This is a genomic window from Micromonospora sp. TSRI0369 (assembly GCF_001905625.1).
In the GTDB taxonomy this organism is placed as follows: Bacteria; Actinomycetota; Actinomycetes; order Mycobacteriales; family Micromonosporaceae; genus Micromonospora; species Micromonospora echinospora_A.
On sequence record NZ_LIVU01000003.1, the window covers coordinates 750,801 to 808,471 of the forward strand.

Annotated in this window: 49 protein-coding genes (1 of these 49 only partly in view); 34 read left to right on the forward strand and 15 right to left on the reverse strand. The window is 74.9% G+C overall.

Annotated features, from left to right (window positions below):
• The first annotated feature begins 1 nt into the window (after position 1).
• The 7 genes from AMK25_RS12235 to AMK25_RS12265 all read left to right on the forward strand — a co-directional run bounded on the left by AMK25_RS12235 (position 2) and on the right by AMK25_RS12265 (position 11,668).
• Positions 2–286 (forward strand): hypothetical protein, encoded by a 285-nt coding sequence (locus tag AMK25_RS12235; RefSeq protein WP_241826338.1) that lies wholly within the window; start codon positions 2–4, stop codon positions 284–286.
• 67 nt (positions 287–353) lie between these two features.
• Entirely contained in the window at positions 354–3,995 is a 3,642-nt protein-coding gene (locus AMK25_RS12240; protein ID WP_073828468.1) for a DUF4132 domain-containing protein, read from the forward strand.
• On the forward strand, positions 3,992–5,095 hold the full coding sequence (locus AMK25_RS12245) for an ATP-binding protein (RefSeq protein ID WP_073828469.1): 1,104 nt from the start codon (positions 3,992–3,994) through the stop codon (positions 5,093–5,095). The genes AMK25_RS12240 and AMK25_RS12245 overlap by 4 nt, the downstream gene beginning before the upstream one ends.
• The gene (locus AMK25_RS12250; RefSeq protein WP_073828470.1) at positions 5,092–7,401 is read left to right on the forward strand and encodes a DUF5682 family protein; all 2,310 of its coding nucleotides are present in this window, start codon (positions 5,092–5,094) and stop codon (positions 7,399–7,401) included. The genes AMK25_RS12245 and AMK25_RS12250 overlap by 4 nt, the downstream gene beginning before the upstream one ends.
• Positions 7,398–8,510, forward strand: coding sequence for a VWA domain-containing protein (locus AMK25_RS12255; protein WP_073828471.1), 1,113 nt, complete (start codon positions 7,398–7,400; stop codon positions 8,508–8,510). The genes AMK25_RS12250 and AMK25_RS12255 overlap by 4 nt, the downstream gene beginning before the upstream one ends.
• Before the next feature lie 10 nt (positions 8,511–8,520).
• Positions 8,521–10,653: an SWIM zinc finger family protein gene (locus AMK25_RS12260; RefSeq protein ID WP_073828472.1), complete on the forward strand. Its 2,133-nt coding sequence runs from the start codon at positions 8,521–8,523 to the stop codon at positions 10,651–10,653.
• 34 nt (positions 10,654–10,687) lie between these two features.
• A complete protein-coding gene (locus AMK25_RS12265; RefSeq protein WP_073828473.1) occupies positions 10,688–11,668 on the forward strand; it encodes a DNA polymerase domain-containing protein in 981 nt (326 codons plus the stop codon).
• Positions 11,669–11,672: 4 nt separating this feature from the next.
• Here AMK25_RS12265 and AMK25_RS12270 read toward each other — a convergent pair whose 3' ends face one another.
• Positions 11,673–12,179, reverse strand: a complete 507-nt coding sequence (locus tag AMK25_RS12270) for an Lrp/AsnC family transcriptional regulator (protein WP_073828474.1) — start codon at positions 12,177–12,179, stop codon at positions 11,673–11,675.
• Positions 12,180–12,251: 72 nt separating this feature from the next.
• Between AMK25_RS12270 and pdhA the strand changes: the two genes are divergently transcribed.
• From pdhA to AMK25_RS12290, 4 genes are all read left to right on the forward strand, one after another.
• Entirely contained in the window at positions 12,252–13,451 is a 1,200-nt protein-coding gene (pdhA, locus tag AMK25_RS12275; protein ID WP_073828645.1) for a pyruvate dehydrogenase (acetyl-transferring) E1 component subunit alpha, read from the forward strand.
• Positions 13,451–14,455, forward strand: coding sequence for an alpha-ketoacid dehydrogenase subunit beta (locus AMK25_RS12280; RefSeq protein ID WP_073828475.1), 1,005 nt, complete (start codon positions 13,451–13,453; stop codon positions 14,453–14,455). The genes pdhA and AMK25_RS12280 overlap by 1 nt, the downstream gene beginning before the upstream one ends.
• Positions 14,452–15,801, forward strand: coding sequence for a dihydrolipoamide acetyltransferase family protein (locus AMK25_RS12285; RefSeq protein ID WP_443189906.1), 1,350 nt, complete (start codon positions 14,452–14,454; stop codon positions 15,799–15,801). Before AMK25_RS12280 ends, AMK25_RS12285 begins: the two co-directional genes overlap by 4 nt.
• Positions 15,802–16,355: 554 nt before the next feature.
• A complete protein-coding gene (locus AMK25_RS12290; protein WP_073828477.1) occupies positions 16,356–17,627 on the forward strand; it encodes a L,D-transpeptidase in 1,272 nt (423 codons plus the stop codon).
• A 59-nt stretch (positions 17,628–17,686) separates the two neighbouring features.
• Here AMK25_RS12290 and AMK25_RS12295 read toward each other — a convergent pair whose 3' ends face one another.
• Positions 17,687–18,706: an SMP-30/gluconolactonase/LRE family protein gene (locus AMK25_RS12295; RefSeq protein WP_073828478.1), complete on the reverse strand. Its 1,020-nt coding sequence runs from the start codon at positions 18,704–18,706 to the stop codon at positions 17,687–17,689.
• A gap of 185 nt (positions 18,707–18,891) precedes the next feature.
• On the opposite strand from AMK25_RS12295, the gene AMK25_RS12300 reads away from it, so the two are divergent.
• Positions 18,892–19,251: an anti-sigma factor antagonist gene (locus AMK25_RS12300; RefSeq protein WP_073828479.1), complete on the forward strand. Its 360-nt coding sequence runs from the start codon at positions 18,892–18,894 to the stop codon at positions 19,249–19,251.
• 85 nt (positions 19,252–19,336) lie between these two features.
• Here the strand turns inward: AMK25_RS12300 and AMK25_RS12305 are convergent, their stop codons facing one another.
• Both AMK25_RS12305 and AMK25_RS12310 read right to left on the reverse strand, forming a co-directional pair.
• The gene (locus tag AMK25_RS12305; protein WP_030499930.1) at positions 19,337–19,705 is read right to left on the reverse strand and encodes an FKBP-type peptidyl-prolyl cis-trans isomerase; all 369 of its coding nucleotides are present in this window, start codon (positions 19,703–19,705) and stop codon (positions 19,337–19,339) included.
• Positions 19,706–19,860: 155 nt separating this feature from the next.
• Complete coding sequence (locus AMK25_RS12310) at positions 19,861–20,442, reverse strand: hypothetical protein (protein ID WP_369799256.1); 582 nt, start codon at positions 20,440–20,442, stop codon at positions 19,861–19,863.
• 217 nt (positions 20,443–20,659) lie between these two features.
• Between AMK25_RS12310 and AMK25_RS12315 the strand changes: the two genes are divergently transcribed.
• A complete protein-coding gene (locus tag AMK25_RS12315) occupies positions 20,660–21,358 on the forward strand; it encodes a CBS domain-containing protein (RefSeq protein ID WP_073828646.1) in 699 nt (232 codons plus the stop codon).
• Between the two features lie 18 nt (positions 21,359–21,376).
• Here AMK25_RS12315 and AMK25_RS12320 read toward each other — a convergent pair whose 3' ends face one another.
• The gene (locus AMK25_RS12320) at positions 21,377–22,087 is read right to left on the reverse strand and encodes a helical backbone metal receptor (protein WP_073828480.1); all 711 of its coding nucleotides are present in this window, start codon (positions 22,085–22,087) and stop codon (positions 21,377–21,379) included.
• 23 nt (positions 22,088–22,110) lie between these two features.
• Positions 22,111–23,196, reverse strand: a complete 1,086-nt coding sequence (locus AMK25_RS12325) for a DICT sensory domain-containing protein (RefSeq protein WP_073828481.1) — start codon at positions 23,194–23,196, stop codon at positions 22,111–22,113.
• Between the two features lie 133 nt (positions 23,197–23,329).
• Here AMK25_RS12325 and AMK25_RS12330 point away from each other — a divergent pair, with 133 nt between their 5' ends.
• Together AMK25_RS12330 and AMK25_RS12335 are read left to right on the forward strand one after the other, a co-directional pair.
• A complete protein-coding gene (locus AMK25_RS12330; RefSeq protein ID WP_073828482.1) occupies positions 23,330–24,196 on the forward strand; it encodes a hypothetical protein in 867 nt (288 codons plus the stop codon).
• 271 nt (positions 24,197–24,467) lie between these two features.
• Entirely contained in the window at positions 24,468–25,769 is a 1,302-nt protein-coding gene (locus AMK25_RS12335) for a hypothetical protein (RefSeq protein WP_073828483.1), read from the forward strand.
• 223 nt (positions 25,770–25,992) lie between these two features.
• Here AMK25_RS12335 and AMK25_RS12340 read toward each other — a convergent pair whose 3' ends face one another.
• On the reverse strand, positions 25,993–26,340 hold the full coding sequence (locus AMK25_RS12340; RefSeq protein ID WP_073828647.1) for a histone-like nucleoid-structuring protein Lsr2: 348 nt from the start codon (positions 26,338–26,340) through the stop codon (positions 25,993–25,995).
• A gap of 245 nt (positions 26,341–26,585) precedes the next feature.
• On the opposite strand from AMK25_RS12340, the gene lon reads away from it, so the two are divergent.
• A complete protein-coding gene (gene lon, locus AMK25_RS12345) occupies positions 26,586–28,922 on the forward strand; it encodes an endopeptidase La (RefSeq protein ID WP_073828484.1) in 2,337 nt (778 codons plus the stop codon).
• A 73-nt stretch (positions 28,923–28,995) separates the two neighbouring features.
• Here lon and AMK25_RS12350 read toward each other — a convergent pair whose 3' ends face one another.
• Positions 28,996–30,753, reverse strand: a complete 1,758-nt coding sequence (locus AMK25_RS12350; RefSeq protein WP_073828485.1) for a DEAD/DEAH box helicase — start codon at positions 30,751–30,753, stop codon at positions 28,996–28,998.
• A 117-nt stretch (positions 30,754–30,870) separates the two neighbouring features.
• A complete protein-coding gene (locus tag AMK25_RS12355; protein WP_073828486.1) occupies positions 30,871–31,698 on the reverse strand; it encodes a hypothetical protein in 828 nt (275 codons plus the stop codon).
• Positions 31,699–31,830: 132 nt separating this feature from the next.
• On the opposite strand from AMK25_RS12355, the gene AMK25_RS12360 reads away from it, so the two are divergent.
• From AMK25_RS12360 to AMK25_RS12370, 3 genes are read left to right on the forward strand one after another with little or no spacing between them, the layout of a single operon-like run.
• Positions 31,831–32,976 carry a sensor histidine kinase gene (locus tag AMK25_RS12360; RefSeq protein WP_073828487.1) on the forward strand — a complete coding sequence of 382 codons (1,146 nt, stop codon included), beginning with the start codon at positions 31,831–31,833 and terminating at the stop codon, positions 32,974–32,976.
• Positions 32,973–33,578, forward strand: coding sequence for a response regulator transcription factor (locus tag AMK25_RS12365; protein WP_030499942.1), 606 nt, complete (start codon positions 32,973–32,975; stop codon positions 33,576–33,578). Before AMK25_RS12360 ends, AMK25_RS12365 begins: the two co-directional genes overlap by 4 nt.
• 44 nt (positions 33,579–33,622) lie before the next feature.
• Positions 33,623–34,156, forward strand: a complete 534-nt coding sequence (locus AMK25_RS12370; RefSeq protein ID WP_073828488.1) for a 2'-5' RNA ligase family protein — start codon at positions 33,623–33,625, stop codon at positions 34,154–34,156.
• Between the two features lie 37 nt (positions 34,157–34,193).
• On the opposite strand, the gene AMK25_RS12375 is transcribed toward AMK25_RS12370, so the two are convergent.
• A complete protein-coding gene (locus AMK25_RS12375) occupies positions 34,194–36,389 on the reverse strand; it encodes a family 43 glycosylhydrolase (RefSeq protein WP_073828489.1) in 2,196 nt (731 codons plus the stop codon).
• Positions 36,390–36,514: 125 nt separating this feature from the next.
• On the opposite strand from AMK25_RS12375, the gene AMK25_RS12380 reads away from it, so the two are divergent.
• The 5 genes from AMK25_RS12380 to AMK25_RS12400 all read left to right on the forward strand — a co-directional run bounded on the left by AMK25_RS12380 (position 36,515) and on the right by AMK25_RS12400 (position 41,765).
• Complete coding sequence (locus tag AMK25_RS12380) at positions 36,515–37,258, forward strand: ArsR/SmtB family transcription factor (RefSeq protein ID WP_073828490.1); 744 nt, start codon at positions 36,515–36,517, stop codon at positions 37,256–37,258.
• 55 nt (positions 37,259–37,313) lie between these two features.
• The gene (locus AMK25_RS12385) at positions 37,314–38,297 is read left to right on the forward strand and encodes a cytochrome P450 (RefSeq protein WP_241826339.1); all 984 of its coding nucleotides are present in this window, start codon (positions 37,314–37,316) and stop codon (positions 38,295–38,297) included.
• Positions 38,294–39,088, forward strand: coding sequence for an isocitrate lyase/PEP mutase family protein (locus AMK25_RS12390; protein WP_073828492.1), 795 nt, complete (start codon positions 38,294–38,296; stop codon positions 39,086–39,088). The genes AMK25_RS12385 and AMK25_RS12390 overlap by 4 nt, the downstream gene beginning before the upstream one ends.
• A gap of 102 nt (positions 39,089–39,190) precedes the next feature.
• Positions 39,191–40,150: a hypothetical protein gene (locus AMK25_RS12395; protein WP_073828493.1), complete on the forward strand. Its 960-nt coding sequence runs from the start codon at positions 39,191–39,193 to the stop codon at positions 40,148–40,150.
• A gap of 4 nt (positions 40,151–40,154) precedes the next feature.
• Positions 40,155–41,765, forward strand: a complete 1,611-nt coding sequence (locus AMK25_RS12400; RefSeq protein WP_073828494.1) for an asparagine synthetase B family protein — start codon at positions 40,155–40,157, stop codon at positions 41,763–41,765.
• Between the two features lie 7 nt (positions 41,766–41,772).
• Here AMK25_RS12400 and AMK25_RS12405 read toward each other — a convergent pair whose 3' ends face one another.
• The gene (locus AMK25_RS12405) at positions 41,773–42,648 is read right to left on the reverse strand and encodes a transglutaminase domain-containing protein (protein WP_073828495.1); all 876 of its coding nucleotides are present in this window, start codon (positions 42,646–42,648) and stop codon (positions 41,773–41,775) included.
• 122 nt (positions 42,649–42,770) lie between these two features.
• On the opposite strand from AMK25_RS12405, the gene AMK25_RS12410 reads away from it, so the two are divergent.
• Both AMK25_RS12410 and AMK25_RS12415 read left to right on the forward strand, forming a co-directional pair.
• Positions 42,771–43,244 carry a DUF1203 domain-containing protein gene (locus AMK25_RS12410; RefSeq protein WP_073828496.1) on the forward strand — a complete coding sequence of 158 codons (474 nt, stop codon included), beginning with the start codon at positions 42,771–42,773 and terminating at the stop codon, positions 43,242–43,244.
• Positions 43,245–43,291: 47 nt separating this feature from the next.
• Positions 43,292–44,284: a carcinine hydrolase/isopenicillin-N N-acyltransferase family protein gene (locus AMK25_RS12415; RefSeq protein WP_073828497.1), complete on the forward strand. Its 993-nt coding sequence runs from the start codon at positions 43,292–43,294 to the stop codon at positions 44,282–44,284.
• Positions 44,285–44,386: 102 nt separating this feature from the next.
• Here AMK25_RS12415 and AMK25_RS12420 read toward each other — a convergent pair whose 3' ends face one another.
• Complete coding sequence (locus AMK25_RS12420; RefSeq protein ID WP_073828648.1) at positions 44,387–45,838, reverse strand: LVIVD repeat-containing protein; 1,452 nt, start codon at positions 45,836–45,838, stop codon at positions 44,387–44,389.
• A 138-nt stretch (positions 45,839–45,976) separates the two neighbouring features.
• Here AMK25_RS12420 and AMK25_RS12425 point away from each other — a divergent pair, with 138 nt between their 5' ends.
• Positions 45,977–46,672: a DUF305 domain-containing protein gene (locus AMK25_RS12425; protein ID WP_073828498.1), complete on the forward strand. Its 696-nt coding sequence runs from the start codon at positions 45,977–45,979 to the stop codon at positions 46,670–46,672.
• A gap of 375 nt (positions 46,673–47,047) precedes the next feature.
• Here the strand turns inward: AMK25_RS12425 and AMK25_RS12430 are convergent, their stop codons facing one another.
• Positions 47,048–48,433, reverse strand: coding sequence for a serine/threonine-protein kinase (locus AMK25_RS12430; protein ID WP_073828499.1), 1,386 nt, complete (start codon positions 48,431–48,433; stop codon positions 47,048–47,050).
• Positions 48,434–48,930: 497 nt separating this feature from the next.
• Between AMK25_RS12430 and AMK25_RS12435 the strand changes: the two genes are divergently transcribed.
• The 7 genes from AMK25_RS12435 to AMK25_RS12465 all read left to right on the forward strand — a co-directional run bounded on the left by AMK25_RS12435 (position 48,931) and on the right by AMK25_RS12465 (position 55,587).
• Positions 48,931–49,566, forward strand: a complete 636-nt coding sequence (locus AMK25_RS12435; RefSeq protein ID WP_073828500.1) for an RNA polymerase sigma factor — start codon at positions 48,931–48,933, stop codon at positions 49,564–49,566.
• A 16-nt stretch (positions 49,567–49,582) separates the two neighbouring features.
• Positions 49,583–50,296, forward strand: coding sequence for a hypothetical protein (locus tag AMK25_RS12440; protein ID WP_241826340.1), 714 nt, complete (start codon positions 49,583–49,585; stop codon positions 50,294–50,296).
• Between the two features lie 156 nt (positions 50,297–50,452).
• Positions 50,453–51,688, forward strand: coding sequence for an ergothioneine biosynthesis glutamate--cysteine ligase EgtA (egtA, locus tag AMK25_RS12445; protein WP_073828502.1), 1,236 nt, complete (start codon positions 50,453–50,455; stop codon positions 51,686–51,688).
• Positions 51,685–53,013, forward strand: coding sequence for an ergothioneine biosynthesis protein EgtB (egtB, locus tag AMK25_RS12450; protein ID WP_073828503.1), 1,329 nt, complete (start codon positions 51,685–51,687; stop codon positions 53,011–53,013). The genes egtA and egtB overlap by 4 nt, the downstream gene beginning before the upstream one ends.
• Before the next feature lie 9 nt (positions 53,014–53,022).
• The gene (egtC, locus tag AMK25_RS12455; protein WP_073828504.1) at positions 53,023–53,769 is read left to right on the forward strand and encodes an ergothioneine biosynthesis protein EgtC; all 747 of its coding nucleotides are present in this window, start codon (positions 53,023–53,025) and stop codon (positions 53,767–53,769) included.
• Positions 53,770–53,807: 38 nt separating this feature from the next.
• A complete protein-coding gene (egtD, locus tag AMK25_RS12460) occupies positions 53,808–54,773 on the forward strand; it encodes an L-histidine N(alpha)-methyltransferase (RefSeq protein WP_073828505.1) in 966 nt (321 codons plus the stop codon).
• 226 nt (positions 54,774–54,999) lie between these two features.
• Entirely contained in the window at positions 55,000–55,587 is a 588-nt protein-coding gene (locus tag AMK25_RS12465; RefSeq protein ID WP_073828506.1) for a TMEM165/GDT1 family protein, read from the forward strand.
• A gap of 55 nt (positions 55,588–55,642) precedes the next feature.
• Here the strand turns inward: AMK25_RS12465 and nhaA are convergent, their stop codons facing one another.
• Together nhaA and AMK25_RS12475 are read right to left on the reverse strand one after the other, a co-directional pair.
• On the reverse strand, positions 55,643–56,941 hold the full coding sequence (gene nhaA / locus AMK25_RS12470) for a Na+/H+ antiporter NhaA (protein ID WP_073828507.1): 1,299 nt from the start codon (positions 56,939–56,941) through the stop codon (positions 55,643–55,645).
• Between the two features lie 157 nt (positions 56,942–57,098).
• On the reverse strand, positions 57,099–57,671 hold the 3' end of the coding sequence (locus AMK25_RS12475; protein ID WP_073828508.1) for a nucleoside-diphosphate sugar epimerase/dehydratase. The gene runs 1,275 nt beyond the window's last position; only the last 573 of its 1,848 coding nucleotides appear in the window; its start codon lies beyond the right edge, outside the window; the stop codon is at positions 57,099–57,101.

Consider the following 57,671-nt stretch of genomic DNA (forward strand, 5'->3'; position numbering starts at 1 on the left):
CCTGATCGCCGCCGTGGTGATCGCGGCGGCGGTCGGCGTCTGGGTCGCGGTCAGCGGCGGTGGCTTCACGCACCGGCTCGGCGTCGCGTTCATGCTCGTCGGCGCCGTGATCGGGATGACCGGCGACCTGACGCTGAGCCGCATCGGCATGCTGCCGGCCCGCTCCGCCTTCGGCCTGGCGCCGGAGCGGGAGGACGGCGGCGGCGGGCGGGTGCTCACCGGCGTCGGCATCTTTCTGTTCGTCTCGGTGCCGCTGATCGTCGTCGGTGCGCTGCTGATCACCTGAGCGGTTCTCACGCTGTCGGTGCCGCCGGTTATGGTCCCCGCACACTGCGGGCGATCAAGGAGACGGTGTGCGCAGATTCGAGTTCGTGGGGAGCGGTTCGGCCAAGTTCTGGGAGGTCGGGCAGAGCGACGCGACGGTGACGGTCCGCTATGGATCGATCGGCGCGCAGGGCCGCACCCAGGTCAAGGAACTGGGTTCGCCGGCCGAGGCCGCCGCGCACGCCGACCGGCTGATCGCGGAGAAACTGCGCAAGGGGTACGCCGAGACGACAGTCGCGCCGTCCGCCGCCCCGACTGCGCCGGGCCGCGCCCCGGAAGTGGCCGATCCGGCCGGCACTGGTTCGGCCGGTAGCGACCCGGCCGGGGCGCCGCCGCCCGCCGGTGAGCTGCCGGACGAGGACGCGTTCGAGGTCCCGGGCGGCTGGCGACGGATGCTGATCCCGCGCCGGGACGGCACACCCGGCCCGGCCCTGCCGTCCGCCGCGAAAAGCCGCGCCGCCGGGCGGAAACTGCTGGACTCGCTGGCCGACCAGCTCGCCTCCACCGCACGGCTCTCCGTCGATCCGGAGCTGGGCCCGGCGCTGCGTGGCTACCTCGACGGTCGGCCCGGTCCGCTGGGCGGGGCGGCGCTGGTGGCGGCGGTGGGCACGGCGCTGGACTACCGGATGCGCGACCAGCAGGGGCACGCCCTCGCCGACCTGCTGGTCGCCGACCTCGGCCCGGCCGGTGCGGCGGTCGCCGCGACCGAGCAGATAACCGTGGCCGCCGGATCGGTGCCCTCGTTTCCGCTGAGCCGCACCGAGGCGACGAACGCCCACAACTACATCCACTGGCGCCTGCGCCGGTCGGTGCTGCGCCGGGTCCGCGCGCACCTCGCAGCGGCCGGCGACGTCGACTACGGCGCGGCCCGCGCCGCGCTGGCCCCGTACCGGTCCGGGCCGCTGTCGGCGCGGGCGGTCACCTCGTTCCTGCTGCCGACCGAGCGGGAGTGGGTGGCCCGGGACGTCGCCGACGTGGCGCGCGAGGGGGGTCCGCTGCTCGCGGAGCTGCTGCTCTGCGCGGTCGACGACGTGGACGCCGTCCACGCCCTTGAGGGGCAGCAGACGGTCTACCGGCTGATGTACGACCTGGCGCCGATCGTCACCGCCACCGCGGCGGTCGGGTCGCCGATCGCGCCGGTGCTGGCCGGCTGGTTCGACCACGAGCACACCGGCGCGGACGCGCGGCAGCGGCTGGTGTCACTGCTGGCGGCCCTGCCCGGTGACGAGCCGATGGCGGCGCTGCTCGACCGGCTGGACCGCAGGTACGTCCCGCCCGCGGTGACGGAGATGCTGCGCCGCTTCCCGGTGCGCGGCGTGCGTCTGCTGTCCGCCGCCGCCGAGGGGCGCACCCCGGCCGCGCGGGAGGCCGCCACGTTGCTGCGCGCCCACGTGCTGGCCAACCCGGCCGCTGTCGAGGCGGCGCTGCCGGTGCTGACCCCGGCGCAGCGGGAACGGATCGAGCAGGCCCGCGACAGCGCCTCGGCGCTGCCGGTCGCCGGACCGGACCGCCTGCCGCCGGTGCTGGTGACGCCGCCCTGGTCGGTTCGCCGGACGCGATCCGCCCCGCCGGTGCTGAGCGGGCTGGACCGGCCCGCCGGTTCCGCGACGGCCTGGCTGCCGGGGGAGCGGGAGCGGTGGGCCGCGATCGTGCCCGGCTGGTCCGGCTACTGGCGGGGCGACGACCTGACGGTGCTCGCCGCCGAGGTCGCCGCCGGCCGGGCCGGGTCCTACGCCGCGATCCACTTCTTCGTCCGGGCCGGGGAGGAACTGGCCCGGCCGCTGCTGCCCGGCTGGCGGCCCGACGAGTCCTGGGGCGCCGACGGGTGGATGCTCCGCCTCGCCGGGCGCTACGAGCTGGACGCGCTGCCCGCCGCGCTGCACCTGGCCCGTACCGCGCCGAAGAGCGTCGGCGAGGTGCTGCTGCCGTACGCCGACGGCGAGGTCGCCGACCTGATGGCCGACTGGCTCGACCGGCTCAAGACGGTCCGCCCGGTCGCCCGGTCGTGGCTGCGGCGGCACCCGGAGTACGCCGTGCGGGCGCTGCTGCCGGCCGCCCTGGGTACGCCCGGCCCGCGTCGCCGGGCCGCCGAGCGGGCGTTGCGCCTGGTCGCCGCGGAGCACCGGGATCTGGTCCTGGACGTGGCCGGGGAGCACGGCGAGGAGGCGCTCGCCGCCGCCACGGTGATGCTCGACGCCGACCCGCTCGCCCAGCTCCCGGCCCGGATGCCGAGCCTGCCGGCGTGGCTGGACCCGGCGGTGCTGCCGCAGGTGCTGCTGCGGGACCGTTCGGCGGCGCTGCCCGCCGACGCGGTGCGCCACCTCTGCACGATGCTTGCCATCTCCTCACCCGGCGAGCCGTACCCGGGGGTGGAGATCGTCCGCGCGGCGTGCGACACCGACTCCCTGGCGGAGTTCGCCTGGGCGCTGTTCGAGTGCTGGCAGGGCGCCGGCGCGCCGTCGAAGGACGGCTGGGCGTTCACCGGGCTCGGGCTGCTCGGCGACGACTCGACAGCGCGGCGGCTCGCGCCGCTGGTCCGGGCCTGGCCGGGCGAGAGCCAGCACACTCGGGCGGTGACCGGCCTGGAGGTGCTGGCACAGATCGGCACCGACGTGGCGCTGATGCACCTGTACGGCATCTCGCAGAAGGTGAAGTTCCGGGGCCTGCGGGAGCAGGCGGCGCGCAAGGTCACCGAGGTCGCCGACGGGCTGAGCCTGACGCCCGAGCAGCTCGGCGACCGGCTGGTGCCCGACCTCGGGCTGGACGCCGACGGCAGCCTGATCCTCGACTACGGGCCGCGCCGGTTCACTGTGGGCTTCGACGAGCAGCTCAAGCCGTACGTGGTGGACGGCTCGGGGGCCCGCCGCAAGGATCTGCCCAAGCCCGGCGCCCGGGACGACGCCACGCTGGCGCCCGCCGCGCACAAGCGTTTCGCCGGCCTGAAGAAGGACGTGCGCACGCTCGCCGCCGACCAGATCCGCCGCTTCGAGTCGGCCATGGTGACCGGGCGGCGCTGGCCGGCCGCGGACTTCCGCCGCTACTTCCTGTCCCACCCGCTGCTGTGGCACGTCGTGCGCCGGCTAGTCTGGGCCACTGTGGACGACGCCGGTCAGGTGGGCGCCGCGTTCCGGGTCGCCGAGGACCGCACGCTCGCCGACGTCGACGACGAGACGTACGCGCTGCCGGACGACGCGACGGTGACCATCGCGCACCCGCTGCGCCTCGGCACGGCGGTGCCGGCCTGGGCGGAGGTCTTCGCCGACTACGAGATCCTCCAGCCGTTCCCACAGCTCGGCCGCGAGGTGCACCGGCTGGACGAGGCCGAGCGCACGGAGAAGCTGCTGCACCGGCACATGGGTGTCACGGTCCCGGCCGGGCGGCTGCTCAGCCTGGAACGGCGGGGCTGGCGGCGCGGCGCCCCGCAGGACGCCGGCATCCAGAGCTGGCTGGAGCGCGAGGTCCCCGGCGGCCGGGCCGTCGTGATCGACCTCGACCCCGGCATCGCGGTCGGGATCGTCGACATGTTCCCCGACCAGAAGATCGAGGCGATCTGGGTCAACGACGTGCCGTACGGCGACTGGTTCCAGCGTGGCGGCAAGGTCCGCCTGCGCGACCTGGACGACGTCACCGTCTCCGAGGTGCTGCGCGACCTGGCGGAGGTGACCCGGTGACCGCGCTCGACCCGGCCGCCGAGCGGGCGCAGCGGCCCCCGGCCGAGGTGCGGTACGCCGACGAGCTGGCCGCGCTGGCCGCGAACGACAGCGATCCGCGCCCGCCCGGCTGGCGGCTGAGCCTGCGCGCCGCGCGCCGGTTCATCCTCGGCGACCCGGCGACCGGGATCCGGCGCAAGTTCGTCGGTGACCCGTCGCTGATCGACAGGGCGCTGGTGGCGCTGGCGACCAGCCGCGGGCTGATGCTCGTCGGCGAGCCCGGCACCGCCAAGTCGCTGCTGTCGGAGCTGCTCGCCGCCGCGGTCAGCGGCGACTCCACGCTCACCATCCAGGGCGGCGCGGCCACCACCGAGGACCAGATCCGCTACTCGTGGAACTACGCGCTGCTGGTCGCCGACGGCCCGTCGCCGCGCGCGCTGGTGCCGGCGCCGCTGCTGCGCGGCATGGCCGAGGGGCGGGTGGTCCGCTTCGAGGAGATCACCCGCTGTCCGCTGGAGGTGCAGGACTGCCTGCTCTCCCCGCTGTCGGACCGGGTACTCGCCATTCCGGAGCTGCCCGGCGCCGACGCCATGGTGTTCGCCCGCGAGGGCTTCAACGTCATCGCCACCGCGAACACCCGGGACCGGGGCGTCAACGAGATGAGCGCCGCGCTGAAGCGGCGGTTCAACTTCGAGACCGTCTTCCCGATCCCCGACCTCGGCACCGAGCTGGAACTGGTCGAGGCGGAGGCGGGCGAGTTGCTGCGCCGCTCCGGCGTGACCGCGCCACCCCGGCGAGACCTGCTGGAGGTGCTGGTCACCACGTTCCGGGAGCTGCGGACCGGGATCACCGAACGCGGCGACGCGATGGAGCGGCTGTCCGCGGTGATGAGCACCGCCGAGGCGGTCTCGGTGGCGCACGCCGTCGGGCTGCGCGGCTGGTTCCTGCGCGGGGAGCCCGGCGACGCCGCGGACCTGGTCGCCTGCCTGGCCGGCACCGCCGCGAAGGACGACGCGGAGGACCTGGCCCGGCTGCGGCGCTACCTGGAGCAGCAGGTGTCCCGCCGCTCCGGCGCGCAGTGGCGGGCGGTGCACGACGCCCGGCACCTGCTGCCCGGGTGAGCGCCGTCGAGGCGCCCGGCGGCGTCACGTTCCTCGGCGTCCGGCACCACAGCCCGGCCTGCGCGCGGCTGGTGGCGGCCACCGTGGCGCGGCTGCGCCCGGCGTACGTGCTGGTGGAGGGTCCGGCGGACCTGAACGGGCGGATGGACGAGCTGCTGGGAGACCACGAGCTGCCGATCGCCGTGTTCACCGCGCACCGCGAGGGCACGCGGCGGCACGCCTCGTGGAGCCCGTTCTGCGCGTACTCGCCGGAGTGGGTGGCGCTGACCGCAGGCCGGGAGGTGGGCGCGCAGCTGCGCTTCATCGACCTGCCCGCGTGGCATCCCGCGCTGAGCGACCGCGCCAACCGGTACGCCGACGCCGACCAGCGGTACGCCGAGGCGGTCCGCCGGCTGTGCGCCACCCTCGCGGTGGACAACGTGGACGCGCTCTGGGACCACCTGTTCGAGATCGGCCCGGACGACGGGCTGGCCGAGCGCCTCGACACGTACTTCGACGTGCTGCGCGGCGAGTCGGCGGCCGGGGCTGACGACACCGCCCGGGAGGCGTACATGGCCCGCTGGGTACGCGCCGCCCGCCGCCGGGCCGCGGGCCGTCCCGTGCTGGTGGTGACCGGCGGCTTCCACCGTCCCGCTCTGGTCCGGCTCACCGCCGGGGCGGGGGACGACGGGCCGGAGGACGACGACTGGCCGCAGGTGCCCGCCCCGGCGCCCGACGCGGTGGCGGGCAGCTACCTCGTGCCGTACTCGTTCCGGCGGCTCGACGCGTTCGTCGGCTACCAGTCCGGGATGCCGTCCCCGGCGTACTACCAGCGGGTCTGGGAGGACGGTCCGCGCCGGGCCGCGGAGGCGCTCACCGAGGCGGTCGCGGCCCGGCTGCGCGCCCGGCGGCAGCCGGTCTCCACCGCGGACCTGATCGCCGCCCGGAGCATGGCCGGCGGCTTGGCCCGGCTGCGCGGCCACGCCCACCCGGGCCGGGTCGACGTGCTCGACGGGCTGGTGTCCGCGCTGGTCACCGACGCGCTCGACCAGCCGCTGCCGTGGGCGACCCGGGGCACCCTGGCGCCCGGCGCGCACCCGGTGGTGGTGGAGATGGTGGCCGCGCTCAGCGGTGACCGGGTGGGCCGCCTGCACCCGGGCACACCGCTGCCGCCGCTCGTGCACGACGTCGACGCCGAGCTGGAACGGCACCGGATCGACCCGCACGAGACGATCGAGCTGGACCTGACCGATGCCGGCGACCTGGCCCGCAGCCGCCTGCTGCACCGGCTGCGCCTGCTCGACGTACCCGGTCATGTCCGTGAGCGCGGTCCCCGGGTGGGCGCGGACGCGCTGCTCACCGAACGCTGGTCGCCCGCCCCGTCGGCGGACCGGCTCGCCCGGGTGATCGAGGCCGGCGGGTACGGGCCGACCGTCACCGACGCGGTCACCGCCCGGGTCGAGGAGCGGGTGACGCTGCTCGGCGCGGACGTGGACGCGCTCGCCACGACGCTGTTCGACACCGCGCTGGCCGGGCTGCCCGAGCACTCCACCCGGACCCTCACCGCGATCGCCCGCGCCACCGGCTCGGTCACCGACCTGCGGGCGCTGGGCCGGGCGCTGGCCGTTGCGCTGGCCCTGTGGCGGCACGACCGGCTGCTCGGCAGCGCCGGAACCGCCCCGCTCGGCGCGCTGATCACCGCCGCCGTACGCCGGGCGCTCTGGCTTGTCGAGGGCGTACGGGCGGCGGCCGCGCCGGCCGACCCGGGACGCCTGGTCGCGCTCGTGGCGGTCCGGGACGCGGTCCGTCATGCCGGCCCGGCGCTCGGGCTCGACCGGGACGGTGCGCTGGCGGTGGCCGGGCGGGTCGCGGCCGACGCGGCGGCCCCGCCGGACCTGCGCGGCGCGGCCCTGGGCCTGGCCTGGTCGCTCGGGGACGTGCCGGACGCCTCCCGGGCGGTCCGGGCCGTGGCCGCGCCGGACACGCTCGGCGACTGGCTTTCCGGGCTGTTCGCGCTGGCCCGGGAGGAGGTCGTGGCGGGCGACGCCGCGCTGCTCACCGTCGTCGACGAGCTGCTGGCCGGGATGGGCGCGCACGACTTCCTGGTGGCGCTGCCGGCGCTGCGGCAGGCGTTCGGCTGGTTCCCGCCGCGCGAGCGGGCGGCCGTGGCCCGGCACGTGCAGGCGCTGCACGGCGGCGACGCGCCGCCCGGTGACCTGCTGCGGCTGGACGCGGACCCGCTGCTGGTGGCCGCCGCCCGCGCGGTGGAGGAGCGGGTCGACGCGGTGCTGATCCGGGAAGGGCTGTGGGAGGGGGACGGGACGTGAGCGACCCGATGCGGGAACGCTGGCGGCTGGTGCTCGGCGACGCCGCGCAGGACAGCCTGGGCGGCCTGTCGGCCGAGGCGGCGGGCCGGGACGCGGCACTGGACTGGCTCTACGGGCGCGACGCCGAACTCGGCCGCCGCGACGTGCGGCGGGGCGGGTCCGGCCCGTCCATCCTGACCACAGTGGACTGGCTGGACGGCATCACCCGGCTGTTCCCGAAGGAGACGGTGCAGCGGCTGGAGCGCGACGCGGTCGAGCGGTACGGCATCCACGACGTCGTCACCGACCCGGCGGTGCTGGCCCGGGTCGAGCCGAACCCGGCGCTGCTGCGCGCCGTACTGCGCACCAAGCACCTGATGAACCCGGACGTGCTGCGGCTGGCCCGGAAACTTGTCGAGGCGGTGGTGCGGCAACTCGTCGAGCGGCTGGCCGCGGAGGTGCGGCAGTCGTTCTCCGGTCCCCGGGCGCGACGACCCAGCCGGTTCCGGCAGGCCCGCAACTTCGACGTACGGCGCACCATCCGGGCGAACCTGGCCCACTGGCAGCCGGGGGAGCGCCGCCTGCACGTCCGGCAGCCGCACTTCTTCTCCCGTACCCGCCGCCACCTGGACCGCTGGCAGGTGATCCTGCTGGTGGACCAGTCCGGCTCGATGCTCGGCTCGGTGATCCACGCCGCGGTGACCGCCGCCTGCCTGTGGGGGCTGCCCGGCGTACGGACGCATCTGGTCGCCTTCGACACCGACGTGGTCGACCTGACCTCCGACGTGGACGACCCGGTGGAGCTGCTGATGAAGGTGCAGCTCGGCGGCGGCACCGACATCGCCCGCGCGGTCGCGTACGGCGCGCAGCTCGTGGAGAACCCGCGCCGCGCGATCGTCGCGCTGGTGTCCGACTTCTACGAGGGCGGGAACGCCGGGCGTCTCGTCCGATCGGTGCAGCAGCTCGTGGAGCAGGGCACGCACGTGCTGGCCCTGGCCGCGCTGGACGAGGAGGCCGACCCGGCGTACGACCGGAACACCGCCCAGCGGCTGGCCGACGTGGGCGCCGCGGTAGGAGCGATGACGCCGGGCGAGCTGGCCGCCTTCGTGGCCGAGCACGTGGGCCGGTAGGGGGACCGCCGTGACCCGCGAGGACCTGATCGCGCTCACCCCGGACGTGCTCGCCGCGCTGAGCAACAGGGGCCTGGTGAAACGCGCCACCAAAGAGGTCGACGCCGGTGAGCGGCCGGTGCTCACCGAGGACACCGACGGCGCGGTGCGCGCCGCGTACCCGGACGGGGTGACTGTCACGCTGCCGCCCGGCGGCGGCCTGGCGGCCGCCCGCTGCTCCTGCCCGGCGCCCGGCGTGTGCCGGCATCTGCTCACCGTCGTGCTCACCTACCAGCGCACGCACGCCGCCGCCCCGGACCGCGACACCGCCCCGGGTAACGGCGCCGCACCCGACCAGAAGGCCGCACCGGACCGGGAAGCCGCGCTGGACGGGAAGGCCGTGCCGGGCCGGCGCGCCGGCCCAGGCGGGCAGGGCGCTCCGGGCCTCGGCCCGTCGCACGACCGTGGAGCTGCGCCCGGCCGGGAGGACGCCGCGGCCGGCAGCGAGCCATCGCGGTGGTCGCCGGGCGACGTCACCGACGAGGAGCTGAGCGCCGCGATCGGCGCGCCCGCGCTCGCCGCCGCTCGACGACGGCTGCGGCGCGGCTACTCCGCGGTGGTCCACCGGCCGGACGCCGCCGACCCGGTCCCGCGCGTGGAGCTGCCCACCGGCACGGTCCGGTTTCTCGTGCCGGGGCAGATCGGGTACGCGCGCGGCGACGCGGCCGACGACGGCGGCGAGTCGATCGCGCTCGCCGTGTGGGCGTGCCGGGCGGCCGACCGGCAGCACCCGGACCGGCCCGAGGCCCAGGTGCGCGTCGGCGGACCGGCCACCGTGACGAACCTGGCGGCGCTGGACGCGGCGGTGACGCTGGCCGCCGACGTGCTGCTGACCGGGGCCGCGCACCTGGGCTCCGGCACGGACGCCCGGCTCGCGGCGGTCCGCCGGGACCTCGACGCGGCCGGGCTGCGCTGGCCGCTGCTTGCGGTGGACGACCTGGCCGGGCAACTGGAGGCGTACGCCGCGCGCGGCGCCCGGTACCGCCCGGAGACCCTGGCCGACCTGCTCGCCGAGCTGCCCGCGCGGCGGCGCGCGGTGGTCAACGCGGGCGCGACACCGGCGGAGCGGGTGCTCGGCGCGCACGAGCCGGCCGAGACGCCGCTGCGGCGGCTGCGGCTGACCGGTCTCGGCGCCCGGGTCCGCGAGAGCGCCGGGGAGACAGCCGTGGACGTGGTGCTCGCCCACCCGGCGGCCGTCTCGGTGCTGGTGCTGCGGCGCACCTACCCGGTCACCGATGACGGCGCACCCACCGGGCACGAGCTGGCCGGACGGCGGGTCACCGGCGCCACGCTCGGCGCGCTGGCCACCGGCAACGTGGTCTCCGAGTCGGCGGTGCGCAGCGCCGCGCACCGGCTCCGGTTCGCCGCCGGCCGGCTGGCCCGCACCACTGTGACCCCGGGCGCCGGAGAGTGGTCCGGGCTGCCACCCGGCCTGCTGGCCCGCGACCCGGACGCGCTCGCCGCCGAGCTGGCGGCGCGACCGCCCCGGCTGCTGCGCCCCCGCGCCGCCGCCGAGTCGGTGCGGGTGCTCGCGCTGGGCGAGGTCCGCGCCATCGGGTACGCGGCCGGTGAGCAGCGCCTCGACGCCACGGTGACCGGGGCCGACGGCGGCACGGCGACAGTCACCGCGACCCACCACTCCGCCGCACCCGGCGCACTCGACGCGCTCGCGGCGGCGCTCGACGGCACGCACGGGCTACCGCGGTACGTCAGCGGGACGGTACGCCGCGGCGCCGACGGACTCGTGGTCGAGCCGCTGGCGGTGGTCGCCGACGCGGTGGTCGTACCCGATCTGGCGCCCGGTGCGGGCGACGGGCGGCTGGCCGGCGGGGTCGATGCCCGGCCCGACCCGGTCGCCGCCGCGCTGAATGCGGCGTCGGCGCTGCTCGCCCAGGCCGCGCACACCGGCCTGCGGCACCTGCCGTCCGGCTTCCCGGACCGGCTGCGCGCGACGGCGGCCGGGCTCGCCGGGGTCGGCCTGGACCGTTGCGGCGCGGCCCTGTCCGGCGTGGCCCTGGCACTCGGCGCCGAGGCCGGCGAACCGGCGGTACGGGCCTGGGTGGACGCCTGGATCCGCTTGTCGGTGACGGCGGAGTCCCGGTGAGCCGGTCCCCGCGGCCGGGAAGGATCGCTACGGTGTGACGGTGGCGACCACGGCGGCGCAGGAGATCCAGGTGGGGGAGCGGCTGGTCCGTGTCTCCAGTCCCGACAAGCCCTACTTCCCGGAGCGCGGGCTGACCAAGCTGGACGTGGTCCGTTACTTCCTGTCCGTCGGCGACGGCATCCTGCGTGCGCTGCGGGACCGGCCGACCATGCTGGAACGCTGGCCGCGCGGCGTGTTCGAGGGCGCGAAAGTCGCCACCCGGCAGACCAACAAGGGCGACGCGTTCTACCAGAAGCGGCTCCCGGCGGGCGCGCCCGACTGGGTGCGTACCGCGCACATCACGTTCCCGAGCGGCCGTACCGCCGACGAGGTCGCCCCGAGCGAGCTGGCGGTGGTGATCTGGGCGGCCAACCTGGGCACGCTGCGGTTCCACCCGTGGCCGGTGTCGAAGGACGACGTGGAGCACCCCGACCAGCTGCGCATCGACCTCGATCCGATGCCGGGGGTCGACTTCGCGCAGGTGGTGCCGGTGGCGCACGAGGTACGCGCGTTCCTGGCCGAGCTGGGCCTGGAGGGCTTCCCCAAGACCACCGGCGGGCGCGGCATCCACGTCTACGTCTCCATCGAGCCGCGCTGGAGCTTCGGCGAGTGCCGGCGGGCGGTGCTGGCGCTCGGCCTGGAGATGCAGCGCCGCCTGCCCGACCTGGTCACCACCACCTGGTGGCGTGATCAGCGGGACCGGCCGGTCTTCGTCGACTACAACCAGATGGCCCGCGACCACACGATGACCTCGGCGTACTCGATCCGGCCGACACCCGCGGCGCTGGTCTCGGCGCCGCTTGACTGGTCCGAGCTGGACGACGCCCGCCCGGAGGACTTCGACGTGCTCAGCATGCCCGCGCGGTTCGCCGGGCGCGGCGACCCGCACGCCGGGCTGGACGGGCGGCGGTACTCGCTGGAACCGCTGTTGGAGCGGGCCGACGCCGAAGGGCTGGAGTCGCCGCCGGAACGCTGACCGGTCAGTCCCAGGGGCTCTGCGTGCCGTCGAACTCCTCGAACACCAGCCAGGTACGCGTGGACAGCACCCCGGCGATGCTCTGCACCCGGTCCAGCACCACGTCCCGCAGCGTCGCGTTGTCCGGCGCCCGGACCAGCGCGAGGACGTCGTGCTCGCCGCTGAGCAGCGCCGCGTGCTCGATGTAGCGCACCTGGGCCAGCTCGGCGGAGACCTCCCGCCAGGTGTTCTGCTCGATGGTCAGCGCGATGTACGCCGACGTGCCCAGCCCGGCCGGCTCCGGCGCGACCCGCGCGGTGAACCCGGTCAGCACCCCGTCGCGCAGCAGCCGCTCCACCCGGGCGTACGCGTTGGTGCGCGAGACGTGCACCCGTTCGGCGAGCGTACGGATGGACGTCCGGGCGTCGCGGACCAGTTCGCGCAGGATCCGCCGGTCCACCTCGTCCAGCGGCCCGGCAGAACGTCCCGTTCCGCCCGCCGCGCCCGGTGTGGCGCCGGTCTCCTGGCTCACCTCAGCCGCCCTTCCGTGCCATTCGTCCCGCGTTCATCCCGCATGTTGAGTCAATCATCCACGACCGGGAGCATAGGGCCACCACACGTCCAGGAGGTCCCCGCCGTGACGACCACACCCCAGGCGGTCCGCAGGGCATCCCCGCGTACCCGCCGGAAGGCCACCCCGGCCGCACCCGACCCGTCGGCCGGCCTCATGCCGCAGCGCGAGCCCGTCCGGCTGCTGAACCCCGACGGCACCCCGCTGCCGGCCCGCGACGACTACCCCGAGCCGCCGGTCGACGCGCTGCGCGAGATGTACCGGCGGATGGTCGTCGGCCGCCGCTTCGACGTGCAGGCCACCGCGCTGACCAAGCAGGGCCGCCTCGCCGTCTACCCGTCCGCGCGCGGCCAGGAGGCGTGCCAGATCGGCGGCGTGCTCGCGCTGCGCGACACCGACTGGGTGTTCCCCACCTACCGCGAGTCGATGGCGCTCACCGCGCGCGGCATCGACCCGGTCGAGGTGCTCACGCTGCTGCGCGGCGACTGGCACTGCGGGTACGACCCGGCCGTCACCCACACCGCGCCGCAGTGCACGCCCCTCGCCACCCAGTGCGTGCACGCCGCCGGACTGGCCTACGGCGAGTCGTACCAGGGGCGCGACACCGTGGCGCTGGCGTTCATTGGCGACGGCGCCACCAGCGAGGGCGACTTCCACGAGGGCATCAACTTCGCCGCCGTGTTCAAGGCCCCCGTCGTCTACCTGGTGCAGAACAACAAGTACGCGATCAGCGTGCCGCTGTCCCGGCAGACCGCCGCGCCGAGCCTCGCGTACAAGGGCGTCGGCTACGGCGTACCCAGCGAGCAGGTCGACGGCAACGACCCGGTGGCCGTCCTCGCGGTGCTGGAGCGCGCCGTCGCGCACGCCCGCGCCGGCAGGGGCCCCTACCTGATCGAGGCCCACACCTACCGGATGGAGCCGCACACCAACGCCGACGACCAGACCCGCTACCGCGACGCCGAGGAGGTCGAGGCGTGGCGCGACCGCGACCCGATCGCCCGGCTCGAGGCGTACCTGCGGGCCAAGGGCGTGCTGGACGACGCCGCCGTCGCGGCGATCGCGGCGGAGGCCGAGGAGTACGCCGCCGCGCTGCGCCGCCGCATGGACGCCCAGCCCACCGTCGACCCGCTGAGCCTGTTCGACCACGTGTACGCCGAGCCGACGCCGCAACTGGTCGAGCAGCGCGAGATGGTCCGGGCCGAGCTGGCCGCCGACGCGGAGGGGGACGCCTGATGGCCACCATGACCATGGCGAAGGCACTGAACGCCGCGCTCGCCGACGCGATGCTCGACGACGAGCGGGTGCTCGTCTTCGGCGAGGACGTCGGCCAGCTCGGCGGCGTCTTCCGGATCACCGACGGACTGCAGGCCCGCTTCGGCGACAAGCGCTGCTTCGACACCCCGCTCGCCGAGGCCGGCATCGTCGGGTTCGCCGTCGGCCTGGCCATGTCCGGCCTGCGGCCGGTCGTGGAGATGCAGTTCGACGCGTTCGCGTACCCGGCGTTCGAGCAGATCGCCTCGCACGTGGCGAAGCTGCGCAACCGCACCCGCGGCGCGCTCAGCGTGCCGATCGTCATCCGGGTGCCGTACGCCGGTGGCATCGGAGGCGTCGAGCACCACTGCGACTCGTCCGAGGCGTACTACGCGCACACCCCCGGCCTGAAGGTGGTCACCCCGGCCACCGTGGACGACGCGTACTCGCTGCTGCGCGCCGCCATCGACGACCCGGACCCGGTGGTGTTCCTGGAGCCCAAGAAGCTCTACTTCACCAGCGCCGAGGCGGACCTGCCGGCCCGTACCGCGCCGATCGGCACCGCCGTGGTGCGCCGCCCCGGCACCGACGCGACGCTGATCGCGTACGGCCCGGCGGTGCCGGTCGCGCTGGCCGCCGCCGAGGCCGCCCGCGAGGAGGGTTGGGACCTCGAGGTCGTCGACGTACGCAGCATCGTGCCGTTCGACGACGCCACAGTCACCGCCTCGGTACGCCGTACCGGCCGGTGCGTGGTGATCCAGGAGGCGCAGGGCTTCGCCGGTGTCGGCGCGGAGATCGCCGCCCGGGTGCAGGAGCGCTGCTTCCACGCGCTGCACGCCCCGGTGCTGCGGGTGTCCGGGCTGGACATCCCGTACCCGGCGCCGATGCTGGAGCACACCCACCTGCCCTCGGTCGACCGGGTGCTGGACACCGTGGCCCGCCTGCAGTGGGACGACCAGCCCGACACGCGGTGGGTGGCGGCATGAGCACGGCTGTGGGGACCCGCGACTTCCTTCTCCCCGACCTGGGCGAGGGACTGAGCGAGGCAGAGATCGTCGAGTGGCGGGTCGCCGTCGGCGACGTGGTCACCGTGGACCAGACAGTGGTCGAGGTGGAGACCGCCAAAGCCGTCGTCGACGTGCCGTGCCCGTACGCCGGACGGGTCGTGGCCCTGCACGGCGCGGCAGGTGAGGTACGCCCGGTCGGCCAGCCGCTCATCACCATCGCCCCGCTCGACGACGCCCCCGACCCGCACGCCACCTACCGTGAGGAGGAGCGGGCCGGGTCCGGCAACGTCCTGATCGGCTACGGCACCGGCCACGGCGGCACCGGTCGGCGGCGGCGTCGCCCACGGCTGGCGCTCGCCCCCGAGCCCGGCACGCCCGCCTCGACCGACCCCGCGTCCGATGCGGCGCAGACCGGCGGACCGGCGGCAGCGCCGCTCGTCATCTCGCCGATCGTGCGGCGGCTGGCGAAGGAGCACGGCATCGACCTGGCGTCGCTGCGCGGCACCGGGCCGGGCGGCGTGATCCGCCGGGCCGACCTGGACGCCGCAGTGGCCGCCCCCGCTCCGGCGGCCCGGCTGGCCGCGGTGCCGGACGCCCCGGCCGCGCACGTCGGGCTCGCCCCGGCCGGCGACGGTGACACGGTCATCCCGCTCACCGGCATCCGCAAGGTGATCGCCGACAAGCTCTCCCGCAGCCGCCGGGAGATCCCCGAGGTGACCATCTGGGTCGATGTGGACGCCACCGGCCTGCTGGAGACGCGTGCCGCGATCAACGCCGCCACCCCGGAGGCGCCGGTGAGTATCCTGGCCCTGCTGGCCCGGATCTGCCTCAGTGGCCTGCGGAAGTTCCCGCAGCTCAACGCGCACGTCGACACCGAGGGGCAGCGGATCATCCAGTCCGGCGGCGTGCACCTGGGCATCGCCGCGCAGACCGACAGGGGCCTGGTCGTGCCGGTGCTGCGCGACGCGCAGCGGCTGACTACCCGGGAACTGGCCGCCGCGCTCGCCGAGACCACTGCGGCGGCTCGGGCCGGCACGCTGCCCCCGGCGCGGCTGACCGGCGGGACGTTCACGCTCAACAACTACGGGGTGTTCGGCGTCGACGGCTCGACGCCGATCATCAACCACCCGGAGGCGGCGCTGCTCGGCGTCGGCCGGATCGTGGACAAGCCGTGGGTGGTTGACGGGCAGCTCGCCGTCCGCAAGGTGACCCAGATCAGCCTCACCTTCGACCACCGCGTCTGCGACGGCGGGGTGGCGGGCGGCTTCCTGCGCCACGTCGCCGACTGCGTCGAGCAACCCGCCGTGCTGGTCGCCAACGTCTGACCGGTCCGACTCCCGGCCCCGGCCCTCCTCCCCGAGGGCCGGGGCCGCGCGCGTCTCTGCTCCCGCTCGCGATCTTGCACTTGCGGCCCTCGATGTGCCCGATTCGCACCCTTCTCCCGGGCTGCAACCGCAAGATCGCGGCAGCGGTGCCGGTGGCGAGGGCGAGACCGTCCAGCGCTGCCCGTCTTGCGGGACCGTTGATGGGATTCGTCGAGATCTTGGTAGCAAAGTGCCCCTATGAGGGCCGTTTCGTGCCAAGATCTCGCCAGGTCGGACCCTTCACGCCTTCCTCCGTCCGTCGATCATGAAGTTGGCGGGGACAAAACGGACGTCGTTCGCTGCCAACTTCATGATCGACGGACAGGGGGGCGGTCGGGAGGCGGGTGAGGGGGTGGGGAATCGGGCGGAGGGCGCGTGGGGCGCAAGCGGGGACGGGAATTACGTGTCGGCACGATTCTCCGCAGCCTTTTCCGAGCAATTCCGCCGAAGGTGCCACGGCGTGATCCTGGGCCTACAGAATGTGGGCGAGAGGGTTCGGAAATGGGGGGCGAAATATGTTTGCGAGGCGCCGACTGACGCTTTTCGCGATGACCGTCGCAGCCGCGCCGCTGGCGGTCGGCGCGTGCACCGCCGGCCCGAAGTCGGTGGGGAAACAGGCCGAGGCGGCACCGCCGTCGGTCACCGTGACACCCGCCGATCGCACGAAGGGCGTGCCGATCAGCGCGGAGGTGGGCACGACGGTCAGCAACGGCAAGGTGACCGCGGTGAAGCTCACCGACGACAAGGGCAACCAGGTGCCGGCCCAGCCGCGCGAGGACGGCTCCGGCTGGGTGCCGGACCGGCCGCTGGCCAATTCCCGGACGTACACGGCGGAGGTGACCGCCACCGGCGATTCGGGAAAGACCGCCACGCAGAAGACGACGTTCACGACGATGGCCAAATCCACCAAACCGGCCGTCACCAGCGAATTGTATTTCCGGCCGAATCAGACGTACGGGACGGCGATGCCGGTCGTGCTCGGATTCGACCCGCCGATTCCGAAGGAGGCCCGCGCGGACGTCCAGCGCCGGTTGTTCGTGAAGACCGATCCGCCGCAGCCGGGCACCTGGTCGTGGGTGGCCGACGGCAAGCAGGCGGAGTACCGGGCGCCCGATCGCTGGAAGCCGGGCACGAAGATCAGCGTCCGTAGCGCGCTGCAGGGGCTGCCCATCGGCAAGGAGACGATCGGCGACTCGGACCGCGTCGCCACCGCCAAGGTCGGCCGGCAGATGACGCTCGACATCGACAACGAGACCAAGCAGATGACCGTCTACCAGGACGGCAAGGTGCTCAAGAAGATCCCGGTCAGTCTCGGCAAGGCGAGCACGCCGACGTCCAGCGGCACCATGGTGATCATGGAGAAGCACGAGCACACCACGTTCGACACCCGGGGCGAGCCCAACGGCGGCTACGTGGTCGACGTGGACGACGCGCAGCGGCTGACCTGGGGCGGCGAGTTCATCCACTCGGCGCCCTGGTCGGAGGGGGACCAGGGGAGCACGAACGTCTCGCACGGCTGCACGAACGTCTCGGCCACCGCCGCGGACTGGCTGATGGGCGTCACGCAGGTCGGTGACCTGGTGACAGTGCGGGGCACCGAGGTGAAACTCGACCAGGGCAACGGCTTCACCGCCTGGAACGTCAGCTGGGACGAGTTCGCCAAGGGCAGCGCGCTGCCCGTACCGGCGGGGCTGAAGCCCACGCAGAGTGCCACGCCGCACCCGGGCGCGGTGGCCGGTGGGTCGTCACCGGCCCCGGCCCCGTCGCGGAGCAACAGCGGCGGCTGAACCAGGGGAGGAACGGCCACGGGGCCGGCCCGCGTCGCGCGGGCCGGCCCGTGCCGTGCTCAGTCCAGGTCGACGCGGGCCACCCCGGTCGCGGTCAGGCTGCCCAGCCAGAGCCGGCGGCCGTGCTGCCGCACGCCGGTGACCATCGGGTACGCCCCGCTGGGGCCGTGCAGCGTCCGCAGCACCCGCCCCGCGCCGTCGACCAGCGCGACCAGCCCGTAGCGGCGCGGCCGCGGCTGCACCGCCCCGGGCAGCAGCGCGACGAGCTGGCGGACGCGCGGGTGCGGCAGCAGCCGTTCCATCGCCGCCAGCCGAGGGCTGGGCAACGCGACCCAGTACGTCCCGTCACCCACCGCGGAGATGTTGTCCGGGTACGCCGGCAGGTCGGTCAGCACTGTGGCCCGCCCGCCCGGCAGGTCGACCCGGAGCAGCCGGTGGGTGGCGGTCTCGGCGAGCATCAGCGCCGACTCGTCCGGGGTGAGCGCCAGCCCGTTGGGGAAGTAGAGCCCGTCGGCCACCACGTCGGTGCGCCCGGTGCGCCTGTCGTAGGCCAGCACCCGTCCGTTGGGCCGGTGTTCCAGCAGGTCCCGCTTCCAGTGCGAGAGCGGGAACCGGTCGGAGGAGTCGGTGAAGTAGACGGTGCCGTCGCTCGCGACGGCGGCGTTGTCGGCCAGGTGCACCGGCGGGGCGGTCCCGGTCAGCTCGTGCACCCTGCCGGCCGGGTCGACCCGCAGCAGTCCCCGGTACGCGTCGCAGACGAGCAGCCCGCCGTCGGCCGGGTCGCGTTCGATGCCCAGCGGCCGCCCGCCGGTCTCGGCGAGAAGCGTGGGCCGGGTGCCGGCCGGCGCGTCGGCCGGCCACCACCAGAGCCGGCCGTCCTCGTCGCCGCTGACCACCCGGCCGTCGGCGTCGACGACGACGTCCTCCGGCCCGTGCCCGCCGGCCGGCAGCGGCAGCAGGTCGGCCCGGTCGAGCCGGGTGTCCTCGGGCGCCCAGGGGCCGGTCAGCGGCGGCGGCACGGTCGCCGGCTCGCGGACCGGCCGGATCAGCAGTGGGGCGCGTGGGCGCGGGACGGCCATCGGCTCATTGTGGCCCCGGAACGTCCCGGACGGCAGTCCCCGACGGCGTTTCGCCACGTCCCGCGCGGCGTGGCGCGGTGGCTGCGGGATGACCCTGAGACGGCTCGGGGTCGGTACCCCGGCGCTACCCGGAACCCCCGCCGCGACGTCGGGAAATGTCGGTGGGCGCGGGTAGGTTTGAGCGCATGGGACACACGGGCGACCGCTTCCACGTGACGATGGACGTGCACGATCACGTGGTCGAGCTCTGTCCGGTCGGCGAGATCGACATCGCCACCGTGGCGGCGTTCCGGGCCGCGCTCTGGGCGGCCCCGGCGCGGCCGGTGCTGCGGGTCGACCTGTCCGGCGTGCGGCTGCTGTCCGCCGCCGGTGTCCGCGCGCTCGTCGCCACCCACCTGCGCGTGCGCGCCCGCGGCGGCGAGCTGGTGCTCGTCGACCCCGACCCGGTGGTGGCCCGCGTGCTGCGGGTGACCGGCCTGCAGCGGGTCCTGCCCGTGCGCCGCTCCGACCGCTCCCGCGAGCTGGTGACCTGCGCCGCAGCCTGAGCGAGTGGCGGCCCGAGCGGGCACGCGGCCTGAGCGCGGACCGGGCCGCCGGCATGTGGCCGACGGCCCGGTGAACGGCTGACGCTCAGCGTACGCCGAGCAGGTCCACCACGAAGACGAGCGTCTCGTTCGGCTTGATGACGCCGCCGGCGCCGCGGGCGCCGTAGCCCAGGTGCGGCGGGATGGTGAGCTTGCGCCGGCCGCCGACCTTCATGCCGACGACGCCCTGGTCCCAGCCGGCGATGACCTGGCCGCCGCCGAGCGGGAACTCGAACGTCTCACCCCGGTTCCACGAGGCGTCGAACTCGCGGCCGTTCGAGTGGGCCACGCCCACGTAGTGCACGCTCACCAGTTGGCCCGGGCGGGCCTCCGGGCCGTCGCCGACGGTGATGTCCTCGACGACCAGATCCGCGGGCGGCGCGCCCTCGATCGGGCCGACCTGGGGCTTGTCCATGAACGGTCTCCTCGGGTGCTGACGGTGTGGTCACCGTCGATCCTGCCGGATCGCGACCGGCCGATACGCGCCGGTCCCCGCACAACGGCGTGGCGGGGACACGAGAAGAGGGCGGGCGCCGCCTTTCGGCGACGCCCGCCCCGGAGCGGGCTGGTTCACTTCAGCCAGGGGAGACGCTGGACCAGGGGGAGCTTCGCCCAGATCCGGCCGAGGCCGAGGGTGTTGCCGGCGCCCACCAGGGCGAGACCGGCCAACAGGCCCGCGTAGATGAGGTGGTCGTCCATGAAGGGGTTGTTCGCCGGGGGCAGCACGGCCGTCCACATCAGGACCAGGAGCAGTCCGCCGGCGACGGCGGCGATCCGGATGCCGATGCCGAGCATGAGCGCCACGCCGATGCCGAGCAGGCCGAGCATGAACAGCGTGTCCGCCCAGGCTGCGCCGGCGATGTTCCGGTAGAGGTCCGCGAACGGGCCCTCGACCGCGTTGCCCAGGAAGCCCTTGGTCGGGCTGCCGCCGTTGATCCAGGCGTTCTTCGCCGCGGTCTCGTGGCCGAGGCCGAACATCTTGTCGAGGAAGGCCCAGAGGAAGATCCAGCCCAGCGCGAGCCGCAGACCGGCCCACACGTACCGGGTGGCCTTCTGCCGGGTGGTCTCGATGTGCGCCGCCGGAGCGGTGGTGGCGGCGGGGGTCCGCTTGACGGCGGGGGTCCGCTCGATTGTCGCGGTCATGGTCTCCACGTCCCTTCCTGTGCCTCGCACCGCGCTTCCCGGTGGCACATTCATTCCACCGCCGCGCCGCGTTGCGGAGCAGGGCCGACCGGTGCCCTGGTGACCGGGTCATTGGTCCCGTCCGTACCCGGTCCGGTCGGCCCGTCCCCGCCGGTCCGCCGCCCCTGACCAGGGCGTTTACGGCGGCCTATCGTCACAGGTGAAGGCCCGGCACGAGGAGGTCGTGATGAGGACGTGGCAGGTGGCCGACGTGATGACCAGGGACGTCGCGGCGGTGACGGAGCAGACGCCGTACCGCGAGATCGTCGACGTGCTGGTGCGCAAGCGGATCAGCGGCGTGCCGGTGGTCGACTCGTTCCACCGGGTGCTCGGCGTGATCTCCGAAGCGGACCTGCTGCACAAGGTGGAGCGGGCCGGTCACCCGGACGAGCGCCGGGTGTTCGAGGGGCGGCGGCGCCGTACCGCGCGGGAGAAGGCCGACGCGTTAGTGGCAGCGGACCTCATGACCGCCCCGCCGGTCACCACCCACGAACGCGCCTCGCTCGCCGCGACGGCCCGGCTGATGGACCGCGAGGCGGTCAAGCGGGTGCCGGTGCTGGACGACCTGGGCCGGCTGTCCGGCATCGTGACCCGCGGTGACCTGCTCCGGGTGCACCTGCGCACCGACGCGGAGATCCGCGAGGAGGTGGTGCACGAGGTGCTGCGCCGGGTGCTGTCGGTACGCGACGGACTGGTCACGGTGCAGGTGCGCGGCGGCGAGGTCACCATGGACGGACGGCTGGACCGGCGCAGCGCCGTCGAGCTCGCCGGCCGCCTGGCCGGACAGGTCGCGGGCGTGGTCGCCGTGCACAACGCGATCGGGTACGACCTGGACGACACCACGCTGATGGAGTTGGACCCGGTGCACGCCACGCCGGTCGCCTGAGCGCGCCGGGCGGCGCCGTCAGCCGGCGAGCTGGGCGGCGAGGAGCGCCGGCGCCTCGGCCAGCGACGGGCCGTACCAGGTGAGGTGCCGGCCGGACACCAGCGCCGCCGGCACGCCCGGGAACGCCTCCGGCCCGTCGTCGGCGGTGAACCGGTACGGCTCGTCGGGCAGCACCACCAGCTCCGGCGACCGGGCGCGCAGCTCGTCCAGGCCGGGCCGGGGATAGCGTTCCGCGTCCCCGGCCCAGCCGTTGACCACACCGAGCCGGGCCAGCACGTCCCCGGCGAACGTGTCCCGGCCGAGCACCACCCACGGGCGTCGCCACACCGGCACCACAGCGGTGCGGACGCGCTCCGGGGCCGGCAGGGCCGCCCAGGCGCGGCGGGCCGCCGTCAGCCACGGCGGCTCGGCCGTCGCGCCGAGCGTGACGACCAGCTCGCCGAGCTGGTCGAGAGCCTCCGGCACGGTACGCGGGAAGGTCACCTGGACCGGCACCCCGGCCGCGCGCAGCGCCTCGGCGTCGGCCAGCCGGTTCTCCTCCTCGTTGAGCAGCACCAGGTCCGGCTCCAGGGCGAGCACCCGGTCCAGGTCCGGATACTTCGTCCCGCCGACCCGGGCGACGTCCAGCCCGGCCGGGTGGGTGCACCAGTCGGTGGCCCCGATCAGCACCTCCGGGCGGGTGGCCGCCACCGCCTCGGTCAGCGACGGCACCAGCGACACGACCCGCACGGCGTCTCCCTTCGTACCGAAGGTCAGCGAGCCGGAGCGGCGTCGGCCGTCTCCGCCGGCAGGCCCGCCACCGGCAGGCCCTTGCGCGCCGCCCAGTCGACAGCGGCCCGCAGGTCCGCAGTGGGCAGCGGCCGCCGGGTGGTCACCCCGACCGCGGCGTGCATCGTGTACGCGAGGAAGGGGTACGACCGGGCCAGCGCGCCGATCGCGTCGTGCAGGCGGCGTACCACCTCCAGCGCGGCCGGCTCGTCCAGTCCGGGCAGCAGGAGCTGGTACTCGTTGTCGGCGACGCGCAGCGCACGGTCGACCGGCCGCAGCACGGCGGTGATCGCGGTGAGCACGGCGTGCCCCTCGCGGGCGGCGCCGCGCCGGAGGAATCGTTCCGGCGAGCCGGGCGGCTCGTCCACCCGCAGGCCGACCAGTGCCACCGGCAGCGTGCCGGAGGCCGTCACCCCGTCCATGCCGGCCCACCGGCGCATGCCGGGCTCGTCCAGGATCGCCTCGGTCGGCGTGTCCGCTTGCGTACTCCGGTCGGCGCGGCGGGCCAGCAGCCGCAGCGCCGCCTCGGCGCGCGGCTCGCCCGGTCCGGCCGGGATGTCCCGCACCCGGGCGATCGCCTCGTCCAGTGCGGTGCGCGCCTCGGCGGGCAGCCGCTCGGCGAGTTGTTCGCGCAGCCGGATGGCCTCGTGCAGCGCCTCGTCCCGGCGGAACCCCCAGCGACCCTCGAAGAGCCGGCCGGACTCCAGCGTCGGCGCGGGCGTCACGTCGGCGCGGTCGTGCGCCACGAGGGTGGCGCCGAAGCGAGGGCTCAGCACCACCACGCTCCACTCGCGGGCCAACTCCTCCGCCTCGTCGAGCGTCACGCCGTACGTGCGGTCGGGCAGGTCGGTCGGCGGCCCGCCGACCATCGCCACCACGGTCGCCGCGGCGCGGCCGGCGACGCGCCGGTAGACCTCGCGCTCCCGGTCGAAGTACGGCAGCCGCTGGAACAGGGCGAACACGACCAGCGGGCCGTCCTCGGCCTCGGCGAGCGCGGCCCGCTCGATGGCGTGGGAGAGGGCGACGAGACTGCGTTTGGTGAACTGTTCCGGGGTCCGTCCGCTGTGCACGGGCAGAGCCTAGAGGGACGGAGGCGGCCGCGCACCGGTCGGCGGGCCCCGGCGTGCTCCACCACACCGCCGAGGCGGTCACCCGACGCCCTACACTCGGGCGTCGACCGGACGACAGGGGGAGCGGGGCGAGATGACGAGCACCGGCAGCGTGACGGCCTCCTGGCTGCGGCCGATCCCGTCCGGCACGACGCCGTGCCTGACCCGCTGCGGGCACGTCGGGTACGCGGGCCGGCGGCTCGGCGAGCTGGTGCAGGGCCGCCCGCCGGGGGTCACCGGCAACCAGTGGAGCACGGCCGGACGGGCGCCGCTGGACCTGGTGGTCAGCGCCGCCGACACCGGCCTGCCGCGCTTCGCGGTGCGGTTCACCGCGCCCGCGTCCGACGGGTCGCCCGCCCGCCGGGAGGAACGGCTGACCGACGCGGTGTCCGCCGCTGTCGGCCTGCCGCTGCTGCGGATCGAGTCGCCGACGCTCGGCGGCGCCGATCAGGTCCGCCGCTTCGCGGAGTACGTGCTGGACGCGCGGGCCTACGCCGAGGGCACCGACCCGGACGCCGGGGACGCGATCGGCTTCCGCGACATCGTCGGCCGGCTGCCGGACGGCCGGCGTGGACCGGTGAACGACCTCGGGGCGCTCGCGCGGGTCGAGGCGGTCGAGGCGTACGTGGCCGGCCGGCTCGCCGACCCGATCGTGCGCGGGCTGCACGTGCGTTGGACCGACGGTCCGGCGGAGGGCTGGGGCTGGGTCGAGGTGCGGCCCGGCCGCTGCCTGCTGGAGCGGGTCCGGCTGACGTCGCGGGGGTTCTCCTGCGGCGTGGACCCGGGCCGGCTCGCCGAGGACCTGGCCGCGCTGGCGCTGGGGGAGCGGCTGCGCGATCTCGACGCGGTCGCGTCGTCACTGGTGGACCGGGAAGAGCTTCGCCGGCGTGTGCGCGCGCTCGCGGCCCGGCGGGACTCCTTCGACGGCGGCTTCGCCTTCGACCACCTCTGCGCCGACTGACGGACTTCTTCTCCGCCGGGCGGTCGGCGGTCGCGCCGGCACGTCCCGATTTTTTTTCGATCTCCGGTTGAACCTTCGCCGACGGCGCTCCGTACCTCATCGGGAATGGACGCAGATTTCCCCGCCGCGCCCGGACGGCGCGGAGACGGTGCGGAAAGGGCATCGTCGGCCATCGACGCGCGACCCGAGCGTCGCAGTGATCTCACACCCCGAATTCATCGGTCCGCCGGGATCACCAGTCAACTACCGGATCGAGAAGGAGAGCAATTCGATGCGCAGGTCCACACGGGCGCGCCGGTCATCCGGTAACGCGCGGAGCAAGCGGGTGCTGGCAGTGGTCGGCACGCTCGCGGTCTTCGGCGGCATCGTCGCCGTCACCCAGATCTCGTCCGCCCAGGACCGGCGGACGACCACCCGCGCCGCCTCGGCGTCCTGTGTGCCCGCCAGCCCGGGGGCGACCGCCCCGGACGGCCAGGGCAGCACCACCCGTACCTGGCAGAACGGCCGCTGGGTCCGCAACCACTGGGGCGACGGTCAGATGTCGCCGGCCGAGTGCCAGCAGACGACCGCGGGCGGCGCCGGCGCCGGCACCCCGACCGTGGCCTGCCCGGACGTCCGGGGCCGGCTGCCGCAGGTGCCCGGCCGGGCCCGTGCCGAGGTGGACCGCGAACTGGCGGCGCTGACGTCGCAGATCGCCGAGGCGAACCGGCGGCTCGCGGCGGAGGGCCGCAACGGCGGCGAGTTCATCAACAACGCGATCCTGGGTCCGCTGGCGGACAAGCGGACCGCGGCGCTCAACCGGATCGCCACGGCCATCGGCCGGTTCGCCCAGCGTCCGCAGGGCCTGGACCAGTTCGCCCGGTGCGCGTTGACCGACGTCCCCCGCAACGGCGGCGGCCAGAACGGCGGTGGTCAGAACGGGGGCAACAACGGTGGCCAGACCGGCGGTCCGACCGGCGGTCCGACCGGCGGGAACAACGGTGGCGGGAACAACAACGGCGGCGGTCAGAACAACGGCGGCGGCAACGGGCTGAACGTGCTCGCCAAGGACTGCTCCGGCAGCCAGCTGCAGGGGCACGACGGTTTCCAGAACGGCAACCGGTGCGTCAGCACCGCGTTCGGTGAGGTGGGCGCCGCGGCGAACAACCCGTCGCTGCTGATCACGCAGTTCCCGAACCAGGTGCGGCGCAATCAGCCGTTCACGCTCCGGGTGACCACCAAGAACCTGGTGCGGGACCGCTTCCTCGCGGCCGGGCAGGGCGGCTACTACCTGGAGAGCTCGCTGCTCAACGGCGAGGGCCTGGTGCGCGGCCACTTCCACACCGCCTGCCGGATGCTCGGCAGCACCCGGCAGCCCCCGAACCCCCAGGACGTGCCGGCGTTCTTCGTCGCCACCGAGGACGGCCGCGGCGGCAACGAGCCGGACGACGTGCTGATCCAGATCCCGGGCCTGGCGCAGTCGGGTGTGGCGCAGTGCGCGGTCTGGGCCGGTGACGGTTCGCACCGCATCCCGATGATGGAGCGGGCGAACCAGACTCCCGCCATCGACGTGGTGCGCATCCGGGTCAACTGAGAGCGTGCGACGGCCGCGGTCGCCCGGGGAACCTTCCGGGTGGCCGCGGCCGTCGCATGTCCGCACGGCGGGTCCGGCAGGGAAGCGTGGGATTGGATCCGGGAAGAAATTTCGTGCCGCCGGAATCCAGCCCGATGAAAGTCATCGACGACACAAAAGGCCGGGCGGCCCGCTCCGATTTCTCAGCGTGACCCCGGGACGCCCGACGGTGAGTGTTTAGCGCTCAGCGGTTCTTGTACGCCTCGACGACCGACACCGGGATGCGCCCGCGCTCGGAAATCTCGTGCCCGTTCTTGGCCGCCCATTCGCGGATGGCGCGGTTCTGCTCGCGGTCCATTCCCGAGGTGCTCGGCCGGCCCGTGCGCCGGGTGGTGCGCGCGACCTCGGTCGCGCCGCGGCCGATCCGCCTGCCAGCGCTGATGTACGGGTCCAGTGCCTTGCGCAGAACGCCCGCGTTCTCGTCGGACACGTCGATCGTGTACGCCACGCCGTCCAGGCTGAACTCGACGGTCCGATCGGCCTTTCCGCCGTCGAGGTCGTCGGTCAGAACGGTGATTACTTTCCTTGCCATCGCCATTACTCCCTGTGTCGGGCGGGGTGTGCTAAGAGTCTGACTTACCTGGCGGTAATTTCGCAACAATACCCGCCTCTTTGCATTCGGCGGGTCGTGCCGGTAACCGTCGCGGCCAATAGAGGGCCGGTGCCCGATCGGAGCCGGGGGCAGTGGCCGCAGTGGCGTGGGTCACAACCCGGAACAAGGGACACGTTTTGTTACTTGAGCCAGACACGCTCAACCGACGTGATGGCAGGTGTTCGATGGCAACTCTTCCGGTACTTCCCTTGACCGACGCCGTCCTGCTGCCCGGGATGGTCATCCCGGTGACCCTCGACCCCACCACCCAGGCCGCTGTCGACGCGGCCCGCGCCACCGGCGACAAGGAACTCCTGGCCGTGCCCCGCCTCGACGGCGAGTACGGCTCCGTCGGCGTGGTCGCGACCATCGAGAAGGTGGGCCGGCTGCCCAGCGGCGAGCCGGCCGCGGTGATCCGCGGCCTCACCCGCGCCCGCATCGGCTCCGGCGTGCCCGGGCCCGGCGCCGCCCTCTGGGTCGAGGCGGCGACCCTCGACGAGCCCGCACCGGCGGGCCGCGCCCGGGAACTCGCCCGCGAGTACCGCGCGCTCATGACGTCAGTGCTCCAGCAGCGTGGCGCCTGGCAGGTGATCGACGCGATGGAGCGGATGACGGACCTGTCCGAGCTGGCCGACTCGGCCGGCTACGCGCCCTGGCTCAGCCTGGCGCAGAAGACCGAGCTGCTCGCCGCGCCGGACGTCACCGCCCGGCTGGAGCTGCTGGTCGGCTGGGTGAAGGAGCACCTGGCCGAGCAGGAGGTCACCGAGCAGATCAACAGCGACGTACGCGAAGGGCTGGAGAAGTCCCAGCGCGAGTTCCTGCTCCGCCAGCAGCTCGCCGCGATCCGCAAGGAACTCGGCGAGGACGAGCCGGACGGGTCCGCCGACTACCGATCCCGGGTGGAGTCCGCCGACCTGCCGGAGAAGGTGCGCGAGGCGGCGATGCACGAGGTCGGCAAGCTGGAACGGGCCAGCGACGCCTCACCCGAGGCGGGCTGGATCCGTACCTGGCTGGACACCGTGCTGGAGATGCCGTGGGACACGCGTACCGCTGACAACACCGACCTGGCCGCGGCGCGTGCGGTGCTCGACGCCGACCACGCCGGCCTGGCCGACGTGAAGGACCGCATCCTGGAGTACCTCGCGGTGCGCAACCGGCGCGCGGAGCGCAACCTCGGCGTGGTCGGCGGACGCGGCTCCGGCGCGGTGCTCGCCCTGGCCGGCCCGCCTGGAGTGGGCAAGACCAGCCTCGGCGAGTCGGTCGCCCGGGCGCTGGGCCGCAACTTCGTCCGCGTCTCCCTCGGCGGTGTCCGGGACGAGGCGGAGATCCGCGGCCACCGGCGCACCTACGTCGGCGCGCTGCCCGGCCGGATCGTGCGGGCGCTGCGCGAGGCCGGCTCGATGAACCCGGTCGTGCTGCTCGACGAGGTCGACAAGCTGGCCGCCGGGTACTCCGGCGACCCGGCGGCGGCCCTGCTGGAGGTGCTCGACCCGGCGCAGAACCACACGTTCCGCGACCACTACCTGGAGGTCGACCTCGACCTGTCCGACGTGCTGTTCCTGGCCACCGCCAACGTGGTGGAGGCGATCCCCGGCCCGCTGCTGGACCGGATGGAGCTGGTCGCGCTGGACGGCTACACCGAGGACGAGAAGGTGGCCATCGCCCGCGACCACCTGCTGCCCCGGCAGCGGGAACGGGCCGGGCTGACCACCGGGGAGGTCACGATCGCCGACGAGGCGCTGGCGCTGATCGCGGGCGAGTACACCCGGGAGGCCGGCGTCCGGCAGCTCGAACGGGCACTCGCGAAGGTCCTGCGCAAGGTCGCCGTCGCGCTCGCCACGGACTCCGCGCCGGTGCACGTCGACGCCGGCAACCTGGCCCGCTACCTGGGCCGGCCGAAGTTCACCCCGGAGTCCGCCGAGCGGACGGCCGTACCGGGCGTGGCGACCGGCCTGGCCGTCACCGGCGCCGGTGGCGACGTGCTGTTCATCGAGGCCACCACCATGGAGGGTGAGCCGGGGCTGACGCTCACCGGTCAGCTCGGCGACGTGATGAAGGAGTCCGCGCACATCGCGTGGTCGTACCTGCGGTCGAACGGACGGCGCTACGGGCTGGACCCGAACGCGCTGGCCGGGCGGCGGATCCACCTGCACGTCCCGGCGGGCGCGGTGCCCAAGGACGGGCCGAGCGCCGGCATCACCATGGTCACCGCGCTGGCGTCCCTGGTGACCGGGCGGCCGGTGCGGCCCGAGTTCGGGATGACCGGCGAGGTGACACTCTCCGGCCGGGTGCTGCCGATCGGCGGGGTGAAGCAGAAACTGCTCGCCGCGCACCGGGCCGGCCTCACCGAGGTGATCATCCCGAAGCGCAACGAGCCGGACCTGGACGACCTGCCGGCCGAGGTGCGGGAGGCGCTGACCGTGCACACGCTGTCCGACGTGGCGGACGTGCTCGCGCTGGCGCTGCGCCCGGCCGAGATCGACACGCAGGCGCTGGACGGCCCGGCGCTCGCCGCCGCCTGACGACCGACGCGCCCCGGCCACAGACCCACCGTGGCCGGGGCGCCGTCGTGCCTGCCCGCCGGACGCGTCGCGCTCAGCGGCGGTCGCGCCGCTCGTACCCCCGGTCGCGGCGCTCGCCCGGCCCGTCGCCGTCCCGGTCCCGGCGTACCGTCGCCTTACGGCCCTTGATGGTGGTGCCGCGCAGCCCCGCGATGATCTCGTCGGCCACTCCCTGCGGCACCTCGACCAGCGAGAACCGGTCGGCGATCTCGATCGAGCCGATGTCCCGGCCGTTGATCCGGGTCTCCCCGGTGATCGCGCCCACCAGGTCCTGCGGCCGTACCCCGGCGCGCCGGCCCAGCCCGATGAAGACCTGGGTGGTCCCCCCGGTACGCGGTCGCGCGCCGCCCCGGCGCTCGCCCCGGCCGCCGGCCTCCGGACGTCCCTCGCGCGGGCCCCGGACCGGAACCTGCGGGATCTCCTCCTCGTCGTCCGAGCCCGGCGACGTCGCCTCGTGCGCCAGCTTCACCGCCGCCAGCGCCACCTCGACCAGGTCGAACTCGTCGGTCAGCGACTCCACGATCACCCGGTACGGGTCGAGGTCGTCCTCCAGCAGGCTCTCCCGCAGCGCGCCCTGGGTCAGTTCGAGCCGCCGGGTCCGCATGTCCGCCACCGTGGGGATCTTGTCGATGGCGATCCGCTGGCCGGTGACCCGCTCGATGGTCTTGAGCATCCGGTGCTCGCGCGGCTCGGCGAGCGTGATCGCCACACCCTCCCGCCCGGCCCGGCCCACCCGGCCGATCCGGTGCACGTACGACTCCGGCGCCGACGGGACGTCGTAGTTGACCACGTGCGTGAGCTGCTCGACGTCCAGCCCTCGGGCCGCCACGTCGGTGGCGACCAGCAGGTCCGCCGTGCCGGCGCGCAGCCGGCCCATCACCCGGTCCCGCTGCTCCTGGCTCATCCCGCCGTGCAGCGCCTCGGCCCGGTAGCCCCGGCCGTTCATCGTCTCGGTGAGCCGGTCGACCTCCTCGCGGCTGCGGCAGAACACGATCGCCGCGGTGGGCGACTCGACGTCCAGCACCCGGCCCAGCGCGGCCGGCTTGTGCCCCCGGGCCACGATGTACGCGCTCTGCCGCACCCGGGGCGCCTCCCCGGCGACCGTCCGCTCCCGCTCGATCTGGATACGGACCGGATCGGTGAGGTGCTGCCGGGCCAGCCCGTCGATTCGGGCCGGCATGGTGGCCGAGAACAGCACGGTCTGCCGTCCGGCCGGCGCATGCTCCAGGATCGCCTCGATGTCCTCGGCGAAGCCCATGTCGAGCATCTCGTCCGCCTCGTCCAGCACCACCGTGCTCAGCGCGCCCAGCCGCAGCGTGCCCCGGGCGATGTGGTCCAGCGCCCGGCCCGGTGTCGCGACCACCACGTCCACGCCGTGGTCGAGGGCCCGCAACTGCCGGCCGATCGGCTGCCCGCCGTAGATCGGCAGGACCCGGGCGCCCAGGTCCTTGCCGTAGCGGTGGAACGCCTCGGAGACCTGCACGGCCAGCTCCCGGGTGGGCACCAGCACCAGCGACACCGGGTCGCCGTCCGGGCGCCCCACCGGCATCCGCTGCAACAGCGGCAGGGCGAATGCGGCGGTCTTGCCCGTACCGGTGGCCGCCTGCCCCAGCAGATCCTGCCCGGCCAGCAGCGGAGGGATCGCCTCCCGCTGGATCGGGGTGGGTTCCTCGTAGCCGAGCGCGGCCAGCGCGCCCAGCAGCTCGGTGCGCAGCCCGAGATCCGCGAAGGCGGCGGTGTCCTCGGCGTCGGCGGGAATGGCGGGGTCGGTCGGGGTCGGTGCGGCGCTCATCCGGCAAGTTTTTCATCACCGCCCACCGGCGGTCGCGGCGACCGGGGCAAACGTTCGCCACGCCACGCCGTGCCGTCCCCTCCGGGTGATCCGGCGCAGCCCCGTGCCCCCGCCGGATCACCGGGACAGGACGGCCAGCAGCGTGGTGAGGCCCACCCCGACATCGAACACCGCGCACCACAGCGCGTAACCGCGCGGCACCACAGTGCCAGTGCGGTGGTACCAGGCGTCCCAGCCGGCGTGCACGAACCAGCCCACGCCCACCAGCACCCCGGCGACGTCGGCGGACGCCACCGTCGCCACGACCGCCAGGCCGCCCCACACGGCCGCCCCGGCGAGCTGCACGGCCAGCGCGCGCCGGTCGTCCCACTGCCGACGACAGCTGCCGATCAGCAGATAGCCGGCGGGCAGGACCAGCAGCGTCCACGGCGCGAAGACGGTGGGCGCGAACCACATGTCCACCGTCATGAGCAGGCCCAGCCCGGCCGGCCACCCCCGCGCCAGGGCCGCCGCGACCGGGTGCCGGCGCGGTGGCGGGGCGGCCGTGTGCCGGTGGCGCAGCGCCACCAGCAGCATCGCCGGCACCATCAGCAGGTGGCCGCCGAGCAGCAGCGTGTCGTCCCCGGCCCACCCTGCCCACCAGGGCGGGAGCAGCAGCAGGAACGGCACGTACATGGCTGCCGACATCTCGCCGGTGGCGGCCCAGCCGTACCCCCGGTGCCACATCCAGGCGGCCATGCCCAGCGCCATGTTCGTCGCCATCACCAGCGCGCCCACGTCCGGCCGCGCCAGCACGGCCGCGCCGCCCAGGACGTCCGCGCCCACTCGCCACAGCGGCCCGAGCAGGACCATCCCGGCCACCATCGCCACGACCATCGCGGCCAGGTGCCGGGTCCGCGCCCACCCGGCCCACCGCCGGGGTACGACCACAGTCATCTCCGTCATGCCCCGACCCTGCCGCCGCCGGGCGCACCGGGACAGGCGTGTTCGTCATCGCCGGACCGTGCGGAACCCACGGGCCGGCCGTGACATTCGGCCGCGGGGAGCGGGTGGCGCCGGGCCCTAGGATCAGCGGGTATGAGCGTCGATCCGGCGGACCACCGGCTGCGCCGGGCCCGGCGGGTCACCCTGCTGTCGCTCGCCACGAACGTGTGGACCACTGTGCTGCTGCCCGTCGTCGGCCTGGCCCGCGAGCCCGACCCGGCGCGCGTCGCGCTCGGCGTGGCCGGGCTGCTCGGCTTCACCGTCGCCCAGGTCGCGGTGCTGCACGCGGCGGTCACCCCGTGGCTGCCCGTACCGGCGCGCCGCCGCCGTCACGCCGCGCTGACCGTGGCGGCGCTGCTCAGCCTGCCGCTGCTCGGCCCGGTCGCGGCCGGGTCCTGGCCCACCTGGGCGTGGCTCGGCGCGTCACTGGTCGGCATGACGCCGCTGCTGTTCCGGCCCGTCCTGGCGGCGGTGGCGGCGGCCGGCGTGCTCGCGGCGTCCGCGGCCGTCACCTGGTGGACCGGTGGCCCGCTGACCACGGCGCTGCTGGTCACCGGCGCGGTGGGAGCCGGGATCGCCGCGCTCACCTGGGTCCAGGTCTGGTTCTGGGATCTGCTGGTCGAGGCACGGCAGGGGCAGGCCGCCCAGGCCCGGCTCGCCGCCGCCGAGGAACGGCTGCGCTTCGCCCGGGACGTGCACGACCTGCTCGGCCACGACCTGACGGTGATCGCGCTGAAGGCCGAGCTGGCCGAGCGGCTGGCGCCGGTCGACGCCGGCCGGGCCGCGCGGGAGGCGGCGGAGGCTCGGCGGCTCGCCGGAACGGCGCTGACCCGGGTACGCGCGGCGGTGCACGGCTACCGCGCTGTCGACCTGGCCGAGCAGGCCGCCGCGGTGGGGGAGGTGCTGCGCTCCAGCGGAGTACGCACGACAGTGGTCCCGCCGTCCGGCGAGGTGCCCGGGCCGGTCGCCGCCGACCTGGCCGCCGTGCTGCGGGAGGCCGGGACGAACGTGCTGCGGCACAGCCGGGCCGGCTGGTGCCGGATCGAGATCACCCGGGAGGACACGGCGGTGACGCTGACCGTACGCAACGACGGCGTGCGTGACGGCGACGGCCCGGACCGGCTCAGCGGCGGCCTGCGCGGCCTGGCCGAGCGGCTCGCCCCGGCCGGCGGCCGGGTCCGGGCGGACGCCGCCGACGGCGTGTTCAGCCTGGTCGCGACCGTGCCGGTGACGCGATGATCCGGGTGCTGCTGGCCGACGACGAGGAGCTGATCCGGCTCGCGCTCGCCGCGCTGCTCGACCTCGAGCCGGACATCGAGGTGGTGGCGCACGCGGGAGACGGGCGCGCGGCTCTGGACGCGGCGCTCGCCCACCGCCCGGACGTCGCCGTGCTCGACCTGGAGATGCCGCCGCCCGGCGGGGTCGAGGTCGCCGCCGAGCTGACCCGGGCGCTGCCCGGCTGCGCCCCGGTGATCCTCACCGGACACGGCCGTCCCGCCCAGCTCCGGCCGGCGCTCGCCGCCGGGGTCCGCGGCTTCCTCGCCAAGGGCGCTCCCGGCGGCGCGCTGGCCGACGTGATCCGCCGCGTGCACTCCGGCGCCCGGTACGTCGATCCGGCCCTCGCGGCCGACGCGCTCACCCTGCCCGAGTGCCCGTTGACGCCACGCGAGCTGGAGACGCTGCGGCTGGCCGAGCTGGGCACCCCGGTCGCGGTGATCGCCCGCCGGACGCACCTGGCCGCCGGCACGGTCCGCAACCACCTGAGCGCCTGCGTGCAGAAGCTCGGCGCCGCGAACCGGGCCGAAGCGGTACGGCTCGCGCGCGAGGCCGGCTGGCTCTGACGTACGGGACGTCGTGGCGCGGCGCCGGCGACTAGCCTGATCACGTGCGGACGGTCGAACTGCTCTGCTCACCGGAGCTGGAAGCGGCGGTACGGGGCGCGTGGGACCGGCTCGCCGCCGCCGGTCTGCCCAGCCTGGCCCGCAACACGCACCCGACGAATCGGCCGCACCTGACGCTCGCCTCCGTCGAGGAGTTCCCGCCCGGCGCCGAGCAGCGCCTGGCCGACCTCTGCGACGCGGCGCTGCCGCTGCCGGTGCGGCTGGACCGGGTGGCGGTGCTCGACGGCACCGCGCCGCTGGTGTGGCTGGTCCATCCGACGCCGCAGCTCGTCGCGTTGCACGGCGCGGTCTGGGACGTGCTGGCCGAGGCGTCCGGTGGGCACTCGTGGCACGTGCCCGGCCGGTGGGTGCCGCACCTGAGCCTGGCGTTGCGCTTCGGCGCGGCGGACCGGCGCCGGGCCCGGGCGGTCGCCGCAGCGGGCCGCCCGGGCGGGGCGTTCGTGGCGGCGCGCAGCTACGACGCCGACACCCGCACGGTCAGCGAGCTGACCGCCGCCTGCCCGCGTCCCGGCGGCTGAGCCGGGGCCGCCCCACCGGGGGACGGCCCCGCGGCCGTCAGCGGTGGAAGCGCAGGTAGTCGAACTCGGCCGGCGCCGCCGGAGTCGCCCCGCCGTGCGCCACCAGCCCGATCCGCGGCGTCGTGTCCGCCGGGAACGTCCACACCGCGCCCCACGTCCAGCGCTTCCCGTCGCGGCTGGACCCGGCCCGGAACTCGTGCTCGCCGGTGACCGGGTCGACCCGGTGGGCCAGCCGCAGCCAGGTGGTGGTGCCCGGGGTGCCGACGATGCTGCCGCCGTACACGGGCTGGCCGGCGAAGGGCAGCTCGTAGCCGTACTCGACCTGCCGGGTGTTCCAGATCGCCACCTGGGTCAGCCGGGCGAACCTGTCGTCGTCGACGTACGCGACCAGGCCCGCCTGCTGGTAGTTGCGGACGCTGTCCTCGCCCAGGTCGAGCGTCACCTTCGTCTCGGCGACGTAGTTCCCGGTCGGCGCGTCGCGCAGCAGCACCCCGGCGTTGTTGCCGGCGCCGGACAGGTCGGCGTTCTGCACCGGCCAGCGCAGCGCGCCGCCGGACACGGTGGCGGCCGGGTCCTGCCGTACCCACTGCCAGGCCGGGTCGAGCCCGCCGGTGAACTCGTCGGAGTAGCCGCGCAGCACCGGGCCGACCCGCGGGTCGGGGACGGCGTGCCGCGCCGGACGGTACAGCCGGACGGCGCTGACGTTGTCGAACTCGGCCGGGCCGCCCTCGGCGCGCACTGACAGGTTGCCCGTCGCGGGGTGGGGGAGCCGTGCCGTCACCTGGGCCACCGGGTCGCCCAGGCGGGACGGGCTGAGCGTGGCGACGAGCTGCTGTCCGCGTACCTCGATCGCGAGGTTGTGCCGGTCGCGCAGGTCGAGGCCGGCGGGCAGCGCGGTGGTCGCGGCGCCCGCCGTGAGCCGGCCGCGCCCGACGCGGACGTCCACGCCGTGCAGCCGCAGCCCGGCGGTGGTCGCGCCGGTCAGCCGCAGGTCGGTCTCCGCGCGCAGGTCGCCGCCGATGCGGGTACGCGAGGTGAGCGTGCCGCTGCCGGTCAGCACCCCGCCGGTGGCCCGCCAGCGGCCGTGTTCGGCGCGCCAGCCGCGTAGGTCGGCGGTGGCGAAGCGGGCGTCGACCGGGCCGGTGGTGACCGGCGCGGGGCGGGCGGTGTCGGAGGGGCCGGCGCCGGCGTTCACAGTGGGCCATCCGTCGATCCAGTCGAGGCGGTCCAGCAGCATCGGCCGCTCGTTGACGCCGAACGGCTCGTCCAGGTACGGGTCGGCGCGGTCGATCGCGTGGTAGACGATCCAGTCCTGCCCGGACAGGTCGGTGAGGACCGCGTTGTGCCCGGTGCCGATCCAGCGGTTGCCGTTCTGGGTGAGTACGGGAGTGCCGCCGGCCCGGGAGACGTCGAGGCGCTGGCCGTCGCGGTCGGTGAACGGGCCGCGCGGGTCACGGGAGCGGCCGACCTGGACGGAGTAGCCGGTGGCCGGGCCGGCGCAGCAGTTCGCGGTGGACGCGAACAGGTAGTACCAGCCGTCGCGGCGCAGCACGTACGCGCCTTCGAACTTGTTGTCGACGGCGACCGGCGTCGAGGTGCCGACGGCGCGCAGCCCGTCCGGGGACAGTTCGGTGACCGAGATGCCGCCGTAGTAGCTGCCGTAGTAGAGCCAGTGGCGTCCGTCGGCGCCGGTGAGCTGGCTCGGGTCGATGGTCCACAGGTAACCGCCGCCCCCGCCCGGCCGCGGCGCGACCACCGGCGTGTCGGCGAACGTCCACGGACCGGCCGGGCTCGGGGCGGTGGCCACCCCGACGGCGGTGTCGAACGTGTCGTCGGAGACGGTGGTGTCGGTGACGGTCATGTACATCACCCACCGGCCCGCCACGCGCCGCACGTCGGGCGCCCAGAACGCCGAGCCGGGCGCGGCGTAGGCGGGCCGCTGGTCGGCGGTGAACGCGTCGCCCACGAAGGTCCAGTCGACAAGGTCTGCGGAGCGGGCGATCGGCACCCGGTGCGCGCGGCCCTCGCCCTCGCGCAACGGGTCGGAGGTGCCGAAGGCGTACCAGAGTCCGTCGTCGCCGCGCACCACGACCGGGTCGGCGAAGGTGTCGGCGAACCCGGCGGAGACCGGGTTGCGGTAGCGGTCGGGCCCGGCGGCGGACGCGGGGGCCGCGCCGGCGAGCAGAAGCGTGAGTACGGCGGCGAGCGCGCCACCGCGGCGGAGGTGTCCCATCGGGCCTGCCCTCGGGAATAGACGGAGGTGCGGTGCCACCGTTTCTACAACGTTGCAGAGGCGTGTGTAAAGAACCCCGGCACCGTTCGGCACAGCCCGAACCGTCGCCGTGCCAGCATGGGCGGATGACCATCCGCGCCGACGGCCGAGGGCTGGCCGGGTTCGCCGCGCTGCTCGCCGACCCGACCCGGGCCGGCTTCTGCCTCACCCTGCTCGACGGACGCGCCTGGACCGCCGGCGAGCTGGCCCGCGCCGCCGGGGTCACCGCGTCCACCGCCAGCGACCACCTCACCCGGCTGGTGGCGGGCGGCCTGCTGGTCGAACAGCGGCAGGGCCGCCACCGCTACGTCCGCCTCGCCGGCCCGGCCGTCGCCCAGCTCGTCGAGGACCTGGCCGCGCGGGCGCCCGCCCCGGAGACCCCGCCCCGCACGTTGCGCGCCGCGTCGGCCGCCACCGCCCTCGCGTACGCCCGGACCTGCTACGACCACCTGGCCGGGCGGCTCGGCGTGCTGCTGCACGACGCCCTGCTCACCCGCGGCGTGCTCGACCGTTCCGGCGGCCTGGCGCTGACCGGCGCCGGAGTGGCCTGGCTGGCCGGCCTGGGCGTACCCGTGGAACCGCTGCGCGCCGCCCGGCGACCCCTCGTACGCGACTGCCTGGACTGGACCGAGCGGCGCCCGCACCTGGCCGGGGCGCTCGGGGCGGCCCTGTGCGGGCGCTTCTTCGACCTCGGCTGGACGACGCGTGGCGCCGGGCGGGCGGTGCGGCTCACCGCCGCCGGGCGGGACGCGCTGGCCGAGGCGCTCGCGCTCGACCCGGCGCTGCTGGCCCCGCCCGCCTCCCGGGACACCGGCCCGGCGCGCGCCTGAGGGCCGCGCGGATCGTTCGGCCGGGACCGAACCGTTCGCGCCATACGGTCGGGCGATGCGACTACCGACGATCACTGCTGCTCCGGGCACCCCGCCCTGCGGACCACCGGCTCCCGGCGACGACGGCTGGGTGGTCACCCGGTACGCGGACGTCGTCGCCGCCCTGACCGACAGCCGCTGCGTGGTGCCGGCGGCGCCGGCCGGAGCGGCGGGCACGCTGGCGTGGCTGCGCGGCACGGTGAGCCGGTTCAGCCCACCGGACGAGCACGCCGCGCGCCGCGCCCTCGGGACGGCCGCGCTCGACGCCCTCGACCCGTCGGACCTGAGCCTCGCCGCCGCGCGGCTGACCGGGCAGATCCTCGACGGCTTGCCACGCGAGGACGTCGTGGACGTGACGGGCGAGCTGGCGCGGCGCGTACCCGTCGAGGTGCTGGCGCAGCGGCTCGGCCTGGCGGATCCGGCGGCGGCTGTCGCGGAGGTGTCCGCGGTGGCCGCCGCCTACCATCCGGGCGCGGGTCCGGCGGCCGTCTCGCGGGCGGACCGGGCGGTGGCGGCGCTGCTGGCGATGTCCCCGCCGGCTCCGGCCGAGACGACAGCGAACCTCCTCGGGCTGCTGGTGCAGGCCGCCGACGCCACCGCCGGGCTGATCGGCGCGGCCGTCCGGCACGGGCTCGCCGCGCCGGACGAACTCGGCACTGCCGCGTTGCTCGCCGAGGTGCTGCGCCTCGATCCACCGGTACGGGTCACCCGCCGGGTCACCACGGACGCGCTGAGTCTCGGCGGCCAGGCGGTACGGGCAGGGGAGCGGCTGCTGCTCCGGTTCGACGCCGCCAACCGCGACCCGGCCGTCTTCCCGGAGCCCGGCCGGTTCCGCACCGATCCGACGGGCGCGCCGCTGACCTTCGGCGCCGGTCCCCGCGCCTGCCCCGGGCAGCGGCACGCGCTCGCCCTGGCTGCGGGTGTGGTCGGCGTGCTGCGCCGACGCTGCCGCGCGACCGAACCGCTCCCGACCGGTCGGCTGGAGGTGACCCTGCGATGACCGACAGATACCGCGCGTTCCGTGACCTGCACCGGCCCGGCGACCCGCTGCTGCTGCCGAACGCCTGGGACCACGCGTCCGCCGCGGCGCTCACCGACCGGGGATTCCCGGCGATCGGCACGACGAGCCTGGGCGTCGCGGCGGCCGCCGGCCGGCCCGACGCGGTCCGCGCGACCCGGGCCGAGACGCTGGAGCTGGCGTACCGGCTGCGGCGCCTGCCGGCGCTGCTCACCTTCGACATCGAGGACGGCTTCCACGACGACCCGGCCGAGGTGGCGCGCTACGTCGGCGAGCTGGCCGCCCTCGGTGTGGTCGGCGTGAACCTGGAGGACGGCCGCCCGGACGGGCGCCTGGCCCAGGCGGAGCACGTCGCCGCCACGATCGCGGCGGTCCGCGCGGCCGTCCCGGGGATCTTCGTCAACGCCCGCACCGACGCCTGGTGGCTGGACGTGCCATCGCCGCTCGACGAGGCGCGGCGGCGGGCGGCGGCGTTCCGTGCGGCCGGCGCGGACGGTCTGTTCGTGCCCGGCGTACCAGACGACCTGGTGGGTGTCCTGGCGGCCGAGGCGGGGTTGCCGGTGAACGTGCTGTACCGGCCGGGCGGTCCGGACCCGGCCGCGCTGGGCCGGCTCGGCGCGGCCCGGGTGAGCACCGGCTCGCTGCTGTTCCGGGCGGCCCTCGGCGCGGCGCTGCACCTCGCGGACGCGATCGCCGCCGGGCACGACGCGGGACTGCCGGCGCCGCCCGGATACGACGAGGTGCAGGAACGGACACGGCGGTTCGCCACCTGATCGGGCGCCTTCGGCAGAAATGGGAGATTCTCTCCCTCTTCGGTAATTACGGTGTTCGCAGATCACGTCACGCCGTGTCCCGACCGAGAGGGGACGGAGACCATGCGAGTGCCCAGCCGCAGCCCCGGTCGCCAGCCCGGTCCCGCCGCCACGTCCACCGCTCCCGCCCGCCGGGTGCCCGCCGCCGGCCGGCGCGGCGACGCCGTACCGGACCTGTCCGCGTACCGGGCGGCGGTGGCGGACCTCCTGGTCGAGGTGGGCGCGCTCGCCGACGCGCCGTCGGCCACCGCCCGCCAGGTGCTGCTCGACCAGCGGCTCCGCGAACCCGCCATCGCCGCCGTCCTCGACGCCACACCCCAGGGGCTGATCGGGGCCCGGGAGACGCTGCTCCTCGAAATGGCCCGCTACCAGCCCAACGCGCGCAGCTCGGCGCAGGACCTCACCGCGCTGGTACGGATCTACCTGCTGTCCCGCGTCGACGTGCTCTGGTGGCGGGATGCCCCGACGTTCCTCACCGACGACCAGGTCCGCACCAGCGCCGAACTGGTCGACCTGGAGTGGCTGCGCCGGCGCGGGCTGATCGAGTTCCGCTATCAGGAGCAGGCCGCCACGGTCGTGGGGCGGGGCCTGCGCGCGGTGCGCCGCCGGTTGCTTCCGGCCGCCACCCCGCGTACCGCCGGTCTGCTGTTCCGCCGGGCCCGCCGCGAGATGATCGCGTTCCTCAACGACCTGGCCCGGGAGTTCGCGGCCGTCGCACCGGACCGCACGCCGCCGCTCTGGGTGACCAGCCTGGCCCGCAGCGCCGAGCACCAGTACCGGCTGCGCCGCCTCGGGTACGCCGCGATGGTACCCAGCGGGCACTGCCTCGGCTGGGCCGCCGACGTCGAACTGGAGTGGTACGAGCGCTTCGACGCCCGTTCGGCCCTCGCCGGACTGCTGCTGGCCCGCCAGGACGCCGGCGAGGTGAACGTGGTCGACGAGGGACAGGCCTGGCACGTGTGTCTCGCCCCGGACGCCCGCCGCCGCTACCGGCGGGCGTACGAGGCCGAGATGGGGGTGTGACCCGGTGTGCGGCATCGCGCTGAGCATCGGCCCCGAGGCCGACCCGGCCACCTTCCGCCGGATGCTCGCCGCGCTCGCGCCGCGCGGTGAGGTCACCGAGACCCGCCAGGAGAACGGCCTGCTGGCCGGCGTACGGCGCCTGAAGATCGTGGACCGGGAGCGGTCCGTCCAGCCGTGGATGTCGCCGGACGAGCGGCACCTGCTCTGCTTCAACGGCGAGATCTTCAACCACCACGAGCTGCGTGCCGAGCTGACCCGGCTCGGGCACGAGTTCCGCACCACCGGCGACACCGAGGTGGTGCTGACCGCATTCCGCCAGTGGGGCGAGAACGCGGTACGCCGGCTGCGCGGGGAGTACGCGTTCGTGATCGTCGAGCCGGACAGCGGGCGGGCGTACCTGGCCCGGGACCCGCTCGGGGTCAAGCCGCTGTACTGGTCCCGCCTGCCCGGCTGCCTGCACCTCGCCTCCGAGGTCAAGGCGCTGGTCGGGCACGGCGCGCCGATCAGCGAGGTGGCGCCCGGGCATCACGGCTGGGTCGAACCCGGCGGGCCGGTCCGGCCGCGTCCGCACGTCGACCTGCTCACCCTCGGCGACGGCCTGCCGGTGATCGACGACCCGGACGAGGCGGCCCTGCTGGTCCGCGTCGCGCTCACCGACGCGATGCGGGCCCGGCTGGACACCGACCTCACCGTCGGCGTGGTGCTCTCCGGCGGCTTGGACAGCTCGCTGGCGCTGCTGCACGCCCGGGAACTGCACCCGGACTGCGTGGCGGTCACCGTCGGCGTGCCGGAGAGCCCGGACGTCGCGTACGCCAGGCGGCTCGCCGCCGACCTCGGCGTGCCGCACGAGGTGATCGAGCTGCGCCCGCGCGACATCCGGCTGGCCGACGTACGCGAGGCGATCCGGGTCTCCGAGCTGACCGAGTACGGCGACATCATCAACGCCGTCGTGTCGGTGCCGATCTTCCGGCGGCTGCGCGAGCTGGGCGTACGGGTGGTGCTCACCGGCGACGGCTCCGACGAACTGTTCGGCGGATATCCGATGTACCACCAGGTCGGGCCGGAGCGGTCCCGCCGGCTGTTCCTGCACAAGATCCGCAACCTGTGCCGGACCGAGCTGCAACGGGTGGACCGGGCCAGCATGGCGCACGGGGTGGAGGCGCGGGTGCCGTTCCTCGACCTCAGCGTCGTCGAACTGGCCATGCGGCTGCCGCTGGACCTCAAGCTGCGTGACGGGCAGGAGAAGTGGATCGTCCGGCAGGCCTTCGCCGATCTGCTGCCCGGCTACGTCCGGCAGCGGCCGAAGAACCCGATGTCGTACTCGTCGGGCCTGCACGAGCGGACCCGCCTCTACAAGCCGCTGTTCGCCCGGCTGCACCGCTCCTTCGGCTACGACCTGCTGGAACCGGTCCGGCGGGACTTCGACAGCGTGCTCACCCGGTGCGGCAACGACCTCGACCGGGCCATCGCCGAGGGCATGGCCCGGCCCGACTACACGGTGCTGGAACACGCCCGGGACCTGGTCGGCGCGGCCCGGTGGAACGCCGCGCCGATGGTCCGGCGGCTGGTCAACCCGCGCCGTACCCGAGGCGACGAGGCGCCCCTGCCCGGGTGAGCCCGGGTCAGCGCCGCAGGTCCACGTCGGCGGTCACGCCGGAGACCGGGTCGGCGCAGTGGACAGTCGGCCCCGGACGCAACCGGGCGTCCGAGGCGTACCGCCGGGTCAGCTCCCGCTCGGCGGCGGCGTCGCCGCGGTCGGCGGCCACCAGCAGCGTGGCGACCTCGTCGACGAGCGGAAGATCGGCGGCGGTCAGGTCCTCGGTCATCGCCCCGAATTCGTCCCAGAGCAGCACCTCGTCCTTGTGCCGGTGGGCCAGCTCCAGCAGCACGTAGTCGTGGATGAGCCAGTCGCCCCGGATCGGCAGCGACGGGTCCACGCCGTAGGTGTCCGGGTCGATCCGGCCCGCCCGGTGCGCCAGCCACACCCGGGCCGCCGACTCGAAGTGCCCCGCCTCCGGGTCGATGTCGTAGCCGTCGAACGGCTGGTCGCCGGCCGGGTCCAGCTCCGGGTCGGACCAGACCCAGCGCTCGCCGTTCCACCACTCGGCGAGCACGTGGTCGTGGTGCCAGCCGGGCTCGAAGTAGCTCACGAAGCCGACCCGGCTGCGGGCCGGGATGCCGTGCTGGCGCAGCGCCGCGACCGCGAGCAGCGCGTGGTCCCGGCAGCAGCCGGCGACCCGCTCGGCGGCCGGGCGCTCGGCGGTCAGCGGCAGCGGGAACCGGGACTGGTCGGCGTCGAGGATGCGGTCCATCCAGCGCAGGTTCACCTCGGCCTGGCGGACGTCCGGCAGCTCCACGCCGCCGGCGCGGTAGTGGATGATCACGTTGCGGGCGGTCGCCGCGACGGTGGGCAGGTCGGCCGGCACGGCGTCGAGCAGCGCCGCGTGACGGCGGGGATCGCTGTAGGGGGAGTGGGCGCGGTAGTCGTCGACCTCCATCCGGCCATTGTCGGCGCGGGAGGCGGCCGACGGGTGCCCGCACCGCGCTCAATCTCACGACACCCGAATGCCAGGTCCGATCACCGCCAGCGCCGCGGTCCGGGCCGCGCCAGGCTGGGACCGTGACGACCACCCGTACCGCATTCCGGATCCGCCCGCTGCCCGCCGGGACACTCGCCGAGCTGCGCCGTACCGGCCGCGACGCCACCGGGCAGCCGCCCGAGCACCGGCGCGCCACCGGGGGCGAGCCGCTGCGCTGCTGCCTGCGCGACGCCCGGCCCGACGAGGCGCTGCTGCTGTTCGGGTACGCCCCGCCGCTGCCGCCGAGCCCGTACCGCGAGGTGGGGCCGGTGTTCGCGCACGCCGCCGGCTGCGCCGGCCCGGACGACGTGACGGCGTACCCGTCCCCGTGGCGCGGACGGGAGCAGGTGCTGCGCGCGTACGACAGCCGGGGCCGCATCGTGGGCGGACGGCGACACGACGGCGGCGACCCGGAGGCGGTGATCGCGGAGCTGTTCGCCGACCCGGCGGTGGACCTGCTGCACAGCCGCAACGTCGTGTACGGCTGCTGGATGTTCGCCGTCGTGCGGAGCTGACCGGTCCCGGATGGACATCGGCGGACGCCTCTTCTAGCGTCGCTGTCATGCGGAGAACCCTCATCGCCGGCGGGCTCGCGCTGCTCCTGCTCGGCGCGGCCTGCGGGGAGAGCCGCCGGTCCGACCCGCCGGCCGCGGCCGGCTCGCCGACCGCCTCGCGGCAGGACCCGGGGCAGGTCGAGCGGACGCTGGCCAGCCTCCGCAAGATCGACGACCTGCCGATGTACGAGATGACGTACGACGGCGACTACGACCCGACCGCCGGGCTGGCCGGGTCGACGCCGCCGAGCCCGTTCGGCTGCTCGCTGTTCGCCGCGCTCGGCGACCGGGAGCGGCCGGTGTTCGCCCGCAACTTCGACTGGGAGCCGAACCCCGCCCTGGTGCTGCGCACCGACCCGCCGGACGGGTACGCCTCGATCTCGCTGGTCGACATCTCCTACCTGGGCGTGGCCGCCGACCCGACGGGGGACCGGCGGCTGCTCGACGCGCCGCTGCTGCCGTTCGACGGCATGAACGAGCGGGGTCTCGCGGTCGGGCTGGCCGCGGACGACGGGGCGCGCGCCGAGCCGGTGCCCGGCCTGCCGAAGGTGGGCTCGGTGCGCATCCTGCGCCTGGTGCTCGACTCAGCCGCCACAGTGGACGGGGCGGTCGCCGTGTTCAAGCGCTACAACCTGGACTTCGACGGCGGGCCGCCGCTGCACTACCTGCTGGCCGACGCGACCGGCGCGTCCGCGGTGGTGGAGTTCGTCGACGGGAAGATGACAGTGGACCGGCGGAGCGGCCCGTGGCAGGCGCTGACAAACGTGCCGGCCGTCGGGGTGCCGGACCGGGAACTGCGCCAGGACCGCAGGTACGGGGTGCTGGCGAAGGAACTGGACCGGACCGGTGGGGTGGTCGACGCGCCCGGGGCGCTGCGGCTGCTGAACGCGGTACGCCAGTCGCACACCCGCTGGTCGGTCACGTACGGGCTGCGCAGCGGTGAGGTGCGGGTGGTCACGGCCGGTGGCGGCACGCGCGACTACCGCCTGCCGATGAGCTGATCCGGGCCGGGTGGACCGCTCCGGCCGAGGTCGTCGCCGCTGATCACGCGCCGGGCCCGGCGGCCCCGCGAGGGGAGCGCCGGGCCCGGGACGGTCAGCGGGTCACCAGCTCAGGTAGCCCGCCTGGGTCTGCACGTTCAGCTCGGGCACCAGCAGGAACTGCGCCAGCCAGGTCCGCGGGTCACGCAGCTCCAGCACGTCCAGTCCCTTCTGGATGTCGCTGGAGTAGATGTGGCCGTTGTACCAGTACGCCGACCAGGACCCACCGGTACGCAGCTGCGAGGCGTCCAGCGGACCGCGCTCCCAGTAGGCGATCTCGGTCGGCTTGCGGGAGTTGGTGAAGTCCCACACCGAGATGCCGCCCTGGTACCACGCCTGCACCATGATGTCGCGGCCGGGCACCGGGATCAGCGAGCCGTTGTGGGCCACGCAGTTCTCCGTGTCGGTGTTGGCGCGCGGGATCTTGTAGTAGCTGCGGAACTCCAGCTTGCGGGCGTCACCGCGGCCGGTGATGTCGTAGATGGCGTCCGCGCCGCGCTTCGGGCCGACGACCTCGTTGCAGGTGGCCGCGCCGCCGCCGCCCAGCTCGTCGGTGAAGACGACCTTGGTGCCGGAGTTGTTGAACGTGGCCGAGTGCCAGAACGCGAAGTTCTCGGCGTCGGTCACCCGCTCGATCACCCGGGGCGCCTCACGGTTCTTGATGTCCAGCAGGATGCCGTCACCCATGCACGCGCCGGCGGCCAGGTCCTTCGCCGGGTACGCGGTGATGTCGTGGCAGCCGGTGGTGGCCGACGTCTGGCCCGGGATGCCCGGGTAGCCGCCGTCCGGGAACAGGTTCGGCGTGGCGACCACCGAGGCCGTGGTGGGGCTCTTCACCGGCACCTTGACGATGGAGATGGAGTCGTGCGGCGGCTGGCAGTCCGGGAAGTCGGCGCGCGGGCTGTACGACGAGACGTACAGGTAGACGTTGCGCTTGTCCTTGCCGGGCACGAGCGTGTGGGTGTGCGAGCCGCACGCCGTCTCGACCGACTTGATGTAGCGCGGGTTGCGCTTGTCGCGGATGTCGAAGATCTTGATGCCCTCCCAGGACTCCTTCACCGACGCCGGCTGGCTGGTGCTGGCGCAGGAGTCGTCACTGCGGGAGGAGTCGGTGGACAGGAAGAGCAGGTCGCCGTGGACCGAGATGTCGTTCTGCGAGCCGGGGCAGAGCACCTGCGACACGATCGTCGGGCGGCTCGGCCGGAGGATGTCGTAGATGACGAACCCGTCGTAGTTGCCGACGAACGCGTACCGCCCCTGGAAGGCGATGTCGGTGCCGAGGGCGGCGGAGGTGTCGAACGGCGCCTGCTTCGGCAGGTTGGCCACCTGCCGCAGGTTGGGGCTGCTGGAGATCTCGTCGACACCGGGGACGGCACTGTCCACGGTGGCCGGCGCGGCCTGGGCGCCGGGGATCTCCTGGGCGCTGCTCGGCGGCGCGGCGACCACGCCGGCGAGCAGCAGGCCGGCGGCGGCGAGACTGATGATGCGGGTGCGGGACGTGCGGAGGCTGATCACCGGCAACACCCTTCGAAAGGGGATGATGATTCGCCAAACCTTACCTATTGGAGACCGTCATCAATGTGACCTGGGTCACACTGGGGAACTTTTATCTATGTATAGGATCGCCTTCACCTTGACCGGAGGAGGCGTCGTATGACCAGCCGGCAAGCGCGCGTGTGGGTGGGCGTCACAGCGCTCGTCATGCTCGTGGTGATCGGCGGGCTGGCGCTCGCCGGGCGCGACGACACCCGGCCCGAGGCGGTGGCGGGGAACGCCGCGACGGGCGCGCCGAGCCCGAGCGCCACCACCTCGGCGCCGCCGCTGCTGGTCCCCGGCCGTCCGGGGGAGTCGGCCGCCACCCGCGCGCCCGATCAGGTGCGGGGAGCGTCGACACCCCGGTTCAACAGCCTCGACGTCTGGTACGTCCGGATGATGATCCCGCACCACGAGCAGGCCCTGGAGATGGCGACGCTCGCCCCCGACCGCGCTGCCGACCCCCGCATCCGCGCCGTGGCCGAGCGGATCCGCGCCGCCCAGGGGCCGGAGGTCGGCCTGCTGCGTGCCTGGCTCAGCACCCGCGACCTGCCCGCCGACGTGCCGGGCCACGACCACGGCAGCATGCGCGGGATGCAGTCCGCCGAGGCGATGCGGCAGCTCGCGGACGCCCGCGGCGCGGCGTTCGACAAGCTCTTCGTGCGGATGATGACCGACCACCACCAGGGCGCGATCGTCATGTCCACCGACCTGCTGAAGGTCGGCGCCGACCAGGCCATGCAGGAGTTCGCCACCGGGGTGGCCGTCGAGCAGTCCGCCGAGATCACCCGCATGCGATCCCTGCTGACCCCCTGACCCCCGACACCCCGCCCGTCCGGGGCGATCATGAGGTTGGCGGCGACAAATCGGACGGCGACGTCCGTCAACCTCATGATCACCGGGGCGTGGGGTGGTGGGGGAGTAGCCGGGAGAGCGGGCCCAGGCTGGGCAGTCGTGGCTCGCCTCATCCTCGGCCGTCCGCTGCGCGGCATCGCCTTCGACACCGCCCTCTGCGGGATGGTCGTGTTCTTCGCCGTGTCCGCGTACGTCGCCGGCCAGATCGGCGTCCCGGCGTTCGCGGTCGGCCTGGCGGCGGCGGTGTTCTTCCGGCGTACCCACCCGACGGCGGTCGCCGTGGGGACTTCACCCTCGTCCTGCCCTGGGCGGGGCCGGCTCGTGGTGCGTGGTGGGTCAGGGCTGGGTGGCCGGCTGCCCGCCGGTGTCACCGCCGCCGCCGGTGCCGGGGTCGGCGGTGGTCGGGTCGGGTGCCGGCGGAGTGGTGGGTGCCGTCGTCGCCGGCGCGCTGGGCGGCGTGGTGGTCGGCGCGCCGGTGGGCGCCGGCTCCTCGCTGACGCTCGGCTGCGCCGACGGGATCGCCGAGGCGCTCGGCGTCACCGAGGGCGTGGCCGACGGCCGGTCGCCCGGACCCACCGGACGGAAGGTGTACTCGTCGCCCGGCGAGGGCTCGTCGACGACCGGGTCCGCGACCGGGTCGCTCGGCGCCACCGCGGGGGGTGTCGAGTCGATCTTCGTGGCCGGCTCGGCGGTGTCGTTCGCGGCGGCCACGAGCGCGCCCAGCGCGCCCATCGCCACCAGCACCGCGCCCAGCGCCCCGACGAGCGTGCCGCGCCGGCTCCGCCGCCGCGACGTCGCCACCGCGGCGCCCGGGCGGACCGCCGGCTGGTCGTCGCGGGACCGCGCCGGGCTCGCCGCGCCGCGCAGCGCGACAGTCGCGGTCGGCGAGTCGGTACGCGCTGCCCGGGCCGCGTCGGCCATCGCCGCGGCGGTCGGGTAGCGGTCGGCCGGGTCCTTGGCCAGCGCCCGGGAGACCAGCTCCCGCACCGACGCCGGGATCTCCGCCGGCAGCTCCGGCGGTTCGTCGTCGAGATGGCGTACGGCCACCTGGAGCGGGTTGTCACCGGTGAACGGCGGGCTGCCGGTGAGGCAGCAGTAGGCGACCGCGCCGAGCGCGTACACGTCGGTGGCGCCCGAGACGGGCCGGCCGGCGGCCTGCTCCGGCGCCATGTAGAGGGCGGTGCCGGGCACCGCGTTGGTGCTGGTGATGCTCGTGACGTTGGTCGAGCGGGCCACCCCGAAGTCGACGAGCACCACGGTGCCGTCGTCCTGCACCAGCAGATTGCTCGGCTTCACGTCGCGGTGCACGATGCCGCGCCCGTGCGCCGCGTGCAGCGCCTGTGCCACCTGGGCCACGATCGACATGGTCTCGGCGACCTCGAGGCACCCGGCGTCCTCGATCCGCCGCGACAGCGGCTCACCGGCGACGAACTCCATCACCAGGTAGTCGGCCCGGCCGCCGCTGGGCAGCTCGTCCTCGCCGCAGTCGAAGACCTGGACCACGCCGGGGTGGCGCAGCGAGGCCATGATCCGCGCCTCGGAACGGAAACGGGCGATGAAGTCAGGGTCGGACACGAGGGCGGGAAGAAGCACCTTCACCGCGACCGGGCGACCGAGGACCAGGTCGGTGGCACGCCAGACGTCGCCCATGCCGCCGGTGGCGACACGGTCTTCCAGGCGGTACCGACCGCTGAGTACGACGTCTGAGGACAGCACCCCCATACCGTACCCACAGCAGGCCCGAAGTATTTCCCGCGATCTCGGCGACCTATCGAAAGCGTTCAGCGAGGCCGTCCACCAGCCGGGACGCCGATCGGCGCACCGTGACCGGACCGGCACGATCGGCCAGAATGGGAACACCACGGCGCTGCCCGCCCGGCGCGACCGGGCGCGCTCGCGCGCCGGACAGCGTCGATCCCGTGTGTCGCGTTACCCCGACACGCCGCCGGCGGGCGTAGACATTTCTCTCTGTTTCTCCGGCCCTCACGTCTTGCCGGAGCGCCCGAGGTTTCCTAGCCGTCGGCCCGGCTCCCGGCCGCCCCGGGCCGTCGGTACGGTATGTCCGCCGACGCCCGTGACGCGCGGCAGTGTCCATGGCGCAACGCGTCGTTGTGCGCGTGCGAGATCAACTCACCGGGGGGGCGAGTGCGGATGGCGGTGTGGCCACTGGCTCCCCGGCGCGCCCGGCACCCGGACGCGACCCGGGCCGGACGGCGACAGTGACGGCCGAGCTGAACGAGGCCGTCACCGCGGCGCAGGCCGGCGACGAGGAGGCGTTCCGGTTCCTCTACCGCAGCCTGCAGCCCGCTCTGCTGCGCTACCTGACCGCTCTCGTCGGCGCCGACGCCGAGGACGTGGCCTCCGAGGCGTGGCTCCAGATCTCCCGCGACCTGCCCTCCTTCACCGGCGGGGAGTTCCGCGCCTGGGCGGTCACGATCGCCCGCAACCGGGCCATGGACCATCTGCGCCGCCAGCGGCGGCGTCCGTCGGTCCCGGTGCCGGTGCAGGCGCTCAACGACCTGGCCGCCGACGCGGACACCGCCGACCGGGCCGGTGAGGCCATCGCCACCGAGAGCGCGCTGGCCCTGATCCGTACGCTGCCACCGGCCGAGGCGGAGGCGGTGATGCTGCGGGCCGTCATCGGCCTCGACGCGGAGACCGCCGGGCGGGTGCTGGGGCGGCGGGCCGGAGCCGTGCGCACCGCCGCGCACCGGGGCCTGCGCCGGCTGGCCGCCATGCTGGAGCGCTCCGCGGCGGACGGCGTCCCGGAGAACACCCGGTACGCCGTCGCGCCGCGTCCCCGTACCGACCGCCAGGTGCCGCACGCGCCCGAGGCCGAGCCGGCGGAGGGCTGACGTGAGGGGAGACGGCATGCACGCTCGCCGCGGGCCCGGCGACCGGGCGGAATCCGATCGCCTGCTCGACGCCGCGCGCGCCGGGACGCCACCGGGGGCGGAGGCCGACCCGCTGACCCGGCTGCTGTCGGCCGCGGCCGGTCCGGCCACCGCCGGCGAGGTCGCCGGCGAGGACCAGGCGGTCGCCGCCTTCCGGGCCGCCCGCGCGGCGCCCGCGCCGGTGTCCGCGCCCGCGACCCGGCCACGCCGGCGCCTGCGGGTCGCCGCCGCGCTGTCCGGGCTGGCCGCAACAGCGGTCGCCGGGGTGGCCTTCGCCGCCGTCCAACTGGACCGTCACCCCGACCCGGTGATCCCGCCGGCGCCGGCGACGAGCGGCCCGGGCACCACCGGCCCCACCGCCACCGGGCCGTCGCGGCCGGCGCCGAGCACACCGGCCGGCGAGGCGTCGGGCGCGGCGTCCCCGCCGACCCGCGACGTGACGCCGACGCGCAGCGCCCCGGTCGCGCCGCCCGCGCCCTCGGCGCCGGGCAACAGTCTCGCCGCCCACTGCCGCGCATACCTGGTCAAGTCGGAGCGGCAGCGGGAGAAGGCGCTGACCAGGCCCGGCTTCGCCGACCTGGTGACCGCCGCCGGCGGACCCGAGCACGTGGAGAGCTACTGCCGGGATCTGGTGGGCGAGCCCGAGGAGACCCCGGCAGCCGAGGACGGCGACCGGGACGAGGACGACTGAGCGCCGGGGCCGCAATCAGATTCCGGACAAAAATTCATCTCTCCGGGCAAGCGGATCACGTCTGCTAGACAGAGGATGGTGGGACGGCGTCCCGCGCCGGCTGGGCCGGGCGCGTCGCCACACCGTGGTCGCCCGTCGCCGAGGAGGAGCCACCCCATGGTGATGTCGCCGGACCTGGACCGCGCCGTCGTCCTGGGCGACGAGCAGGCGGCCCGGGGCCACCTCGCCCGGATCTGCTTCAAGACCGGGCCGCCCACGCTCGTCGGCGTCGAACTGGAATGGACCGTGCACGACGCCGCGGACCCGGCCCGGCCGGTCGACCGCGAGCGACTACGCAAGGCACTGGGGCGGCACAGCCCCGTGACGCTCGACCCCACCAGCCCGGCCGACGAGCTCCGGCGCGCGAGCGCCGTGACAGTGGAGCCCGGCGGGCAGGTGGAGATCTCCGCAGCGCCGCGACCGACTGTCGGCGCGCTCGTCCTGGCCACCGAGGCCGACGTCGCCGAGCTGCGGGCCCGGCTGGACGCCGCCGGACTGGTGCTCGGCCGCAGCGGGATCGACCCGTGGCGCCTGCCGCGACCCGTCGTGGAAACCCCCCGCTACCGGGCCATGCGGTGCGCCTTCGACCGGCGCGGCCCGGCGGGGCGGGCGATGATGTACAGCACGGCCGGGCTCCAGGTCTGCCTCGACGCGGGCGAGCCGGAGCACCTCGCGCTGCGGTGGGCCGCCGCGCACGCCGTCGGCCCGCCGCTGCTGGCCGCCTTCGCCACCGCCGGCCGGCACGCCGGCCGGGCCACCGGCTGGGCCTCCGCCCGGATGGCCACCTGGCTCGCCATCGACCCGGCCCGGACCCGCCCGGTGTGGTCGGCGGCCCGCGCCGACGAGGATCCGGTGGCCGCCTGGACCGGGTACGCGCTCGCCGCGCCGCTGCTCTGCGTACGCGGCGACGGCCCCGACTGGACCGCGCCGCCGGACGTCACGTTCGCCGACTGGCTGGCCGGCGCGCTGCCCCGCCCACCCACCACCGACGACCTGGAATACCACGTCAGCACGCTGTTCCCGCCGGTACGCCCGCGCGGCTACCTGGAGCTGCGCTACCTGGACGCCCAGCCCGGCGCGGAGTGGACAGTGCCGCTGGTGGTCCTGGCCGCGCTCTTCGCCGACCCGGCGACCACCCGCGACGCGCTGGCGGCGGCCGTGCCGGTGGCCGACCGGTGGCGCGCGGCGGCCCGGTGCGGACTGGCCGAACGCCCGCTGGCGACCGCCGCGGCGGCGCTGTTCGACCTGGCCCTGACAGCTCTGCCCCGGCTCGACCTGCCGCCCGCCATCCACGAGGAGACCCACCGAGCGATCCGGCGGCGCCGCGCCGCCACGGAGAGGGGACACCGGTGACCACCACCGACCGACCGGGCACTGACGCCGAGCGACTGCGCGACCGGATCGCCGCCGAGCTGGAGCGGACCCGCGCCCGCACCGCGTCACTCACCGACGCGGTGGACGACGACGACCTGGTCCGGCAGCACTCCACACTGATGTCGCCGCTGGTCTGGGACCTGGCGCACGTCGGCAACCAGGAGGAGCTGTGGCTGGTCCGCGACGTCGGCGGACGCGAACCGGTGCGCCACGACATCGACGACCTCTACGACGCGTTCAAGCAGCCCCGCAAGGACCGCCCGGCGCTGCCGCTGCTGCCGCCGGGCGAGGCGCGCGCCTACGTGCGTACGGTGCGGGACAAGGTGTTCGACCTGCTCGACGGCATCCGCTTCACCGAGCGTCCCCTCGTCGCCGACGGGTTCGCGTTCGGCATGATCGTGCAGCACGAGCAGCAGCACGACGAGACCATGCTCGCCACCCACCAGCTGCAGGCCGGCCCGCCGGTGCTGCACGCGCCGCCCCCGCCGGAGCCCCGGGCCCGGGTCGGCGGTGAGGTACGGGTGCCGGCCGGGCCGTTCACCATGGGCACCTCCACCGACCCGTGGGCGCTGGACAACGAGCGCCCGGCGCACACCGTCGACCTGCCCGCGTACCTCATCGACGCCGCCCCGGTGACCAACGGGCAGTACCGGGCGTTCATCGCCGACGGCGGGTACGACGAGCCGCGCTGGTGGAGCGAGGCCGGCTGGCGGCACCGGACCGAGGCCGACCTGAGCGCGCCGATGCACTGGCGGCGCGACGGCGACGGCTGGGCGTACCGCCGGTTCGGCCGCTGGTCGGCGGTCCGCGACGACGAGCCGGTGGTGCACGTCTGCTGGTACGAGGCGCAGGCGTACGCGGCGTGGGCCGGCAAGCGGCTGCCCACCGAGGCGGAGTGGGAGAAGTCGGCCCGCTGGGACCCGGCGACCGGCCGGTCCCGCCGCTACCCGTGGGGCGACGAGGACCCGGGCGCCGAGCACGCCAACCTGGGCCAGCGGCATCTGTGGCCGGCGCCGGTGGGCGCGTACCCGGCGGGCGCGTCGCCGCTGGGCGTGCACCAGCTCGTCGGCGACGTGTGGGAGTGGACCTCGTCGCCGTTCCGGGGCCACCCGGGCTTCACCGCGTTCCCGTACCGGGAGTACTCGGAGGTCTTCTTCGGTGACGACCACCGGGTGCTGCGGGGCGGCTCGTTCGGCACCGACCGGTCCGCCTGCCGGGGCACGTTCCGCAACTGGGACTACCCGATCCGGCGGCAGATCTTCAGCGGTTTCCGCTGCGCCCGTGACGCCGGCCCGGAGGAGTGAGCCGGCCTGATGTGCCGTCACCTCGCGTACCTCGGTCCACCCGTGCTGCTGCGCAGCCTGCTGTCCGACCCGCCGTACGGCCTGCTGCGCCAGTCGTGGGCGCCGCGTGACATGCGTGGCGGCGGCACCATCAACGCCGACGGCTTCGGCGTCGCCTGGTACCCGGACGACGGCGACCCGGTCCGGTACCGGCGGGCCCAGCCGATGTGGAGCGACACCACGCTGCCGGAGCTGGCCGCCGTGACGCGGGCGGGGGCGGTGCTGGCGGCGGTCCGGTCCGCCACCGTCGGCATGCCGCTGCACGAGACGGCGGCGGCGCCGTTCGCCGAGGGGCGGTGGCTGTTCAGCCACAACGGCGTGGTGCGGGGCTGGCCGGACAGCCTGGTCCCGCTCGCCGCCGGCCTGCCCGTGCGCGACCTGATCACGCTCGACGTGCCGACCGACTCGGCGCTGCTGTGGGCGCTGGTCCGGCACCGGCTGCGCGCCGGGGCGCCACCGGGCGAGGCGGTCGCGGACACCGTCGCGGCGGTCGCCGCCGCCGCTCCCGGGTCGCGGCTGAACCTGCTGCTCACCGACGGTACGACAGTCGTGGCGAGCACGGCCGGCCACGCGCTGTCGGCGCGTCGCGGCCCGGACTCGGTGCTGCTGGCGTCCGAGCCGTTCGACGACGACCCGGCCTGGCTGGCGGTGCCGGACGGCCGGCTCGTGGTGGCCTCCCCGGGCGGGTTCGACGTCCGGGAGCTGACCGCCGCCTGACTTCTTCCCATCCACCGGCAGGACAGAGAGGACACCTGATGAGCGCGGAGCCGCTGGAGATCCACCTGGAGGAGCGGGACCTCGACCGGGGCCTGCGCGAGGACGTACGGGTGGGGCTGACCGCGACGCCGAAGTGGCTGCCGCCGAAGTGGTTCTACGACGCCCGGGGCAGCGAGCTGTTCGAGGAGATCACCCGCCTGCCGGAGTACTACCCGACCCGGGCCGAGCGGGCCGTGCTCGCCGCGCACGCCGACGACGTCGTCGCCATGACCGGCGCGAAGACGCTCATCGAACTGGGGTCGGGCTCGTCGGAGAAGACCCGGCTGCTGCTGGACGCCTTCACCCGGCACGGCGACCTGGGCACGTTCGTGCCGCTGGACGTGTCGGTGAGCGCGCTGCGGTCGTCCACCGAGCAGATCGCCGCCGCGTATCCGGGGCTGCGGGTGCGGGGGATCGTCGGCGACTTCACCCGCCACCTGGACCGGCTGCCCACCGGCGGCCGGCGCCTGGTGGCGTTCCTCGGCGGCACCGTCGGCAACCTGCTGCCGGTGGAGCGGGCCGGATTCCTCACCGCCATGCGCGCGGCGCTGGAGACCGGCGACTGGCTGCTGATCGGCACCGACCTGGTCAAGGATCCGGCCGTGATCGTGCCCGCGTACGACGACGCGGCCGGCGTGACCGCCGAGTTCAACCGCAACGTGCTCCGGGTGATCAACCGGGAGCTGGGTGCGGACTTCGACCTCGGCGCGTTCCGGCACGTGGCGGTCTGGGACCCGGCGCGGGAGTGGATCGAGATGCGGCTGCGCGCCGAGCGCCCGACCCGGGTGCGGGTGCTGGACACCGACGTCGTGTTCGCCGCCGGCGAGGAGCTGCGCACCGAGGTCTCCGCCAAGTTCCGGCCGGAGGGGATCGCCGCCGAGCTGGCCGCCGCCGGGTTCGACAGGCATGCGTTCTGGACCGACCCGGACGGGCTGTTCGGGGTGAGCCTGGCCCGGGCCGACTGAGGTCCGGGTGGTCCGGGCCACACCCGCTGACGGGCGCTGCGGGTGATCGGTTAGGCTGGCGGCGCGAAGGGGAGTAGCCCCCAATGTCGTGGTCGACACACTGGTGCGTTCCGCATCCGGCCACGCGGCCCCGGTCTCCGGGGCGGGCGAGACCTTCGACTCAGGCTGTCGCAGCCGGGTCGAGGGCGCCCCCGTTCCTCCTCCCGGCTTGATCGGGAAGGTTCACATGGAGGGTTTCCTCGTCGCGCTGGTGGTCAGCTTCGGCGTGATCTTCGTTGCGGAGCTGGGCGACAAGTCGCAGCTCATGGCACTCACGTTCGCCACCCGGTTCAAGACGGTACCGGTGCTCATCGGCATCACGATCGCCACCGCGATCGTGCACCTGGCCTCGGTGGCCATCGGGTACGGCCTGAACGCCGCGCTGCCCACCGGATGGATCTCGCTCATCGCCGGCCTGGCGTTCCTCGGCTTCGGCGCGTGGACGCTGCGCGGCGACAAGCTGACCGAGGAGGAGAAGCGCAAGGCCGAGCGCAGCAACCGGTCGGCGATCCTCGCGGTCGGTGTGGCGTTCTTCCTGGCCGAGCTGGGTGACAAGACCATGCTCGCCACCATCACGCTCGCCACCAAGTACGGCTGGTTCGGCACCTGGCTCGGGTCGACGCTCGGCATGGTCGCCGCGGACGCGCTGGCGATCCTGGTGGGCCGGATGCTCGGCCGGCACCTGCCGGAACGGGCGATCCGCTACGGCGCCGCAGTGCTGTTCGCCATCTGCGGCCTGTGGCTGATCTTCGAGGCGGTGACGGAGCTGAACTGAGCCGCCCGCGTCGCGCCGGCCGTCCTCCCCGCGGGGACGGCCGGCGCGACGCAGGTCAGGCGGTGCCGCCCTGGTAGACGTCCGGGACGCCGTCACCGTCGGCGTCCCGGCTCTCCCGTTCGCTGATCCGGCGGTAGGCCCGGTTGCGGCGGACCAGCACCACCGACGCGAGCAGGGCGGAGGTCAGCGAGCCGAGCAGCACCGCCACCTTGACGCCGTCCTCCTCCGGGCTGCCCGCGCCGAACGCGAGCTCGCCGATGAGCAGCGACACGGTGAAGCCGATGCCGGCCAGCAGCGCCAGCCCGAGCAGGTCGGCCCAGGTGATCTCCTCGTCCAGTTCGGCCCGGGTGAACCGGGCGAGCAGGTAGGTCGAGCCGAACACGCCGACGACCTTGCCCAGCACGAGGCCGGCGACCACCGCGAGCACCACCGGGTTGCTCAGCACGCCACCCACGTCCACGCCGATCAGGGTCACCCCGGCGGCGAAGAAGGCGAAGACCGGTACGGCCAGGCCGGCGGAGACCGGCCGCCACCGGTGCTCCAGCCGTTCGGCCAGGCCGGGCGCGCCGTCGCGCCCGCGCAGCACGGGCACCGTGAAGCCGAGCAGCACGCCCGCCACCGTGGCGTGCACGCCGGAGGCGTGCACGAGCGCCCAGGCGGTCACTGCAAGCGGGATCAGCGCCCACCACCAGGTGCGGCGCCGTTGCACGAGCAACCCGAACGCGGCGATCGGCAGCAGCGCGCCGAGCAGCGGCAGCGGGTGGAAGTCGGCGGTGTAGAACACCGCGATGATGGTGATCGCGAAGAGGTCGTCCACCACGGCAAGCGTGAGCAGGAACGCGCGCAGCCCCTGCGGCAGGTGGGAGCTGACCACGGCGAGCACGGCGAGGGCGAATGCGATGTCGGTGGCGGTGGGGATGGCCCAGCCGCGCAGTCCGGCGCCGCCGGCGCTGAGCGTCACCGCCAGGTAGATCAGCGCGGGCGCGACCATGCCGCCGAGGGCCGCGATCACCGGCAGCGCGGCCCGGCGGGGGTCACGCAGGTCACCGGCGACGAACTCGCGCTTGAGCTCCAGGCCCACCACGAAGAAGAAGATCGCCAGCAACCCGTCGGCGGCCCAGGTGCGCAGGCTGAGGTCGAGGTGCAGCGCCGCGCCGCCGGGCCAGGGCACCCAGTGGCTCAGTTCCGCGTACCCCGCGCGCCACGGCGAGTTGGCCCAGATCAGGGCGACCACGGCGCCGAGCAGCAGCAGGGCGCCGCCGACCGTCTCGGTGCGCAGCACGTCGGCCAGGAACCGGGCCTCCGGCCAGGAGCGGCGCGAGAGCAGGCGCGACGGGGGTGGGGTGTGGGTCATGCGGCGTCCGTTCGGGAGCTGGGGTCGGCGAATTCATCGCCGACCAGGCTTCCCGGCACACCGGGACCAACCCTAACGGCCGCCGGGACCGGCGGCGAGCCGGGCCGGTGGGACGCGCCGCCCGCCTCGTGGGCGGGCGCGTCCCACCGGCGCGCGGTCAGCGCTGGCCGGGCAGCGCCGGCAGGGCGGCGCCGGCCGGTTCGCAGAGCGCCGCCAGCCGCTTGATCAGCTCGTCCGGGTCGGCGTACGGGTCAAGCGTCCGCACCTCGTCCGGGTCCAGTTCCGGCACCGGGACGTGGGAGATCAACGGATGCAGCGGGCGGGTGTCCACCTCGTCCGCGCCGAACAGGTGCTCGTGCAGCTTCTCGCCGGGCCGCAGCCCGGTGAAGACGATCTCCACGGGCCGGTCCGCCTCGGCGGCGAGCCGGCGCGCCACGTCCGCGATCCGGACCGGTTCGCCCATGTCGAGCACCAACGCCTCGCCGCCCCGGCCGAGGGTCGCGGCCTGGAGCACCAGGTGCACCGCCTCCTGGACGGTCATGAAGTATCGGGTGACGTCGGGGTGGGTGACGGTGACCGGCACGCCGGCGCGGATCTGCGCCTGGAACGCGGTGAGCACCGACCCGCGGCTGCTGAGGACGTTGCCGAACCGGACGCTGAGGTAGGTGCCGTTGAGCCGCTGCGCGTGGTACGCGGTGAGCCGCTCGGTGATCCGCTTGGAGTAGCCGAG

Bases quoted from the DNA above. Each gene is read 5' to 3' on its own strand.
- AMK25_RS12280 (WP_073828475.1), top strand. From the start codon at position 13,451: ATGGCCACCATGACCATGGCGAAGGCACTGAACGCCGCGCTCGCCGAC.
- AMK25_RS12285 (WP_443189906.1), top strand. From the start codon at position 14,452: ATGAGCACGGCTGTGGGGACCCGCGACTTCCTTCTCCCCGACCTGGGC.
- AMK25_RS12290 (WP_073828477.1), top strand. From the start codon at position 16,356: ATGTTTGCGAGGCGCCGACTGACGCTTTTCGCGATGACCGTCGCAGCC.
- AMK25_RS12295 (WP_073828478.1), bottom strand. From the start codon at position 18,706: ATGGCCGTCCCGCGCCCACGCGCCCCACTGCTGATCCGGCCGGTCCGC.
- AMK25_RS12300 (WP_073828479.1), top strand. From the start codon at position 18,892: ATGGGACACACGGGCGACCGCTTCCACGTGACGATGGACGTGCACGAT.
- AMK25_RS12305 (WP_030499930.1), bottom strand. From the start codon at position 19,705: ATGGACAAGCCCCAGGTCGGCCCGATCGAGGGCGCGCCGCCCGCGGAT.
- AMK25_RS12315 (WP_073828646.1), top strand. From the start codon at position 20,660: ATGAGGACGTGGCAGGTGGCCGACGTGATGACCAGGGACGTCGCGGCG.
- AMK25_RS12330 (WP_073828482.1), top strand. From the start codon at position 23,330: ATGACGAGCACCGGCAGCGTGACGGCCTCCTGGCTGCGGCCGATCCCG.
- AMK25_RS12335 (WP_073828483.1), top strand. From the start codon at position 24,468: ATGCGCAGGTCCACACGGGCGCGCCGGTCATCCGGTAACGCGCGGAGC.
- AMK25_RS12340 (WP_073828647.1), bottom strand. From the start codon at position 26,340: ATGGCAAGGAAAGTAATCACCGTTCTGACCGACGACCTCGACGGCGGA.
- lon (WP_073828484.1), top strand. From the start codon at position 26,586: ATGGCAACTCTTCCGGTACTTCCCTTGACCGACGCCGTCCTGCTGCCC.
- AMK25_RS12350 (WP_073828485.1), bottom strand. From the start codon at position 30,753: ATGAGCGCCGCACCGACCCCGACCGACCCCGCCATTCCCGCCGACGCC.
- AMK25_RS12355 (WP_073828486.1), bottom strand. From the start codon at position 31,698: ATGACGGAGATGACTGTGGTCGTACCCCGGCGGTGGGCCGGGTGGGCG.
- AMK25_RS12360 (WP_073828487.1), top strand. From the start codon at position 31,831: ATGAGCGTCGATCCGGCGGACCACCGGCTGCGCCGGGCCCGGCGGGTC.
- AMK25_RS12365 (WP_030499942.1), top strand. From the start codon at position 32,973: ATGATCCGGGTGCTGCTGGCCGACGACGAGGAGCTGATCCGGCTCGCG.
- AMK25_RS12375 (WP_073828489.1), bottom strand. From the start codon at position 36,389: ATGGGACACCTCCGCCGCGGTGGCGCGCTCGCCGCCGTACTCACGCTT.
- AMK25_RS12380 (WP_073828490.1), top strand. From the start codon at position 36,515: ATGACCATCCGCGCCGACGGCCGAGGGCTGGCCGGGTTCGCCGCGCTG.
- AMK25_RS12385 (WP_241826339.1), top strand. From the start codon at position 37,314: ATGCGACTACCGACGATCACTGCTGCTCCGGGCACCCCGCCCTGCGGA.
- AMK25_RS12390 (WP_073828492.1), top strand. From the start codon at position 38,294: ATGACCGACAGATACCGCGCGTTCCGTGACCTGCACCGGCCCGGCGAC.
- AMK25_RS12395 (WP_073828493.1), top strand. From the start codon at position 39,191: ATGCGAGTGCCCAGCCGCAGCCCCGGTCGCCAGCCCGGTCCCGCCGCC.
- AMK25_RS12405 (WP_073828495.1), bottom strand. From the start codon at position 42,648: ATGGAGGTCGACGACTACCGCGCCCACTCCCCCTACAGCGATCCCCGC.
- AMK25_RS12415 (WP_073828497.1), top strand. From the start codon at position 43,292: ATGCGGAGAACCCTCATCGCCGGCGGGCTCGCGCTGCTCCTGCTCGGC.
- AMK25_RS12425 (WP_073828498.1), top strand. From the start codon at position 45,977: ATGACCAGCCGGCAAGCGCGCGTGTGGGTGGGCGTCACAGCGCTCGTC.
- AMK25_RS12430 (WP_073828499.1), bottom strand. From the start codon at position 48,433: ATGGGGGTGCTGTCCTCAGACGTCGTACTCAGCGGTCGGTACCGCCTG.
- AMK25_RS12440 (WP_241826340.1), top strand. From the start codon at position 49,583: ATGCACGCTCGCCGCGGGCCCGGCGACCGGGCGGAATCCGATCGCCTG.
- egtA (WP_073828502.1), top strand. From the start codon at position 50,453: ATGGTGATGTCGCCGGACCTGGACCGCGCCGTCGTCCTGGGCGACGAG.
- egtC (WP_073828504.1), top strand. From the start codon at position 53,023: ATGTGCCGTCACCTCGCGTACCTCGGTCCACCCGTGCTGCTGCGCAGC.
- egtD (WP_073828505.1), top strand. From the start codon at position 53,808: ATGAGCGCGGAGCCGCTGGAGATCCACCTGGAGGAGCGGGACCTCGAC.
- AMK25_RS12465 (WP_073828506.1), top strand. From the start codon at position 55,000: ATGGAGGGTTTCCTCGTCGCGCTGGTGGTCAGCTTCGGCGTGATCTTC.
- nhaA (WP_073828507.1), bottom strand. From the start codon at position 56,941: ATGACCCACACCCCACCCCCGTCGCGCCTGCTCTCGCGCCGCTCCTGG.